We start from the raw sequence: 43,332 nt of genomic DNA, 5'->3' as shown, positions 1-43,332 counted from the left end.
CCGGGCGGACACCCGGCGCCGCGGGGGCTCAGCCCTGCCGCACCTCCGCCGTCGTCACCGGCCGGTGCTCGCGCAGGGACAGCGTGCAGGCCTCGGCGATCCAGCCGGCCTCCAGGGCGTCCTCGACGGTGCACGGGGAGGGCCGGGTGCCGGCCACGACCTCGGTGAACGCGGTCAGTTCGGCGCGGTAGGCGTCGGTGAAGCGGTCCATGAAGAAGTCGTGCGGGGTGCCGGACGGGAAGGTCACGCCGGGCTCGACCGAGCGCAGCGGCAGCTTGTCGTCCAGGCCGACGGCGATGGAGTCGGCGAAGCCGTGGAGTTCCATGCGCACGTCGTAACCACGCTTGTTGTGGCGGGAGTTGGACACCACCGCGATGGTGCCGTCGTCCAGGGTCAGGATCGCGCCGGTGGTGTCGGCGTCGCCCGCCACCTTGATGTAGTCGGCGCCCCGGTTGCCGCCCACCGCGTACACCTCGGTGACCTCACGGCCCGTCACCCAGCGGATGATGTCGAAGTCGTGCACGGAACAGTCCCGGAAGATACCGCCGGACGCGGCGATGTAGCCGGCCGGCGGCGGCGCCGGGTCCAGGGTCGTGGAGCGGACCGTGTGCAGCGGGCCCAGCTCACCGGAGCGTACGGCGGCCCGCGCGGCGACGAAGCCCGCGTCGAAGCGCCGGTTGTAGCCGATCTGGATCGGCACGTCGCTGCCCCGCACGGCCTGGAGGACCTCGACCCCCTCGCCCATCGTCCGGGCGACGGGCTTCTCGCAGAAGACCGGGACGCCGGCCTCCACACCGGCCAGGATCAGGGCGGGATGGGCGTCGGTGGCCGCCGCGACGACGAGGCCGTCCACGCCGGCCGCCAGCAGGGCCTCGGGCGAGTCCGCGACCTCGGCACCGAACCGCTCGGCGGCGGCCTTGGCCGCCTCCGCGAACGGGTCGGCGACGACGAGCGACTCGACGGCGTCGAGGCCGGAGAGGGTCTCGGCGTGGAAGGCGCCGATGCGGCCGAGGCCGAGGATTCCGATACGCATGGTGCTCCTAGGGTGCGGATGGGCTGCGGGGAAGGTCAGTCGAGTCCGCCCAGAACGTTCTGGTCCCAGTCGATCACCGATCCGGTGACCACGCCGGACCGGTCGGACAGCGGGAAGACCACGAAGTCGGCGATTTCGTCCGGCCGGCCGAGCCTGCCCGTCGGCAGCCGGGCCGCGGCCTGCTCCCGCCGGTCGTCCCCGGCGCCGTGGAAGGCGCGCTGGATGGTGTCCTCGCCCTCCGTCGCGGTCCAGCCAGGACGCCGTCCACGACCGACGCGGCGTGCAGGTACCCGGCCGGATCCGTGGTCCGCTCCACCAGGGCGCGCAACGCGCCGAGGTCGCAGTCCTGCTCGGAGAGCCGGGCGCGGCCCGGCACGGCGGCGACGGACATCGGTGTCCCTCTTTCGGTCACGGGAAGGGCTTGCAGGTCACGGGGACGGGGTTCCGGTCCCGGAGGCGGCCCGGCCCTGTCATTCTTGTCAGTACAAACCCCTCGGACAACCAGCAGGCAGCCATCAAAAACCCCTCAAGGAGCCGGTCCATGGGCCACCCGTTCCCGATCCGGGAGATCGCACGTCAGGCCGGTCTGAGCGAGGCCACCGTGGACCGTGTGCTGAACGGCAGGGGAGGAGTGCGGGAGAGCACCGCGCGGGAGGTGCGCCGGGCCATCGCCGACCTCGACCGGCAGCGCACCCAGGTCCGGCTGGTCGGCCGTACCTTCATGGTCGACATCGTGGCGCAGGCGCCCGAGCGGTTCACCACCGCCGTACGCGCCGCGCTGGAGGCCGAACTGCCCGCGCTGCACCCGGCGGTGGTCCGCTCCCGCTTCCACTTCCGCGAGACCGGACCGGTCCGGGAGCTGGTCGGCACGCTGGACCGGATCGCCCGGCGCGGCTCGCAGGGCGTGATCCTCAAGGCGCCGGACGTCCCCGAGGTCACCGCGGCGGTCGGCCGGCTCACCGCCGCCGGGATCCCGGTCGTCACCCTCGTCACCGACCTGCCCGCCAGCGGCCGCGTCGGCTACGTCGGCATCGACAACCGCGCGGCGGGCGCGACCGCCGCCTACCTGATGGGCCAGTGGCTCGGCGACCGGCCCGGCAACGTCCTCACCAGCCTCAGCAGCGGCTTCTTCCGCAACGAGGAGGAGCGCGAGATGGGGTTCCGCAGCGTGATGCGGGCCCGGCAGCCGCAGCGGACGCTGGTGGAGATCACCGAGGGACAGGGCCTGGACACCACCCAGTACGACCTGGTGCGCGCCGCCCTGGACCGCGACCCGGAGATCCGGGCGGTGTACTCCATCGGAGGCGGCAACAACGCCACCCTGCGGGCCTTCGCCGACCTCGGCCGGGACTGCGCGGTCTTCGTCGCGCACGACCTGGACCAGGACAACACCCGCCTGCTGCGCGAACACCGCCTGTCCGCCGTGCTCCACCACGACCTGCGGCACGATCTGCGCGAGGCCTGTCACGAGGTGATGCGCTTCCACGGCGCGCTGCCGCCCGCCGGGCCGGTGCTGCCGTCGGCGATCCAGGTGGTCACCCCGTACAACATGCCTCCAGGCTGACCCACCGGCCGCTCCGCGCCGACTCCGCCATGGCGTCCAGCACGGTCGCGCTGTGCACCGCGTCCGCGAGGGTGGTGCCGTACGGGGTGCCCTCGGCGATGGAGCGGACGAAGCGGTAGGCCTCGATAACCTTCAGGTCGTCGTAGCCCATGGCGTTGGCCGCGCCCGGCTGGAACGCGGCGAACTCGCCGGCGCCCGGGCCGACGTACACCGTGCTCACCGGCTGGTCCTGGTACGTCGTACCGCGGCTGACCCGGAGTTCGTTCATCCGGCGGAAGTCCCAGAACACCGCGCCCCGGGTGCCGTGCACCTCGAAGCCGTAGCTGTTCTGCTCGCCGACCGAGACCCGGCAGGCCTCTAGGACCCCGCGGGCGCCGGAGGCGAAGCGCAGCAGGCAGCCGACGTAGTCCTCGTTCTCGACCGGGCCCGGCTCGCCGCCCGAGGCCAGGGCGTGGCCGGCCGTCGCAGCGCTCGGACGGGCCCGCTCCGGCACGAACACCGCCGTGTCGGCGGTGAGCGAGGCGATGTCGCCGAGCAGGAAGCGGGCCAGGTCGGCGCCGTGCGAGGCCAGGTCGCCGAGCACCCCGCTGCCGCCCCGCGCACGCTCGTACCGCCAGGTCAGCGCGGAGTCCGGGTGAGCCGCGTAGTCGCTGAAGAGGCGGATGCGGACGTGCGTGACCGCGCCGAGCTCGCCGGACACGATCAGTTCGCGGGCGGCCTCCACGGCGGGCGCGTTGCGATAGTTGAAGCCCACCGCGCCCTGGACGCCGGCCGCGGCGACCGCGTCGGCGACCGCCCGGGCGTCCCCGGCGGTCAGGCCCACCGGCTTCTCGATCCACAGGTGCTTGCCGGCCTGGGCCATCGCCACGCCGATCTCCCGGTGCAGGAAGTTCGGCGCGGTGACGCTCACCGCCTGCACGCGCGGATCGGCCGCCACCTCCCGCCAGTCGCGGGTCGCCGAGGCGAAACCGAACCGCTCGGCGGCCTCCTCGGCCCGCCCCGGCACCTCCTCGGCGACCGTGATCAACCGGGGCCGCAACGGCAGCCGGGGATAGTGGTGCGGGAGGCGGGCGTACGCCTGGGTGTGCACCCGGCCCATCCAGCCGAACCCGACGACGGCGACCCCGAGCGCGTCCGCCATGACAGCCTCCCTCTTTTGGACCGGTCCACATGCGATCCAGGCCACCTTTGTTCGGACATGACCAGCGTGTCAACCCTTTGACAGCGTGGCCCGCCGCATGGAACGGTCCATGCCATGAGAGCACCGACGATCCGGGACGTGGCCGAACGGGCCGGCGTGTCGAAGTCGCTGGTCTCGCTGGTGCTGCGCGGCTCCGGCCAGGTACGCCCGGAGAAGCGGGACGCGGTCCTGCGGGCCGTGCGCGAGCTGGGCTACCGGCCGAACGCGGCGGCCCGCAGTCTGAGCGAACAGCGCACCCGCACCGTCGGCGTCCTCCTCGACGACCTGCGCAATCCCTGGTTCGTGGACCTGCTCGACGGGCTCAACGCCCCGCTGCACGCGGCCGGCCTGCGCATGCTCCTCGCCGACGCCCGCCTCAACCGGCGCGTCGGCCACGACCTCGCCGAACCCTTCCTGGACCTCGGCGTCGACGGCCTGGTGGTGGTCGGCACGGTGCCGGACGCGGGCGGCCTCGGGGCGCTCGCGCGGCGGATGCCGGTGGTCGTCGCGGGCGCGCGCGAGGCACAGCCGCCGGGCGTCGACGTCGTCGCCGGCGACGACGAGCGGGGCGCCCGGCTCGCCACCGAGCACCTGCTCGGACTCGGCCACCGCCGGATCGCGCACCTCGCGGGCCACGGCGCCGTCGGCGCACTGCGCCGGCAGGGCTTCGAGGCGTCGATGCGGGCGCACGGCGCCGAGCCGCTGGTCGAACCCGGCGACCTGACCGAGGAGGGCGGCTACCGCGGGACCGTGCGCCTGCTCAGCCGCCCCGAACCGCCCACGGCGCTCTTCGCCGTCAACGACATGGCCGCGGTGGGCGCGCTGTCGGCGGCCGGTGAGCTGGGCCTGCGGGTGCCCCACGACCTGTCGGTGGCCGGGTACGACAACACCAGCGTCTCCCGGCTGCGGCACCTCTGGCTGACCACCGTCGACACCTCACCCCACGAGGTGGGCCGGCACGCCGCCCGCTGCCTGCTGGACCGCTTCGGGCGGCCGGAGCAGGAGGGGCGCGTACACCTGGCCGTGCCGGCGCTGGAGATCCGCGGTACGACGGGCCCGCCCGCGGCCGGTGTCACAGGCTGATGGCGTACGCCTTGCGCAGGGTCTCGTGCACCGTCCAGGTCGTACGGTCGCCCGCGCGCAGCACGGCCATGTCACCGGGCCCCACCGTCAGCGTCGGTCCGTCCGCCACCTCGATCGTCGCCGACCCGCTGACCACCACGAACAGTTCGTCCGCCTCGGTGTCGGTGACCACGCCCGGGGTGATCTGCCAGATCCCGCGGATCTGCCGGCCGTCCGCCGACTCCCAGACCACCTTCCCGGTGACCTCCGGGTTCCCGGAGACGATCTGTTCCGGGTCCAGGGGCTCGGGTTCGAGGTCGGCCTCGGGGATGTGGAGCGCGAAGCTGGGCGTCATGCCGCCGACCCTAGTCGGCGTGCGCGCCGCGCCGCCGTCGACAGGGTGTGGGGCATCGGGCCTGGTCGCAGGACACTTCGTCGGGCCGCGCGGTGGCGGAGGCGCCCGGCGCGCGTGATCGTGGGGACATGGCTGACTCCACGGACGTCGGCACGGCACCGTCCCGGCACCAGGGCACGCGCGAGGTCGTCCTCTTCGGCGGGGTGTACGGCGCCGTCCTCGCCAGCTCGATGGTCGCGGCGCTCACCCAGTACGGGCACACCTCCGCCGAGGTCCGCGGCTACGACGCCGCGTGGGTGCTGGTGACCGCGTGCGCCTCCGCCCTCGCCCACGGCTACGCCCACTACGTCGCCGAGCGCGGTCCGCACCACCGCTGGGACATGGTGTTCGCCCTGCGCAACGAGTGGCCGCTCGTCACGGCCGTCCTGCCCACGGTCTTCCTGCTGGGGGGCGCGCGCTTGGGGTGGTGGCCCGCCAAAGGCGTCGAGTTCGCGGCGTTCGCCCTCAACATCGCGATCCTGTTCGTCCTGGGCCTGATCACCGCCCGCTGGTCGGCCCGCACCTGGCCGGTCGCCGTCCTGATGGGGCTGGGCGACGCCCTGCTGGGACTGCTCGTGGTGGCGGCGAACGCGCTGATCAAGTAGCCGGCGGGGGAGTGCGGGCGGAGGGCGGGGGCCTGACCGGCGGGGGCTGTGCGCGGGCGGGGCAGGCGGGGCCTGGGTGCGGCTATGACCGGCGTGCCCCCCGGCCAAGCCGTGCCCAGGTCTCACCGGACCCGTATCGGGCTGGTCAGCGGGTGGTGCGGACGCCGTCCAGGGCGATCGCCAGGACCCGGTCGCGCTGGGCGTCGTTCTCGAAGGCCGTGGCCGTGATCCCGGCGACCATCCGCAGCAGATCGCCGAACTCCATGTCCGTGCGGGCGACACCGGCCCGCTGGGCCCGCTCCAGCAGCGGGCCGCCGGCCGCGTACATGGAGTCGCGGCAGGACTGGAAGATGTCCGACTGGCCGTCGAGGGCCTCGCGGACGGCCCGCTTGGTGACCATGTACCCGGCGAACCGGTCCAGCCAGCCCGTCAGCGCCTGCCACGGCTCCTGGCCGGCCAGCTCGACGGCCGCCCGGCACAGCGCGTTGACCTCGTCGGCGTAGACGCTCTCGAACAGGTCGCGGCGGGTCGGGAAGTTCCGGTACAGCGTGCCGATGCCGACGCCGGCGCGGCGGGCGATGTCCTCCAGCGAGGCGTCCGCCCCATGTTCCGCGAACGCCTCGCGGGCCGCGCCGAGCAGGGCGTCGTAGTTGCGGGCGGCGTCCTTACGGTGCGGTCTGCGGGCCGCCACGATCTCGCTGACGGGGAACGGCGTGGCCGTCACTGCTGCCTCCCGGGAGGGGAATCGATTGAAGCGGAGGGTCACCTCCGCTACAGTGGAGGCGTACCTCCACTTTAACAGCGCGGGGTCGGCTCCGCCGTGGCCGGACGCGGCCCGCCCGGCCGGCCCCGCCCTCCCCGGCACGGCCCGTACGACCGTGCCCCCACGTACTCGATCCACCGCATCCCTGATTCGGGAGAGGCCTTTTCATGCCCCGCGCGTCCACCCGCCTCACCTTCACGGTCCTCGCGACCGGTGCCGGCGTGTTCTCCATGCTGCAGTCGCTGATCGCGCCGGCCCTGCCGACCGTCCAGCACGCCCTGCACGCCTCGCAGTCCACCGCGACCTGGGTGATGACGGCCTACCTGCTGTCCGCCTCCGTCTTCACCCCGATCCTCGGCCGGGTCGGCGACCTCGCCGGCAAGAAACGCACCCTCGTGGCCGTCCTGGTGACCGTCCTCGCGGGCTGTCTCATCGCCGCGCTGGCCCCGACCATCGGCGTACTGATCGTCGCCCGGGTCGTCCAGGGCGTCGGCGGCGCCCTGTTCCCGCTCTCCTTCGGCATCATCCGGGACGAGTTCGCCCCCGGCGAGGTCAGCGGGAGCATCAGCAACCTCTCCGCCGTGATCGCCGCCGGCGGCGGCGTCGGCATGGTGGCCGCCGGTCCGATCGTGTCCGCGCTCGACTACCGCTGGCTGTTCTGGATCCCGGTCGCAATCGTCGCCGCGACGGTCCTGATCGCCCTGCGCTACGTTCCCGAGTCGCCCAAGAGGGCCGAGGGCAAAGTCAGTTGGGGCGGTGCCGTACTGCTCTCCGGCTGGCTGGTCGCCCTGCTGCTGCCGCTCAGCCAGGCCGGCCGGTGGGGCTGGGGCTCGGCGAAGGTGCTCGGCCTGTTCGCCGCCGCCGTCGTCCTGTTCGCGGTGTGGCTGGCGGCCGAGGCCCGCTCGCGCAGCCCGCTCATCGACCTGCGGGTGCTGCGGCAGCCCCCGGTGTGGACGACCAACGCGGCCGCCCTGCTGTTCGGCGCCGGCATGTACTCGATCTGGTCCTTCCTGCCGGGCTTCGTCCAGACCCCGTCCGCGGCCGGCTACGGCTTCGGCGCCAGCGTCACCGCCTCCGGCCTGCTCATGCTGCCGATGCTGGTCGCGATGTTCCTCTCCGGCGTCCTGTCCGGCCGCCTGGAACCCCGCGTCGGCGCGAAGGCGTTGCTCACCACGGGTGCCGCCCTCGGCGCGGTGGCCTGCGGCTTCCTCACCCTGTGGCACGACGCGCAGTGGCAGATCGCCGTCGTCGCGGGCCTGTTCGGCCTCGGCATCGGACTCGCCTTCGCCTCCATGGCCAACCTCATCGTGCGCAGCGTGCCGGCGGAGCAGACCGGCGCCGCGACCGGTATGAACGCCAACATCCGCACCATCGGCGGCTCGATCGGCGCCGCGGTCACCAGCGTCCTGGTCACCGGCCGGCTCCAGCCCTCGGGCCTGCCGTACGCCTCCGGCTACACCCACGGCTGGGCCCTGCTCGCCCTGCTGTGCCTCGCCGCGGCCGGCGCCGCCCTCCTCGTCCCGGTGCGCCGCCCCGCCCACCCGGTCCCCACCGACCCCGCCCCGGCCCCGACCCGGGCACCCGCCCGCGTGCGGTAGGGTTGACCTGCGTGATCACGCGGAACACCCGCGTGAGCCCGCAACGGGACGTGGCGCAGCTTGGTAGCGCACTTGACTGGGGGTCAAGGGGTCGCAGGTTCAAATCCTGTCGTCCCGACGTGAGAAGTTTCAGGTCAGGGGCCGTTTCAGAGGAATCTGAGACGGCCCCTGGACTGTTTCTGGGGCCGCCTGGGTCCGATGGGGAGGACCGCCCGGGTCCGATGGGGCCGCTCGGGGACCGGCCCGCACCCGGAGCGGAACGCGCCGGAGGCCCGCGGCGCCTCGTACGTACGGCCTATGCCGTGATGCGGTTCCTGCCCGGTCCGGGTGACGCTGGGCGGGACGGCAAACGGAGGAGGCACCGTGGCATCCCTCACTCGGATTCCGCTGGAGGGCGGGGGCTCCTTCCTGGTCGAGGCCCCGGCCGTGCACGAGGGTCCGGTGCGGGCCGGCCGGATCGGCGAGGCCGTGCACGAGCTGCCGGCGACGCTCCAGGAGGCGCTCGAACCGGTCGCGGAGGCGGCGAGCGCCGCCCTGGAACAACTGCGCAAGGCCCGTCCCGACACCATCGTGATCGAGTTCGGCGTGGACCTGTCGGTGTCGGCCGGAGCCGTGATCACGAAAGGCCAGGCGGGCTGTCACCTCAACGTGACCGTCTCATGGCACGGCCCGCACTGATCCGATGGATGCCGATCCCGTCGACGCCCCGGGCCGGGCCGCCCCGGCCCTGCCGGCCGGCGAGTCGACAGGCCCCGTGTGCCCCGCCCGAGGTGATGCCCGAGCCGGCCGTAGCTCTGCTCATTCCGCCGGCCGGGGACCAACGTCGTAGACGACGAGGCCGTCACGGCGGAGGCGCGCGCCCGGTGTCGGGGTGTGCGTCATGAGGCGTCCGTCGTGCATCAGGTGCAGGACGAGCGCGCCGCGGGCCAGGACGGCGAAGTCGGCGATCAGGCGCCGGTGGCAGCGCCACCACACCGCCTCGCTGCACATCACCGCGGTGCGCTCCTCGCCTGCCTGCCGCATCAGGACGTCCATCGCGGTGATGAACTCCGGGCTGCGCGTGTGAGCGGCGTAGCCCCGGAAGGACTCGTTGCGCCAGACCGTGTCGGGCGAGTCCGGCGACGGCTTGCGCCAGCCGCCCAGCCGCTGCTCCCACCGGTAGGCGATCCGCTCCGCGGGCAGCCACCGGGTCAGCCGCTGACGTGCCAGGTCGGGATTCCGGCGGCTGCCGGGCGCGGTCCGGACGTCCACGACGGCGGCGATGCCGGCTCCCCGCAGAAGCTCGGCCAGCGTGGTCCGGTCGGCAGTGCCGTGACCGAACGTGATCAGCTCCGGGCGCGGCTCGGACATGCCGTCTGCGGGGTCGATCCGGACGTGGCCCATACCCCGAGTGCACCATGTACCGGCCGGCACGGCACGCACGGTCGGTCGCGGGCAGCCGGACCGAGGCTCACGGTGCCCCGCCCCCGTCACCCTTGAGGTGGCCATCCGGTACCACACCGTCCGGCTCCGTCGGGTACCCCGGCTCGCAACCTGTCGCTTTGTTTTCCTGATGCGTACACTCCACTGCGAAGTGTGATCATCGCGGTCGGAGGACGCGGCATGAGTGCACCTGGGGCTCCTCGACGTGAAGTGGTCACGGGGGTTGCGCGTGCGGCCCGCGCGGCTCGGGGAGGGCACGGGTCCGCGCATCCCGGCCCCGCCGTCGACTCCCTCGCGCTCCGCGTCCTGATGCGCCGCCAACTCCGGCTGGGACTCCAGGCGTTCGCGATGCTCGTCGTCCTGCTCGGACTGCTGCCCCTCGCCTTCACTGCCCTGCCGGACCCGGCGGTGCGGCCGGGCGGCGCCCTGGTCGTGTGGGCCGTCCTCGGGGTCGCCGCCTACCCGGCGCTCGTCGTCATCGGCCGGTGGTACGTCGTACGCGCCGAGCGCAACGAACGGGACGGCGCGGACCGCGCCGAAGGAGCCTGACGGTGAGCGACGTCCAGCCGTACCCGTCCGGCCGCGCACCCGGAGCCGCCGGGTGAACCAGACGTACGGCATCGTGGCCGTGTCGGCGGCGGTCGTCGTGACCCTGGTGATCGGCTCGACGGGGCTGCGCATCTCCCGCACCACCTCCGACTTCTACGTCGCCTCCCGCACCGTTCCGCCGTACCTCAACGCCATGGCCATCAGCGGCGAGTACCTCTCGGCGGCCTCGTTCCTCGGCATCGCCGGACTCGTCGCCGCCCAGGGCGTGGAGATGCTCTGGTTCCCCGTCGGCTACGCCGCCGGCCATCTCGTCCTGCTGGTGTTCGTCGCCGCCCCGCTGCGCCGCTCCGGGGCCTACACGCTGCCCGACTTCGCCGACTCGCGGCTGGAGTCCCGGGCCGCCCGGCGCGTCGCCAGCGTGCTCGTCGTCGGTGTCGGCTGGCTCTATCTGCTGCCCCAGCTCCAGGGCGCGGGCCTCACCCTCGGCCTGGTCACCGGCGCGCCGCGCTGGCTCGGCGGGGTGCTCGTCGCCGTCGTCGTCACGCTGGCCGTGGCCGCCGGCGGCATGCGCGGCATCACCTTCGTCCAGGCCTTCCAGTACTGCCTGAAGCTGACCGCGCTCCTGGTGCCCGCCGTCTTCCTCCTCCTGGCCTGGCACGGCGACCCGCGCCCCGCCGACGCCCTGGAGGAGCCGCCCACCTTCCGCCGGCACACCCAGGTCACCGTCGAGACCACCGTCCGCATCCGGATCGAGGCACCGCTGCGGGCCGTCGTGACCGGCGCCGTGGACGGCCGGGGGCACGATCACGACCGGCTGCTGCTGGACCCCGGGGTGCACGAGGTCCGGGCCGGTACGAGCCTCCGGTTCACGCCGGGCACCCCGGTGCCCGGGCGGGAGCCGGACGACGGCCGGCGGGCCGGAGCCTCCAGCTGGGCGGCGCCGCTGTCCGGCGGCAGGGACGATCACCCGCTGTACACGACGTACGGGCTGATCTTCGCCACCTTCCTGGGCACCATGGGGCTGCCCCACGTCCTCGTCCGCTTCTACACCAACCCCGACGGCCGCGCCGCCCGGCGCACCACCGTGATCGTGCTCGCCCTGGTCGGCGGCTTCTACCTGCTGCCGCCGCTGTACGGCCTCCTCGGCCGGATCTACGCTCCCGACCTGCTGCTCACCGGCACCACGGACGCCGCCGTGCTGGTCCTGCCCGAACGTCTCGTCGGCGGCGCGGGCGGCGATCTGCTCGGTGCCCTGATCGCCGCCGGCGCCTGTGCCGCCTTCCTGTCCACCGCCTCCGGGCTCACCCTGTCCGTCGCGGGCGTGCTCAGCCAGGACGTGCTGCCCTCGCTCGGCGTCCGCCACTTCCGGCTGGCCACGCTCCTGGCGGTCGCCGTACCCGTCACGGTGAGCGTGGCCGCCGGCAACCTGCCCGTCGCCAACGCCGTCGGCCTCGCCTTCGCGGTGGCCGCCTCCTCCTTCTGCCCGCTGCTGCTGCTCGGCATCTGGTGGCGCGGCCTCACCGCGCCCGGCGCGATCGCGGGGCTGCTCGCCGGCGGCGGCAGCGCCCTCACCGCGGTCGCCCTGACCATCGCCGGGCCCCTCACCGACGGCTGGGCGCACACCCTGCTCGCCTGGCCGGCTGTGTGGTCCGTACCGCTCGGCTTCCTGACGATGATCCTGGTCTCCCTGGCCACCCGGGACCGGATCCCGGCCGGCACCGAGGCCGCCATGGCCCGCCTCCACCTGCCCGAACGCCCGCCGGGCCAGGGCGCGTCCGCCATCCGCCGAGGAGCGACCACCCCATGACGACCCGCCGGCCCGCCGACGGCGCCCGCGCGTGAACGGGCTCGCCCTCCTCGCCGCCGCGACGCCCGTGGTGTTCGCCGCGGGCCTGACCGCGGGCCGCCTCCTGGGCCGCCGGACCGACCGGGACGGCACGGACCACGGCAGCCCCGTGGAACGCGCCACCTTCCGCACCCTGCACACCGCGTCCGCGGCCGCGCCCCCGCTGCGCGCCGGACTCACCGAGGAGGCGGCCCGCAAGGCGGTACGACGGCTGCGGCCGCTGTTCGGCACGGCCGCGCTCGGTCTCACCGCCGAGGACCGGCTGCTGGCCTGGGACGGACCGGGCCGGCACCACGCGGACACCGCCCTGGAGCGGGCCCGGCACGTCCTGGGGAGCGGCCGTACCCAGACCTTCACCGTCCGCTGCCCGGACCCGGACTGTCCCGTGCGCCGGGGCGCCGTCGCGCCGCTCACCGTCGACGGGCGGGTGCTGGGCGCCCTCGTCGTACTGGGCGCCGGCGAGTCGGCGTCCGCGGTCCGGGCCACCGAGGAGGTGGCGCGCTGGGTCTCCGTCCAGCTCGAACTCGCCGAACTCGACCGCGCCCGCCGAGGTCTGATCGAGGCGGAGATCCGGGCGCTGCGCGCGCAGATCTCCCCGCACTTCGTCTACAACTCCCTCGCCGCGATCGCCTCGTTCGTCCGCACCGACCCCGAGCGGGCGCGCGATCTGCTGCTGGAGTTCGCCGACTTCACCCGCTACTCGTTCCGCCGGCACGGTGAGTTCACCACCCTGGCCGAGGAGTTGCGCTCCATCGAGCAGTTCCTCGAACTGGTCCGCGCCCGGTTCGGACAGCGGCTGCAGGTCACCTTGCAGATCGCCCCGGAGGTGCTGCCCGTGGCGGTGCCCTTCCTGTGCCTGCAGCCCCTGGTGGAGAACGCCGTCAAGCACGGGCTGGAGGAGAGCGTCGAGCGCAGCCGTATCGCCATCACCGCGCAGGACGAGGGGGCGACGGCCCGGATCGTCATCGAGGACAACGGCGTCGGCATGGAACCGGACCGGCTCCGCCGGATCCTGCGCGGCGGGGACGGCCCCTCGGCGGGCATCGGGCTGCGCAATGTGGACGAGCGGCTGCGCCAGGTCTACGGCGACGACCACGGGCTGGTGATCGAGACCGGCGTCGCAGCCGGGATGAAGATCACGCTCCGGATCCCCAAGTACCGCACCGGGGTGCACAGCACGCCTCCGCGGACCGCGTCCGGGGACGACTGAGGGGGCCGCGTCCGCGCGGACACGCCCGCGGCCCCCGGCAGGTGCTGCCGGGGGCCGCGGGCGTGGGGACGGGTCAGAACGTCAGCGACCAGGTGTCCAGGGTGCCGATGCCGTCCGCGTACCCGTCCGCGACCTGGAGCTTCCAGGTGCCGTTGGCCGGGGAGGCGCTCGCGTCGACGGGGTAGGTCCTGGTGAGGGTGCCGCCGGACTCCGAGGCGCTGGTCGCCTTGAGCGGGTAGGTCCTGCCGTCCGGGGCGATCAGGTCGATCTTCACGTCACCCAACCACTCGTGGGTGACGCCCACCGACACCTGCAGCGCCTTCGGCGCGCTGCCGGAGAGGCCGGCGACCGTGATCGGCGACGTGACGGTCCCCGGGTCGGGCAGGGCGTAGGTGGTCTCGTTCCGGTACGACGGGAAGGTCAGCGACCAGCTCTTGAGGGCGCCGACACCGCCCGCCGACCGGTCCTCGACCAGCAGCTTCCAGGTGCCGTCGGCGGTGGAGGCGCTCGCGTCGACCGTGTACGTCCTCGCCAGGGTGCCACCGGGGTCGGTGCCGTTGGTCGCCTTGAGCGGGTAGCTCCTGCCGTCCGGCGCGACCAGGTCGATCCTGACCTCGCCGAGCCACTCGTGGGTGAGTTCGACGGCCACCTGCAACGCGCCGGACGCCTTGCCGGACATGCCGGACACGGTGATGTCGGAGGTGAGGGTGCCCGGGTCGGGGACGGCGAAGGAGCCGCTCTTCGCGAACGGGGTGGGGAAGGTCAGCGACCAGCCCTTGAGGGTGCCGGCCGCGCCCGTGGACCTGTCCTCGGCCCGGAGCTTCCAGGTGCCGTTGGCCGGGGAGGCGCTCGCGTCGACGGGGTAGGTCCTGGCGAGGGTGCCGCCGGACTCCGAGGCGCTGGTCGCCTTGAGCGGGTAGGTCCTGCCGTCCGGGGCGATCAGGTCGATCTTCACATCGCCCAGCCACTCGTGCGTCAGCTCCACGGAGACCTGCAAGGCCTTCGGCGCGCTGCCGGGGATCCCGGCCACGGTGATCGGCGACTCGACCGTTCCGGGGTCGGGGACGGCGAAGTCGGTGTCGTTGAGGATCTTCGTCGGGCGCGGCGCGGTGACCGGGTCGGGCTGCGTCGTGCCGACCGCCTTGCCGAGGTCGATGCGCGGGGTGGTGGCGCCGGTGTACGAGATCGACTTCCCGGTCGCCTTCAGCAGCGATTCCAGGGACGCGGTGCTCTTGTCGGGGAACGCCTGCCGGAGGACGGCGAGGGCGCCGCTCACGTGCGGGGCGGCCATGGAGGTGCCGTTCTTGGAGGCGTAGCCGCCGCCCGGGACAGAGGAGACGATGCCGGTGCCGGGCGCGAACACGTCCAGCAGCGGGCCCCGGTTGGTGAAGGAGGACAGCTGGTCGTCGTCGGTGGTGGAGCCGACCGCGAGGGCGGAGGAGACACAGGCCGGGGCGCTGACCGCGTCGCCGTACCCGTTGTTCCCGGCCGCGACGACGGTGGTGACACCGGCGTCGAACAGGTTGTCGATGGCCAGCTTGCGCGGGTCGTTCTCGCAGGCGGTGGCGTACCGGCCGCCGCCGAGACTGAGGTTTGCCGCGACGATGGGCGTGCCGGCCAGCTTGAGCTGCCGTACCTTCTCCAGCGCGGCCAGCTGGGCGCTGGTGAAGCTGAGCACGCAGGGCGCGGCTCCGGGACCGCAGAAGTCCTCGGAAGCGAACTTGCTGAAGACCTGGATGGCGACGATGCCGGCGCCGGGCGCGACACCGGACTTGGGGCCGCCGGTGAGGCCCTTGCCGTTGCCCGCGGCGATGCCCGCCACATGGGTGCCGTGGTCGCAGTCGGCGAGAGTCGCGCACGGCCCGCTCCCGGAGTCGGCGGTGCCGGTTCCCTCCTGCTGCGCGGTGCCGTTGGGGCACAGGCTGGTGGCCGAGTAGTCGGCGTCGATCGGCGAGAAGCACGCCTCGGAGACGATCCGGCCCTTGAGGAACGGGTGGTTGGTGGCGACGCCGGTGTCCAGGACGGCGATCGCGCTGCCCGCGCCGGTCAGGCCCTTGGCGGCGGCGATGTCACCGCCGATGAGGGGGACGCTCTGGTCCAGGGACGGCCGCACCGGGGTGTCCTCGGTGACGCTGACCACGCCCGGCTGGGCGGCCAGCTTGTCCAGGCCGCTCCTGGTCACCTTCAGGGTGACGACCGGCAGGGTGGTGAAGGACTGGACCGTCTCGCCGGCGGCCGCCGCGCTCGACAGGTCGGTGCGGTTGCCCGTGACGACGTTCACGCGGACCGAGCCGCCGTCGGCGGTCTCGTCGTACAGCGGCGGGTCGACCGGGCCGTTGGCCGTTGCGGCCGTTCCGGCCGCGGCGGGCGCGCTCGGCGGGGTGGCGGCATGGGCCGGTACCGCCCCGAGCGCCACGGTCGTCACGGCGGCGACGACCGCCGTCCATATCCCGGGCGCTGCTCCGGCCGGGAGTGCTGATCTGCGCACAAGTCCCCCCTCGTGAAGATCAGTTCGACGGATCGCAGCGGACCCTAGGGCGGGGGTGATCTCGTTCACAAGGGACACAAGAGGAGTTCAAGGCTCCACTTGATTGCATCCGTGAAATGCGTCAACTCCGCGTAAAGGGACGGTAATGAGACCGATTTCGGTCCCGTCCGGACGGAGGTGACGGGGGCCCGGCGGGGCGTGGCGGCGAGGTGCCGGACGGTGCGGGCCCGGTGACGGCGCGTTCACGCGCGAAAACCGGAGGCGGCGCCACCGGCGGTATGTGACCCAGATCACTCGCCGGTGGCCGGATGCTGAGACCCCCTCAGCCCGTCAGCGCGCCTGCTTCCGCTGCCGGCGGGCCGCCATCACCGCGTACACGAGGACCCCGGCGAACAGGAACAGCACGCCCTGGTAGACCGCCGCGTAGCCGGCGCCCGCCATCAGCCAGAGCGTGAAGGCGGCGGCCACCGCGCTGATCACGGAGTCCCGCACCAGCCGGCCCCGGTCGACCGCCTCGGACCGGCCGGCCATCAGGTGGAAGATCTGCGCGGCCGCGGCCAGCAGGTACGGCACGGTCGCGGTGAACGTGGTGACCAGGACCAGGACCTCGAAGACCTTGCCCGAGCCCGAGAAGTAGTTGTAGGCGGTGAGCAGCGAGGCGAGGACGACCGTCACGCCGACCCCGACCGTGGGCACGCCCCGCCGACGGCGCGTGAAGGCGCTCGGGAACAGGCCGTCGCGGGCCGCCGCGTACGGCGTCTGGGCGCTCAGCAGGGTCCAGCCGTTGAGGCAGCCGGTCATCGACACCAGGGCGGCGAGCGCCACGGCCGTACCGCCCCAGCTGCCCCCGAACATCGTGTTCACGGCGTCCGAGAACGGCGCGGTGGAGGTGACCAGGCGGTCGTGCGCGACCGTGCCGAACACCGACAGCGTGCCCAGCAGGTACACCAGCGCCGCGCCCGCGGTGCCGATGACGGTCGCGCGCCCCACGTTGCGCCGGGCGTTCCTGACCTCACCCGCGCTGACCGCGGCGGACTCCACCCCGAGGTAGGAGAAGAGCAGCAGGGCGGCGGAGGCGGACACCGCGCCGATCGCGCCGTGGCCGCTCGTGTTGAACGGCCCCAGCCGGTCGGGGTCGAAGAAGAACAGTCCCCCGACCGCGACGAGCAGCAGCGGCACGAACTTCAGCACCGTGGAGACCAGCTGGACCGCGCCCACGTACCGGGTGCCGGCGAAGTTGGCGAGGGCGGGCAGCCACTGCAGGACCAGCGCGGCCAGACAGGCGGTCCAGCGGTGGCCGTTCACCGGGATCAGCACGTCGAGGTAGCCGACGGCGGCGACGGCGAGCGCGGCGTTCGACACCCAGGTGGTGATCCAGTACGACCAGGCCGCGAGGAATCCCGCGAAGTCGCCGAACGCCTCCCGGGCGTAGACGTAGGGACCGCCGGTGCGCGGGTCGCGTGCGGCGAGCCGGCCGAAGACCAGGGCGAGCGCGATGGCGCCGACGGTCAGCACCACGAAGGCGACCAGGCTGACGGTGCCGTACGGGGCGATGGAGGCGGGGAGCAGGAAGATGCCGCCGCCGATGATGTTGCCCATGACCAGCGCGGTGGCGACGGGCAGCCCGAACCGGCGGGCATGCCTGCCGGTGTCGCCGTGCGGGTCCCCGCCGGGGGTCGTGGCGGTCTCCGCGGGGATCTCCGCGGGGGCCGGAGCCGGGACGGTTCCGGTGCTGTGCATGGGTCGTGCGCCTCTCATGGAACTGACGTTCCCGGGATCGCCGGGACGGGGCCATGGTCGGGGATGCGCCGTTCTGGCGCAAAATCGCCGTTTTTTGTCCCGTAGGGGCCGCCCGAGCATGAAAAATGCGTCGTGGTGGGGCCCCGGCGCCGTGAGATGTCCGGCGCCTCCCGTGCGGGTCCCGCGGGTGGCCGCGGTCAGTCCGTCGCCGCCCAGAGGCTGCGCACGTGCCCGAGATGCCGGGTCATGATCGCGTGCACGGCCTTCTCGTCGCGCTCCAGCAGGGCGTCCAGCAACTCCAGGTGCTCCTCGGCGGAGGCGAGCAGCCGGCCCGCCTCCACCAGCGCGGTCAGCCCGTACAGACGCGAGCGCTTGCGCAGGTCGGCCACGACCTCGACCAGGTGGGCGTTGCCGGCCAGGGCGAGCAGACCGAGGTGGAAGCGGGTGTCGGCCTCGACGTAGGCGATCAGGTCGCCCGCCACCGCCGCGGTGACGATCTCGCGGGCAGCCGGGCGCAGCGCCTCCAGCGAGACACGGTCGGCCGTGCGGGCCAGCGCCACCACGGTGGGGATCTCGATCAGCGCCCGGATGTGCGTGTACTCGTCCAGCTGCCGGTCGGAGACGACGGTGACCCGGAAGCCCTTGTTGGGCACGGTGTCGACCAGCCCCTCCTTGGCCAGGTCGAGCATGGCCTCCCGCACCGGTGTCGCCGAGACGCCGAACCGGGTGGCCAGCGAGGGCGCCGAGTAGACCTCGCCGGGCCGCAGCTCGCCCGCGATCAGCGCGGCGCGCAGGGCGTCCGCGACCCGCTCGCGGTAGCTGCTCCGCCGGCCGCCCAGCCGGGGGAGCGCGGGCATCTCGGTGTCCCGGGTGTTCTGTGCCATGTCACGCATCACCGGGGTGAGTGTAGAGGACGCTAGAGGACGAACCCCTCCGGGAAGGGGTCGGTCGGGTCCAGCAGGTACTGTGCGGTGCCCGTGATCCAGGCGCGGCCGGTGAAGCTGGGCAGCACGGCCGGCACCCCGGCGACCTCCGTGGCCCCCAGCAGCCGGCCGGTGAACCGGGTGCCGATGAAGGACTCGTTGACGAACTCGGTGTGCAGCGGGAGTTCACCGCGCGCGTGCAGCTGCGCCATGCGCGCGCTGGTGCCCGTGCCGCACGGGGAGCGGTCGAACCAGCCCGGGTGGATGACCATGGCGTGCCGGGAGTGCCGGGCCGTGGCGCCGGGCGCGTACAGGTGGACGTGGTGGCAGCCCCGGATCGACGGGTCCTCGGGGTGCACCGGCTCCGCCTGCGCGTTGATCGCAGCCATCAGCGACAGGCCGGCCGCCAGGATGTCGTCCTTGCGGGCGCGGTCGAAGGGCAGCCCGAACGCCTCCAGCGGCAGGATCGCGTAGAAGTTGCCGCCGTAGGCCAGGTCGTAGGTGACGGTACGGCCGTCCGGCAGGGTGATCTCGCGGTCCAGGCCGGCCGCGAACGACGGCACGTTCCTGAGCGTCACGTTCCGGGCGGCGCCGTTCTCCACCGCGACCTCGGCGACCACGAGTCCCGCCGGGGTATCGAGCCGGATGGTGGTCACCGGCTCGGTGACCTCCACCATGCCGGTCTCCACCAGCACCGTGGCCACCCCGATCGTGCCGTGCCCGCACATCGGCAGATAGCCGGAGACCTCGATGTAGAGGACGCCCCAGTCGCAGTCGGGGCGGGTCGGCGGCTGCAGGATCGCGCCGCTCATCGCGGAGTGGCCGCGCGGCTCGTTCATCAGCAACTGCTTGACGGCGTCGCGGTGTTCGCGGAACCACAGCCGCCGCTCGTTCATGGTCGCCCCCGGGACGGTGCCGATCCCGCCGGTGATCACGCGGGTCGGCATGCCCTCGGTGTGCGAGTCGACGGCGTGCAGGACGAGCTTGCTGCGCATGGGGAGGCTCCTTACGCGAGGCCGGCGGCGACGGCCTTCTCGGTGGCCGCGCGGACCGCGGCCTCCTGCTCGGGCGGCAGCGGGGCCCGCGGCGGGCGCACCGGGCCGCCGTACCGTCCGACGACGTCCATGGAGAGTTTGATCGCCTGGACGAACTCCGTCCGGGAGTCCCAGCGCAGCAGCGGGTGCAGCTGCCGGTACAGCGGGAGCGCGGTGGTGAGGTCCCCGGCGAGCGCGGCGCGGTACAGCTCCGCCGAGGCGCGCGGGAGGGCGTTGGGGTAGCCGGCCACCCAGCCCTTGGCGCCGGCCACCGCCAGCTCCAGGGTCACGTCGTCGGCGCCGATCAGCAGGTCCAGGTCGGGGGCGAGTTCGGCGATGCGGTAGGCGCGGCGGACGTCACCGGAGAACTCCTTGACGGCCTGCACGAGCCCCTCGCCGTGCAGCCGGGCGAGGAGCTCGGGCACCAGGTCGACCTTGGTGTCGATCGGGTTGTTGTACGCCACCACGGGCAGGCCCGCCCGCGCGACCTCCGCGTAGTGGGCGAGCACCGAGCGCTCGTCGGCACGGTAGGCGTTGGGCGGCAGCAGCATCACCGAGGCACAGCCCGCCTCGCCCGCCTGCTCGGCCCAGCGCCGGGCCTCCGCCGAGCCGTACGCGGAGACGCCCGGCATCACGCGCTCCCCGCCGACCGCGGCCACGGCGGTCTCCACCACCCGGGCCCGCTCCTCGGGGGTGAGCACCTGGTACTCGCCGAGCGAGCCGTTCGGTACGACTCCGTCGCAGCCGTTCGCGACGAGCCAGGCGCAGTGCTCGGCGTAGCGGTCATGGTCGACCGAGAGGTCGTCGCGCAGCGGGAGGGCGGTGGCGACGAGGATGCCGCGCCAGGGGCGGTGCTGCGGGTCGGTCATGGGGCTCTCCCAATCAGTAGGGTGTGACATGTTACTGACGCGCGGGGGGCCGGACTCTGCTCTGGCAGGGCCGGCCTGTCACTCTCCGGCGGGGCGGACCCGGTTCGGTCCGGCGGGGTGGAGTCAGTCCGTTTCCGGCGGGGCGGGCTCGGTCCGGTCCGGCAGGGTGTACTCGGTCCGGTTCGGCGGGGCTGAGTCAGTCCGGCAGGGCGGTCCCCGTCCGGTCCGGCAGGGTGGCCAGGACCCCGAGCGGTACCGGCCGGGCGAACGGCCGTCGGCCGGGGGTGAGCGGGCAGCCGGTCAGGCCGGCCACCGCGGGCGCGCACATCCTCCCCTGGCACCAGCCCATCCCTGCCCGGGTGAGCAGCTTCACGGTGCGCAGGTCGCCGGCGCCCAGCGTGCCGGCGGACGCGCGCACCTGCCCGGCGGTGACCTCCTCGCAGCGGCACACCACCGTGTCGTCCGGGACCCGGTCCGCCCAGCCCGCCGGCGGGGTGTACACCGCGTCCAGGGCCGTGGCGAACTCCCGCAGCCGGGTCCGGGCCCGGGCGGCGGCGGCCCAGCGGCGCGGGTCGGGGGCGGTGCCGTGCAGCCGGGCGGCGGCCGAGCGCCCGGCGATGTGCCCCTCGGCGAGCGCGAGCGCCGCGCCGCCGACCCCGGTGGCCTCCCCGGCTGCCCAGACACCGGGCACGTCGGTGCGCTGCTCCTCGTCGACCTGTACGGCGGAGCCGGACAGGGTGCAGCCGAGGGTCTCGGCGAGGTCGGTGTGCGGCAGCATGCCGTGGCCGACGGCGAGGGTGTCGCAGGCGATGCGGCGGGCGCTGCCGGGCCGGAGGCCGCCGTCCCGGTCGAGCGCGGCCACCGTCACCGCCTCCACCCGGTCGGTGCCGTGCGCCGCCACGACGGTGTGCCGGGCCAGTGTGCGCACCCCGTGCCGCAGCAGCCGGGCCGCGTATCCGGCGCCCTCGGCGAGTTTGCCGGGCTGCGCGGCCAGGGCGGGCGCCCGGCGCAGCAGCGCGGCCGGTCCGGCGGACTCGACCAGCGCGGCGACCCGGGCACCGGCCGCGGCGAGCCCGGTGGCCACCGGCAGCAGCAGCGGCCCGGTCCCGGCGACCACGGCCGTCCGGCCGGGCAGCACCAGGCCGCCCTTGAGCATGGCCTGCGCGCCGCCGGCCGTGACGACCCCGGGCAGTGTCCAGCCCGGGAAGGGCAGCACCTGTTCGTACCCGCCGGTGGCGAGCAGGACGGCGTCGGCGCGGACGGTGACGCCCTCCTCCTGCGCGGGGCCGAGCAGGGCGTGCACACAGAACGTTCCGGAGGCGGAGTCCCGCTCCACGCACCACACGTGATGGTCGGTCAGGTGCGTGACACGGCCGGCCTCGCGGTGCCGGTCCAGGGCGTCCCGAAGCCGCTCCCAGGTGCGCCACTGGTGGTGCAGGGCCTGCGGCCGGCGGGCGCCGAGGGCGGGGGCGGGCTGCCGGTAGAACTGGCCGCCGGCCTGCTCGGCCGCGTCGACCAGCAGCACCCGGACGCCTCGTGCGGCCGCCGCCAGTGCCCCGGCGAGGCCGGCCGGGCCCGCGCCGACGACGGCGAGTCGCGGTCGTTCAGTCATCGTCCCGGCCCGTCCCCTCCTGTGTGCGGATCTCGTCCCCCGGGCGCACCGGCACCAGACAAGCCCGTTGGCCGGGGCGGCCGTTGACGGTCACCAGGCAGTCGAAGCACACCCCGATCCCGCAGAACACCCCGCGGGGCCGGCCGGTGCCGCGCGTGCTGCGCCAGGCCGTCACGCCCGCCGCCCACAGGGCCGCCGCGACCGTCTGGCCCGGCAGCGCCGTCAGGGGCCGGCCGTCGAAGGTGACGGTGCAGGCCGCGCCCGGCCGGGCGCGGGTCTTCTCCAGCGGATTCACCGGACGTCGCCTCCCTCGGTGTGGAACCGCTCCGGCCGGAACGGTGTGGGATCCAGTCCGGGCGCCTTGCCGGTGATCGCCTGTGCGACCAACCACCCGGTGCCGGGCGCGAGTCCGATGCCCGCGCCCTCGTGCCCGCAGGCGTGGAACAGGCCGGGCGCCCGCGGGTCGGCGCCGACGGCCGGCAGGTGGTCGGGCAGGTACGGCCGGAAGCCCGCGTACGTCCGCAGGGCGCGGACCCGCTCCAGGAACGGGAACAGCCCGATCGCCCCGGCCGCCAGCGCCCGTACCGCGGGCAGCGACAGCGAGCGGTCGAAGCCCACCCGTTCGCGGGTGGCGCCGATCAGCACCGGACCGGCGGCCGTGCCCTCCACGACCGGCGAGGTGCGCAGCGCGGCCGAGTCGCTGGCCACGTCGGCCACGTAGTCCGCGGCGTACACCTTGTGCCGCACCATCCGCGGCAGCGGCTCGGTGACGAGCACGAAGCCGCGTCGCGGGAGCACCGGCAGCCGGACGCCGGCCAGCGCCGCGACCTCGCCGCCCCAGGTGCCGGCCGCGTTCACCACCGCCGGGGCGTGGATGTCGCCCCGGTCGGTGCGGACGCCGTACACCGTGCCGCCTGCCGTGCGCAGCACGCCGGTCACGGTCCGGCCGGTGTGCAGGGCGGCGCCGGACGCGCGGGCCAGGTGGGCGGCGGCCAGCGCGGGCATGACCTGCGCGTCCTGCGGGTAGTGCACCCCGCCGGTCATGCCGGGCGCCAGGTGCGGTTCCAGCTCGGCCAGTTGACGGGCGTCGACCGGTACGGCGGTGACGCCGGCGCCGGCCTGTCCCGCCGCGAACTCCCGGAGCGCGGCCAGGGTCCCGGGCGTCGGGGCGACCACGAGGCCGCCCTTGGGCTCGTACTCGAGAGCGGCGCCGTGCTCCTCGGCGAGCTCGGCCCACAACCGGGCCGACAGCAGGGCGAGTCCGAGTTCCGGACCCGGTTCCTTGTCGGAGACGAGCAGGTTGCCCTCGCCGGCGCCGGTGGTGCCGCCGGACACCGGGCCCCGGTCCACCAGCCGTACGTCGAGTCCGGCCCGTGCGGCGTACAGCGCGCAGGCCGCGCCCACTACTCCGGCCCCGACGACCACGACATCGCAGGTCAGTCGCTTCGTCACGCCAGTACTATGTCACATGTTTCTCCGCCTGAGGAGTCCCCGGCGCGGTCCCCGATTCCCAGGCGTGGACGCCCCCTTGACGTCGTACGGAGCCGGATTGACACTCCAGGGAGGGAATCCTAGTGAACAGGTAGGGAATCATGACGCGCCTCCGGACGGGTACCGGCTCCACGGGCCGGACGCCGTTGCGCGCCCCCCTGCTCACCTCCCGCCGCCACATCGACCTGCAGCGCGTCTGCAGCGCGATCAGCCGCCACCGCTGAGCCGGGCCCCACCCGCCCTCACCGGCCGGCCGCGTCCGCGCCGGCGCGCCCCTCCGCACGCCCACCACCCGGGGAGACCCATGTCCATCGCTCCGCTCGCCGCCGTCCCGTCCCCCCGCCGCACCGCGCCCCTCTTCCGGGAGCGGATCGGCCAGGACGCGCGCAGCGGCCACTACGCCGTGCCGCACCGCTACCGGCTCCATCTGTCCACCGCCTGCCCCGACGGGCTGCGCCTCGCCGTCGGCCACAGCCTGCTCGGCCTGGACGCGAGCTGTCCGGTCACCCTCCTGCCGCCCGTCCCGGACTGTCCCGGCGGCGGTCACTCGGCGCTGCGCCCGCTGTACGAGGCCAGCGCCCACCACTACACGGGCCCCGCGCTCGCGCCCGTGCTGAGCGACGACTGGTCCGGACGCATCGTCAGCACCCACACCCCCGACATCCTGCGCGACCTGGACCGGTTCGGGCCGCAGGACCGGGCCCGCCTGTACCCCTCCGGGCTGGAGTCCGTGATCGAGGCCGTCGAGCGGATGTGCGCCGCGGGCATCGAGGAGGCCGCGCAGCGCGCCGGCCGGGCCGGCGCCGACCCGGCCGAGCGGGCCGCCGCCCTCGACACGCTGCTCGACACCCTGGGCCGGCTGGAACGACGGCTGGACGCGGAGGAGTACCTGGCCGACGACCGGCTCACCGCCGCCGACGTCGAACTGTGGGTGACCCTGGTGCAGCTCGACACCGTCCACCGCTGCCACCTCGACGCCTCCGCGGTGCACCGCATCGCCGGCCACCGCGCCCTGTGGGCCTACGCCCGCCGCCTGGCCGCGCGTCCCGCGTTCGGCCGCCACCTCGACCTCGACGGCATCGCCCGCCGCCACCACGGCCGCTGCCAGGGCCTGGAGGCCGCCGGAGCAGCCGTCCAGATCCTGGACTGGGCGGGCCACGCCGCGGACGCCCCAGACGCTTCTCGCAGGTGAGAGCGGCCTCCCGATGTCCATGTGGCGGACGGCCGTTGACATTCGAACGGGCAACTGCCTTACTTACGGCTCAGAACGGTCATGAGCGTCAGCGCCAAGCCCTGGCTCGCTGACCGGCAACCCTCGCATCGCGGTGGGGTGCCCCAGGTGACGACCGGACCGGACGACGTTTTCGGTAAGCGCGAGGCCCCACGGGGCCCGGAACAGTGACAGGTGACGCCATGTACGCAGCTCCCAGGACGGCCGCGAGCCGCCCCCAGGGCTGCGTACCGTCGTACGCCGGTCTCCTCGTCGCCGACCGGGCCGTCGATCTGCTCCGCGTGAACAGCGCACTGTGTACCGCACCGGGCTCTGCCCGCTGTCGGGGCTGACGCCTCCTCCCAGCCCCCGCGTTCCCGCCGCACACCCACCGCCCGGTGTGCCGTTGCCCGCCCAGCCCCCGGTTCCGCGCTCGCCCGTGCGCCGCCTCGTGCCCCCGTGCCGACGCGGCACACGCCCGCCCGTGCGCGGCCCCGGGGTGTCCGACTCCGCCGGAGCCCGCCATGAGCGAACCCCCAGGCGCCGCCGTCTCGACAGCCGAGCCGCCGGTACAAGCCGACACCCCGTCAGAACACCTCACCGCCCAGCGGGTCCAGCCGCTGCGCCGGCCCGGCCGGTGGATGGTCACCGCCGTCGTCCTCGTGCTCGTCGCGCAGATCCTGCACGGACTGGTCACCAACCCCTTCTACCAGTGGGACCGCTTCCGCTACTGGTTCCTGCGCCCGACCGTCCTCGACGGCCTCCTCGTCACCCTCGAAGTCGCCGCGCTCAGCGCGGTGCTGGGCCTCCTCGGCGGGATCCTGCTGGCCGTAGCCCGGCTCTCCGGAAGCCCGGTGCTGCGCGCGGTCAGCTGGACCTACACCTGGCTGTTCCGTTCCGTACCGCTGATCGTGGTGCTGATCTTCCTGTACAACTTCAGCGCCCTGTACAAGACGCTGAGCCTCGGGGTGCCCTTCGGCCCCGCCTTCGTCACCTTCGACGAGTCGCGGCTGGCCACCGACATGACGATCGCCGTCATCGGGCTCAGCCTCAACGAGGCGGCGTACGCGGCCGAAGTGGTCCGCGGCGGCATCCTCTCCGTCGACCAGGGGCAGCACGAGGCGGCCGCCGCGCTCGGCCTGCCCAAGGGCTACCAGTTCCGCCGGATCGTCTTCCCGCAGGCCCTGCGGTCCATCACCCCGAACTACGTCAACCAGCTGATCGGCCTCATCAAGAGCACGTCCCTGGTGTTCTACGTGTCCTTGCTCGACCTGTTCGGCGCCGTGCAGTCGATGGGCAGCACCTATCCCGGTGACGTCGTGCCGCTGCTGATGGTCGCCACCGTCTGGTACCTGATCCTGACCAGCGCCGTGTCCGTCGTCCAGTTCTACGTCGAGCGGTACTACGCCCGGGGCGCCACGCGCACCCTGCCGCCGACGCCGCTGCAGAAAGCCCGGGCCGGCCTGGCCGGGCTGCGCGCCCGGCTGCGCAGGGAGGCCGCCGTATGACCACCGCACCCGTGCTCGCGAAGCCCGCACCCGCCGCACTCGAGGTCCGCGGCGTCCACAAGTGGTACGGCGCCCACCGCGTCCTCGACGGCATCGACCTGACCGTCCGCCCCGGCGAGGTCACGGTGATCATCGGACCGTCCGGTTCCGGCAAGTCCACGCTGCTCAGGGTGGTCAACCACCTGGAGAAGCCCGAGATCGGCCACGTCAGCGTGGGCGGCGAGCTGATCGGGGTGAAGCGGCACGGGGGGCGGCTGAAGGAACTGAGCGAGCGCGCCCTCCTCGCCCAGCGCAGCCGAATCGGCTTCGTCTTCCAGAACTTCAACCTCTTCCCGCACCTGACCGTGCTGGACAACGTCGCCGCCGCTCCCGTCGCCACCGGCAGGCTGGCCAGGGCGGCGGCCCGGGACCTCGCCCGCGAACTGCTCGGCCGCGTGGGCCTCGCCGACAAGGCGGGCGCCTACCCGCGGCAGCTGTCCGGCGGCCAGCAGCAGCGCGTCGCCATCGCCCGCGCCCTCGCCCTGCGGCCCGGGATCATCCTCTTCGACGAGCCGACCTCGGCGCTCGACCCCGAACTCGTCGGCGAGGTGCTGGCCGTCATCAAGGACCTGGCGACCAGCGGCACCACCCTCCTCATCGTCACCCACGAAATCGGCTTCGCCCGCGAGGTCGCCGACCGGGTCGTCTTCATCGACGGCGGCCGGATCGTCGAACAGGGCCCGCCCGGCCAGGTGCTGGACCGGCCCCGGCACGAACGGACCCGGGACTTCCTCGGCAAGGTGCTCTGACCGCCCCCGAGCCGCCTCCCTGACCGTCCGCCTGCCGGCGCACATCCGTACCGCGACCCCCGGACCCCCGGACTCCCGGACCCCCGGACTCCCGCACGTCCCGAACCCTCGAACCTGCCCAAACCTCCCGGACCTTCCGAACGACAAGGACAGCCATGCCCAGCCAGTTCTCCCGACGCAGCCTGGTACGCGGCCTCACCGCGGCGACCGTGACCCTCTCCCTGGCCGGCGGGCTCGCCGCCTGCGGCGGAGACAGCGACGCGGCCACCACCACCGACACGGCCGGCACGGTGACCGTGGGCCGGCTGTCCAACGGCGCCGCCACCGAGACCGGGCTGAAGGTCTCCGAGGTGAAGTCGATCAGCGCCCACCTGCCCGCCTCGGTCCGCAAGAGCGGCAAGCTCGTCATCGGCGTCGGAGGCCTGCCCTCGGGATCCGCGCCGCTGGACTTCGTGGGCAGCGACCAGAAGACCCTCACCGGCTCCGAGCCCGACCTCGGCCGCCTGGTGGCCGCGGTGCTCGGCCTCAAGCCCGAGATCAGGAACTCCACCTGGGAGAACCTCTTCGTCGGCGTCGACAGCGGCAAGGTCGACGTGGCCTTCTCCAACGTCACCGTCACCGAGGAGCGCAAGAAGAAGTACGAGTTCGCCTCCTACCGCAAGGACAACCTGGCCTTCGAGGTGCTGAAGAAGAACTCCTGGAACTTCGACGGCGACTACGAGAACCTCGCCGGGAAGACGGTCACCGTGGGCGCCGGCACCAACCAGGAGAAGATCCTCCTGGAGTGGAAGACCAAGCTGGCCAAGGAGGGCAAGAAGCTCACCGTCAAGTACTTCCCGGACCAGAACGCCATCAACCTGGCGCTGAACAGCGGCAAGATCGACGCCTACTTCGGGCCCAACCCCACGATCTCCTACCGTGCCCGGCAGACCGCGAACACCCCCAACCCGACCCGCAACGCGGGCACCTTCTCCGGTGCCGGCGCGACGCTCCAGGGGCTGATCGCCGCCACCGCCAAGAAGGACAGCGGGCTCGCCGAGCCGCTCGCCGAAGCCCTGAACTACCTGATCGAGCACGGGCAGTACGGCAAGTGGCTGGCCGCGTACAACCTCTCCAACGAGTCCGTGGCGAAGTCGGAGGTCAACCCGCCCGGGCTGCCGCTCACCAACTCCTGACGATCCGTCACGCGACCGGCCCGGCCCCCCGACCCGCAGAGAGGACTCCGCTTCCGTGGCCCACCCGACCGACGTCCGCGGAAGCGGAGTCCCGCTCCTGCCGGGTGTCTCCGCCCTGGACAACGCCGTCTGGGCCGCCCTCGACGGTCCGCACGCCCACCTCGCCGACCGGCACGGCCGGGCGGCCCGCTACCGGCCGCAGACGTACGCCTTCGCGGCGCTCGCCGACCCGGCGGACCCGGCGGCCTGGGTCGACCTGCACACGCTCGTCGGACCGGGAACCACCGTACGGGTCAAGCCCGTCGAGCGGGTCCCCGACGGGTGGGAGGTGCTCGGCGAGGGCGAGGGCGTCCAGCTCGTCGACACCGCGCTGCGGGCCGAACCGGCCCCGGAGGCCGTGCGCCTGGGCCCCGACGACGTCCCCGAGATCCTCGACCTGGTCGCCCGCACCCGGCCGGGCCCGTTCCTGCGGCGGACCGTCGGGATGGGCACCTACCTCGGCATCCGGCACCAGGGCAGGCTGGTCGCCATGGCGGGGGAGCGGCTGCGGCTGCCCGGCTGGACCGAGATCAGCGCCGTGTGCACGGACCCCGCCCACCGCGGCAGGGGCCTGGCGACCCGGCTGGTGCGCGCGGTCGCGGCGGGCGTCCGGGACCGCGGGGACACCCCGTTCCTGCACGCCGCCGCCGGCAACACACCCGCGATCCGGCTGTACGAGTCCCTCGGCTTCACCCTGCGCCGCCGCTCCCGCATCGTGCAGGTGCGCAGCCCGGGAACAACCGGCGCCGGCCGGGCGTTGGGTGTCATGACGAGATCCGCCGGGCGGACGCCGGTCCGGCCCGCCGCGGCCGACGGAGGGAGGTGACGGCCGTGACCCGAGTGCCCCCGCAGGCACGCCCGCCGCGCGCCCCGCACCCGTACCGCTCCGTCCGTCTGCACTCCCGGCCGCACATAGACCTCCAGCGCGTGTCCGCCGCGCTCTGTCGCCACTGACCTTTCCCCCAGGGCCGCTTCCCGCCCCGGGTCCCCCTCCGCCGCGCTCGCACGTGGCCGCCGCCGCCCGCACCGGTCGCCGCCGGCACCGCGAGCCGGTGTTTCTCGTACGGACATCAAGGAAGGCACCGACGTGTCCTCGACCTCCCCCGCCCCCCTGCACCTCGCCGCCGCCCTGGACGGCACCGGCTGGCACCCCGCGTCCTGGCGCGAGCCGGTCGCCCGCCCCCGGGACCTGTTCACCGCCGGCTACTGGGCCGACCTGATCACCGAGGCCGAACGCGGCCTGCTCGACTTCGTCACCCTGGAGGACGACCTCGGCCCGCAGTCCTCCCGGCTCCTCGCGCCCGACGAGCGCACCGACCAGGTCCGCGGCCGGCTCGACGCGGTCCTCATCGCCTCCCGCGTCGCCCCGCTCACCCGGCACATAGGCCTGGTCCCGACCGTGGTGGCCACGCACACCGAGCCGTTCCACATCTCCAAGGCGATCGCCACCCTCGACTACGTCAGCACCGGACGCGCGGGCCTGCGCGTGCGGACCACCTTCCGCCCGGACGAGGCCGCGCACTTCGGCCGGCGCACCATCCCCCGGATCGACGGCTTCGACGCCCCCGAGGCGCGGGAGCTGATCACCGAACTGTTCGACGAGGCCGCCGACTACGCGGAGGTGGTCCGCCGGCTCTGGGACAGCTGGGAGGACGACGCCGAGATCCGGGACGCGGCGACCGGCCGCTTCATCGACCGGGACAAGCTGCACTACATCGACTTCGAGGGCCGCTTCTTCAGCGTCAAGGGCCCCTCCATCACGCCGCGCCCGCCGCAGGGCCAGCCGCTCGTCACCGCGCTCGCCCACCAGACGGTCCCGTACCGGCTGGTGGCCCGCCAGGCCGACGTCGGCTACGTCACCCCCCGGGACACGGACGAGGCCCGGGCGATCGTCGCCGAGATCCGCGCCGAGCAGGAGGCGGCGGGCCGCGCCGACGACACCGTGCACGTCTTCGGCGACCTCGTCGTCCTCCTGGACGACAGCCGGGCCGAGGCGGAGGGCCGCCGCGACCGTCTCGACACGCTCGCGGGGGAGCCGTACACCAGCGACGCCCGGATCTTCACCGGCACGGCCGTGGAACTGGCCGACCTGCTGGAGGAGTTGGCGGAAGGCGGGCTGACCGGCTTCCGGCTGCGGCCCGCGGTCGCCGGCCACGACCTGCCCCGGATCACCCGGGACCTGGTGCCCGAGCTGCAGCGCCGCCACCGCTTCCGGGACGCCTACGAGGCCGGCACCCTGCGCGGCCTCCTCGGCCTCGCCCGCCCCGCCAACCGCTACGCAGCAGCCTGAACGCCGGAGAGGACGACCGTACGCCATGAGCAAGCCGCTGAAGCAGATCCACCTGGCCGCCCACTTCCCCGGGGTCAACAACACCACCGTGTGGAGCGACCCGGCCGCCGGCAGCCACATCGAGTTCAGCTCCTTCGCCCACTTCGCGCGGACCGCCGAACGCGCCAAGTTCGACTTCCTGTTCCTCGCCGAGGGACTGCGGCTGCGCGAACAGGGCGGGCAGATCTACGACCTCGACGTGGTCGGCCGCCCCGACACCTTCACGGTGCTGGCCGCGCTGGCCGCCGTCACCGACCGGCTCGGCCTGACCGGCACCATCAACTCCACCTTCAACGAACCGTACGAGGTGGCCCGCCAGTTCGCCAGCCTCGACCACCTCTCCGGCGGCCGGTCCGCGTGGAACGTGGTCACCTCCTGGGACGCCTTCACCGGCGAGAACTTCCGGCGCGGCGGCTTCCTGCCGCAGGAGGAGCGCTACTCCCGCGCCAAGGAGTTCCTCGCCACCGCCCACGAGCTGTTCGACTCCTGGCACGGCGACGAGATCCTCGCCGACCAGGCCACCGGCACCTTCCTCCGGGACGCCCGGGCCGGCGCCTTCGTGCACCGGGGGCAGCACTTCGACATCCACGGCCGGTTCAACGTCCCGCGCTCCCCGCAGGGCCGGCCGGTCGTCTTCCAGGCCGGCGACTCGGAGGAGGGCCGCGAGTTCGCCGCCTCCAGCGCCGACGCCATCTTCAGCCGGTACTCCACGCTGAAGGAGGGCCAGGCCTTCTACAAGGACGTCAAGTCCCGTCTCGCCGCGTACGGCCGCCGCCCCGACCAGCTGCTCATCCTGCCCGCCGCCACCTTCGTCCTCGGCGACACCGACCAGGAGGCCGCCGAACTGGCCCGGGAGGTCCGCCGGCAGCAGGTCAGCGGCGCCACCGCCATCAAGCACCTGGAGTTCGTCTGGAACCGTGACCTGTCGGCGTACGACCCGGAGGGCCCGCTGCCCGACGTCGACCCGGTGGTCGCCGAGGAGCACATCTCGCGGGGCCGCGCCCAGGTGCGGATGTACCGGGACCCGGTCGCCATCGCCCGCGAGTGGCGGCAGCTCGCCGAGGCCAACAAGTGGTCCATCCGCGACCTGGTCATCAACACCGGCAACCGGCAGACGTTCATCGGCTCCCCGGCCACCGTCGCGCAGACCATCAACGACTTCGTGCAGGCCGACGCCTCCGACGGCTTCATCCTCGTCCCGCACATCACCCCCGGCGGACTCGACCCGTTCGCCGACAAGGTGGTCCCGCTCCTGCAGGAGCAGGGCGTCTTCCGCGCCGACTACGAGGGCACCACCCTGCGCGACCACCTCGGCCTCGCCCACCCCGACGAGGCCGGCGCGGCCGACCGGGCCGCTTCGTGAGGTTCCTCGCGATCACGCTGATCGTGCACCGGCCGGACCCGTTCACCGGTGTCCCGAAGCCGGCGCACGACCGGTTCCGCGAGGTCCTGGACAACGCGGTGCTGGCGGAGGAACTGGGCTTCGACGGGTTCGGCGTGGGGGAGCGGCACGAGCGGCCGTTCCTCTCCTCCGCGCCGACGGTGGTACTCGGCCATGTCGCCGCGCTCACCCGCCGCATCCGCCTCTTCACCGCCGTCACCACGCTCAGCCTGCTCGACCCGGTCCGGGCCTACGAGGACTACGCCACCCTGGACCACCTCTCCGACGGCCGGCTCGACCTGATCATCGGCAAGGGCAACGGATCCGCCCAGCGCGAGCTGTTCCACGTCACCCCCGAGGACCAGTGGGACCGCAACGCGGAGAGCTACGAGGTGTTCCGGCGGCTGTGGCGGCAGGACCGGGTGACCGCGGACACCCGCTTCCGGCCGCCGCTGAGGGACGCCGAGGTGTGGCCGCGGCCGTACCAGCAGCCGGTCCGTGTCTGGCACGGCAGCGCCACCAGCAAGGAGTCCGTCGACCTCGCCGCCCGCTACGGCGACCCGCTGTTCTCGGCGAACGTCACCCACCCGATCGAGCCGTACGCCGGGCTGATCCGCCACTACCGGGAACGCTGGGAGCACTACGGCCACGACCCGGCGGACCTCGCGGTGGGCGCGGGCTCGGCCGGACTGTGCGTGGCCCGCACCTCCCAGGAGGCGCTGGAGGCGTACCGCCCGGTCTTCGAGAGCAACCTGGCCCACCAGAGATCGGCGGGCCTGCCCGTGGTCTTCGAGACCCTGGAGGACTTCGTGGCGCGCAGCTCGGCCCTGATCGGCAGCCCCGAGCAGGTCGTCGACAAGGTGCACCGCTACCACGAGCAGTTCGGGCACACCGTGCTGCACGTGGCGGCGGACGCCGGCGGCCTGCCCGCCGCCCGGCACCGGGACTCGCTGGAGCTGTTCCAGTCGGCGGTCGCGCCGGTGCTGCGCCGGCACATCCCGGACCCACCCTTCCCCTGGGCCCCGGTCCTGCCCCGCCAGGAGCCCTCGCGGAGGGGATGAGGAGCGGTCCCCCTCATCCGTCGCGGCGACGGGCCCGGAGGTCCGCCGCCGGTGCCAGCGCCGCCAGCAGCGGGGCCAGCGCCTCCTCGGGGGGCCGGCCCGCGGTGTCGACGACGACGTGCGCACGGTTCCACGGCTCGTACCGCCGGCCGGTCACCTCCGCCCACCCGGGCAGCGGCAGCCCGGGCACGTCCACCGTCCGGGTGCGCACACGGCGCCGGTGCTCCGCCCGGTCCGAGCAGACCACCTCCGCCTCCACCACGGGCACGCCGGCCCGAACGGCGGTGCCGCGCCAGGCGTCACGGGTGACGGCCAGCGGGTTCACCGACTCGGCGATCACCCTCAGGCCCTGCCGCAGCTGCTCCTCGGCCAGGGCGTAGCCGACGACGTACCCGGCCGGCCCCACCGGATGCCCGGCCACCCCGGCGCGGACCAGGGCCTGCTCGATCGTGTCGACCCGCAGGTGGACCGCGCCCGTACGGGCCGCGAGCAGACGCGCGAGCGTCGTCTTGCCCGTGGCGGGGAGGCCTCCGAGGACGATGAGCATGCCGTCATCGTGCCCCGGGAGAGCGCGGGCGGCCGGGACGCGCGCGAATGTTCACGCGAGTGCAACGGTGGAGGCTGGCCCCGGGCCGGGGCGCCTGCCTACCGTGGTGGGGTGACCACCCCGGCGTTGTTCCGCAGACTGCACCCGGATCCGGCGCGTACCGCCGCGTCCGTCTGTCGCCACGCCTGACTTCTCCCCGTCACCCCGGACCCGCTGGGAGTTCCGAGCCGCCCGCTCCTCCTTGCATGCCCTCCCGGGGTGTTCCGTCCGCACGGCGTTTCCCAAGGAGATGGGCATGACCACTGTCACGAGCCATGAGACGCACCTCGCCCTCCACCCGGCCGGGCCGCGCTTCGGCGCCGAGGTGACCGGTGTCGACCTGACCCGCCCGGTCGACGAGGCCACCGCCGGCGCACTGCGCCGGGCCTTCCGCGAGCACAAGGTGCTGGTCTTCCGCGACCAGCACCTGACGCCCGGACAGCACGTGGAGGCCGTACGGCTGTTCGCCGAACCCTTCGACCACCCCACCGCCGTACGGCACCCCGACCACGCGCTGGTCTACCCGTACAACGTGCGGCAGACCGGCAAGGCCAGCACCTGGCACATCGGCGGCCTGTGGCGCAGCCCGGCCTTCGCCATCGAGTCGCTCACCTACGACGAGGTGCCCGACCTGGGCGGGCACACCCTGTGGGCGGACCTGCAGGCCGCCTACGACGACCTGTCCGAGCCGTTCAAGGCGCTGCTGGCCGGCGTCGGCGCGGTCTACGACGGCAACCCGGAGAACTACGCGCAGGGCAGCAGGAAGACCGGGATCGGCGAGACGACCGTCGAGCACCCCGTCGTCCTGGCGCACCCGCTCACCGGGCGCAAGGGGCTCTTCCTCAGCTCCTCCGCCCTCGGGCTCACCGGCGTCACCCCGCAGGAGGGCCGTGCCCTGCTCGACCACCTGCTGCGGCACGCCTCCTCGCCCGACTACACGATCCGCTTCGGCTGGCGCCCCGGTGACTTCGTCCTCTGGGACAACCAGGCCACCTGGCACTACGCCGTCGACGACTACGGCGACGGCGCCCGCGTGTACCGCAAGGTCATCGGGGTGGAGCCGCTGCGCACCGCTGACTGATCAGCGCTGGAGGAGTGCTCCGCGGGCCCGGACCGCCCCCTGGAGGCGGGCGGTTGACACACCGGTGCGGGCATGGACGTCACCTCCCCCGTGGGTGACGTCCATGCCCGTTCCCCCGGCGCCGGCCCGTGGCCCGCCGTCGTCCGTGTGCCGTCACCAGCACATGACCGCCGTCTCCCCCGACCCCCACGTGGAGTACAGGCGGACCCGGACGACGTAGCGGCGGCCCTTGACGAGCCGGACGCGGACGGCGGCGTTCTCCGGTGTGCCGCCGTCGTCGTGGCCCGCGAGGAAGCGCGGTTCCCCGTCGCGCTCCTCGAAGACCACCAGTACGGTGTCGGCGTCGCCGAAGGTGCCCACGGTGTACTCGCGGGTCTCCGGCGGCTCGACGGTGAAATCGGCCTGCCCGCCCGGCCCGAGACCGAGCGGCGCCGACCGGAACGGCACCAGCGCGGCCGGCCCGGTGGGACCGGTGGGCGGGTACCAGCGCAGCACGAACTCCTTGTCCGCCGGGGACGGCGTGCCGGGCGGACGCAGCCCCCCGCGGTACTGCTCCGGCTCCAGCACCAGCCCCGGCCCGATCGGCAGGGTCATCACCGACTGCGGGTCCCACACCGAGCCGCCCGCCTCGCAGGCGTCCAGCTGGCCCAGCACGTTCCGGTACGCCGTCTCCCGGCTGAAGAAGTTCGGCGGGCCCGCCAGCTCGGCGTACACGGCCTCGTCGTCCCAGTGCAGCCCGGCGAACGGACTCTGGTGCTCGTGCACCATGCCGAGCGCGTGCCCGATCTGGTGCAGGACGGTCCCGCGCTCCCCGGGCGCGGTCACGTCCCAGCCGAGGTTCATGGTGCGCTCGCCCCGGCCCACCGACAGCGCGTCCCGGCCCACCGCCGACCAGGACCCGGCACCGGCCTGGAACCCGATCCGCAGCTCCGCCTCGCAGCGGTCGCCGACCTCGGCGAAGTCGACGCCGATGCCGAGGTCCCGCCACTCGCCGAAGCACGAGCGGACCACGTCCCGCTGCTCCTCGCCGCCCGCCCACGGCACCCGGCGCAGCTCCCCGGTCCCGGGGACCGGGATGACCGAGGCGTCGGTGCGGGCGTCCAGGAAGCAGTAGTGCAGGACCGTGCCGTCGACCCACATCCGCCGCCCGGCGAGCAGCGCGCCCAGCCGCTCGGCCGTCAGCCCCGGGGCGAACGCCGGGGCCGGCTGCCGCGGAAGCGAGCAGAGGCGTCGGGTCATGCGGCCAGCGTGCCGCCCGCCCCGCCCGGACGCCTGAGTCGGGGGCTACTCAAGTCGCCCTGTATCAAACCTGAGTACGCGCGCTCTGGATGATGTGAGGACCTACGAACAGGACGCCAAGACCCTGGAGCTGCCCTGGCCGTTCACCGGCCGGGCGGACGAACTGGAGCTGGTGCGCGGTGCGCTGACCGCCGGCCGGCCCGGCATCGTGGTGACCGGCCCGGCGGGCCGCGGCAAGACCCGGCTGATCACGGAGGCCGTCCGGGGCACGGACCACGCCCGGGTGACCAGCACGCCCGAGGCCCGGGACCTGCCCCTCGCGGCGTTCGCGCACCTGCTCCCCGACACCGTCTCGCTGCACCGCGCGGTCCGCGATCTGTCCGGCGTACGTCTCCTCGTCGTGGACGACGCCCAGCTGCTGGACGAGACCTCCGCCGCCCTGGTCCACCAGCTGGCCGTGCAGGGCCGCACCCGCCTGGTCGTGGCCGCGGCGGACGGCCCGCCCGCGCCCGCGGCGGTCTCCCGGCTGTGGACCGGGGAACTGCTGCCCCGGCTGCCCCTCGACCCGCTGTCCCGCGAGGACACCGCCCAGCTGCTGGCCGGCGCCGGGCTGGAACCGCTCACCGTGCGCCGGCTGCACCAGGCCTGCCGGGGCGACCTGCGGCTGCTGCGCGACCTGGTGACCGCGCTCGCCGGGTCCGGCCGGCTGACGCCCGTCGCGGGCACCGGCGAGCGGGCCTGGCGGGGCGCCCTGCCGGTCACCCCGGCCGTCCGTGAGCGGCTCGCCCCCGCCCTGGAGCGGTCCGGGCCCGGCGAACGCGACGTCCTGGAGCGCCTCGCGTTCGCCGAACCCCTGCCGCTGCCGGCGGACGAGCTGGACCTGACCGCCCTCGAACACCTGGAGGCGGACGGCCTGATCGACGTCGGCGAACACGGCGCCGTCACCCTCGCCCACCCCCTGCACGGCCCCGCCCTGCGCGCCTCGGCCGGCCGGCTGCGGTCCCGGCGGCTCGGCCGTACGCCCTTCGCCCACGGTCCCGCGCTGGCCGCCGAACAGCGCACGCTGGTCCGGCGGATGGAACGGCTCGACGTCCGGCCCGTGCCGACGCCGGTGGGGGAGTGGCTGCTGGCGGAGGGCGGCCCGCTGCCCGCCGGGTACGCCGCCGTCCGCGCCCGGTACGCCCGGCTGCGGGGCGAACTGCGGGAGGCGGCGGCCTGGGCCCGGGAAGGGCTGCGGGAGTCGGCGTCGGACAGCGGATGCCTGACGGAACTCGCGCTCGCTGAAGGAGAGTTGGGTGAGGTGACCGACCCGGACGGCGTCCACGCGCTCTACGACGCCGTACGCCTCGGCGAGCCCGGGCCGGCGGTCGCGCGGCTGCCGGCCGGGAGCGTGTTCGCCCGCCACGCGGACGCGCTCGCGCGCAGGGACGGGGCCGCGCTGGACCGGGCCGCGCAGGCGCTGGCCGAGCGGGGCTTCCTGCTGTACGCGGCCGAGGCCCACGCGCAGGCCGTACGGGTGCACCGGGACCCGCGGGCCGCGCGGCTGTCCCGTACCCGGGCCGTCGCCCTGGCCCGGCGCTGCCAGGGGGCGCGTACGCCCGCGCTGGCCGGGCTGGTCCTCGGCGAACTCACCGCGCGGCAGCGGCAGATCGTCACGCTGGCCGCGGCGGGACTGAGCAACCGCGAGATCGCCGAGCGGCTGACGCTGTCCGTACGGACGGTGGGCAACCACCTGTACAGCGCGTACACCCGGCTCGGCACGGGGGACCGGGACGCGTTGCCCTGGCTGGTGGAGGTGCCGGAGACGGCATAGGGGGGCGTGGGGGGCGGCTCGTGGTGGTGCGCGTGTTCTCTTACGCCGCGCCGAACGCCGCGAACGCCCAGCCCGTCGCCTGGTGGACCGCGTCGCCGGGCAGGGCCGCGCGGGCGTCGCGCAGGGCCTCGGCCAGCGAGAGACCCGCCCCGAGGCCCTTGTGCAGCGACAGCATCAGCGGCACCACCGCCGCGTCGTTGACCGGAGCGCTGCTCGCCACCACCCCGGCCGTGCCCAGCGGCAGCAACGCCGTGACCAGGCCGAGGAGTTCGTCGGCGCCGACCGAGGCGAGGCGGGCGGTGTCACAGCTGGAGAGGATGATCCGGTACGGGCTGCGGGCCAGGCGCTCGAAGTCGTGGACGATCAGCGGGCCGTCGGCCATCCGGAGGGCGGAGAACAGCGGGCTGTCGGCGCGGAACGTGCCGTGCGCCGCGAGGTGGGCGAGGCACGCGCCGTCGAGTTCCGCCAGCACCCGCGGCACCTGCGTGGCCTCGCCCTCCAGGAGGGTCGCCGCGCCGTACCGGTCCGCCAGTTCGGACACCTCCGCGCCGCCCGTCGCCAGGCCGGGGCCGCGCACCAGTACCGGCCGGCCGCCGTCCGGCGGCGGCGCCGTCTCCCGGGCGCGCAGCCAGCTGCCCGCCGACGGCGACACGCTCAGCACCCGCTCCCGCAGCGCGGGCAGCAGCGCCCACGGCACCCGGTGCAGCGCGCCCGGCGGCACGATCACCACCGGGCCGGAACCGAGATGCGGCACCGCCCCGGCCAGCAGCAGCTCCTGCAGACGCCGGCCGGCGGCCTCCACGAGCGGCAGCCGGGCCTCGGCCCCGGGGTGCGCGAGCCGGCGCAGCCCCGCCTGCACGTGCTCGGCCTCGGCCGCCGCCTCCGCCAGCGAACCACCCGCGAACCGCCGCACCCTGCCCTGTCCGCACAGCAGGACGTGCACCCGGCCGTCCACCACGGCCAGCTCCACCAGCCGCCCGTCGCCGAGCCGGTCCAGCAGCCGGCCCACGTCGAGCCGGTCGCCCGCGTCGGCCGCGGCCCCGCCCATGTGCCGGGTGCGCGAGCGGACCTCCCGTTCCAGGCGCCGCTGCTCGCGCTCCAGCGCCGGCACCGGGCGGCCCCCCATCCGGGCGGCCTCCGCGCGGGCCGCGATCTCCCGGTAGGCGGTCAGCCCGCTCAGCAGCGCCGGATCGTCGGGCGGCCGGGCCGGCGGCGCCGACAGCACGGTCGCCCGCCACCGCTCGCTCCACCCCAGCAGGCGGCGCGGACCGCCCTGCGCGAGACTCACCTCCTGCGCCAGCGCGGCCAGTTCGGCACCCTGCGCGGTCGCGTGGGCACGCAGCTCCGAGGCGCCCAGCGTCATCCGGTGGTCGTCCAGCACGTCCAGACCGCGCCGGCACGCCTCCAGCACCCCGCGCCGGGAACCGGCCGCCCGCGCCCGCAGCGCCTGTGCCACCCAGCCCGTCATCCGGGCCGTGGGCGGCCCGCCGTGCCGGCTGCGCGCGGCCACCGCCAGGTGCCGTTCCGCGTCCGCCGTCCAGCCCAGCGCCAGCGCGATCCGGCCCGCGAGCAGCGACGCCTCCGGTGCGGCGGGCGAACCGAAGGAGGCCAGCCGCTCGGCGACCGCCGCCGCGTCCGCGACCATCCGCCCCGACCGCCGCCCGGCCGCCACCCGCGCCTCCAGCAGCACCAGCCGGGCGTGCGTCTCCCACCAGGTCCGGCGCTGCGCCGCGAACAGCCGTACGGCGACGGCGGCGCGGGCTATCGCGGTGTGCGCGTCCCCCGCCGACCGGGCGGCCCACGAGGCGGCGAGCAGCAGCTCGGCCTTGCGGGTGGACTGGCCGCCGATCCGGTCCAGCAGCGCGATCGCCGCGTCCGCCTCGGCCAGCGCCTCCGGGGCGAGTCCCGCCGCCATCAGCACCTCGCAGCGCCGGATCGACAGGTTGTACGTGGGCGTGCCCAGCTTGGCGTAGCGCTCCTCGGCCTCGTCCAGCAGCCGTAGCGCCGCCGGGATGTCCCCGGACCGGAACGCGGCCAGCCCCCGGCTCTCCACCGCGTCCGCCTTGTCGTGCTCCTGGCCGGTGGTGTCCCACAGCCGTTCCGCCGCCGTGAAGTCCGCGACGGCCCGGTCCACCGCGCCCAGCGCCAGATGCACGGTGGCCCGCAGGGTCAGCGCCCGCGCCGTCCAGATGTCGTCGGCGACCTGCCGCAGGACGGGCAGGGCCCGCCGTACGTCCTCCAGGGCCTCCCGGTGACGTCCCAGCACCCACCACACGTAGGCCCGCCGGTACAGCACCCGGGCCCGGGTGTGACCGCTGCCCCGGGCGACCCCCCGCTCGAAGGACGCGAGCCCCTGCCGTGTGCGCCCCGCGTGCACCAGTGCGACCCCCAGCGTGGCCAGCACATCGGCCTCGCGGTCCGCCGACTCGGCGCGCGCGGCCAGGTCCCGGGCCCGCCGCAGGTGCCGCAGCGCGATCCGCAGGTCGCCGAAGTCCCGCTGCCAGATGCCGAGGACCTGGTGGGCGACGCTGGCGTGGACCGGCGACGGAGCGGCGCGCAGCACGTGTTCGGCGCGTGCCCGGGCCTCGCCGGGATCGGCGAACACCAAGGGCAGCAGTTCGAGAACCGACTCGCTTCCCGCTGTCACGTCTCGCATGGTAGTGGCCTGCTGTATCAGACGGTGACCCCACGACTCTCACTGTCGGACACCGTCTTGAGGGGGAGGACACCACATGGCACCACACCGTTTCCACGAGCAGTTCGAGCACATCCAGCGCTCGCTGCCGGACGTACCCCTGACCATGGGGCCGGACGACTCGGCCGGATTCCTGTACGAGAAGGGCGTCGTCCTGGTCCGGGACGGCGAGGAGGCCCGGTTCGTCGAGGACGCCGTGCGCACCCACTTCACCGACACCCAGGGGCTCGTCCCCGACCACGTGCGCCGCGTCGGCCCGCAGGCCGGCCGTACCGGCGTCACCCGGATCCGGGTCGGCGACCCGGCCGGGGGCGAGGACACCGTGCCGCACGCGCTGCGCGCCGTGCGGGAGGCCGAGGCCCGGCAGGGCCGCCGGCTGGCCGGCCGCAACCACGTGGTGCACATCGCGGTCAACGCCTGCCCCGGCGACGAGCCGGTGCCCGTCCCGCGCACCGAGCCCGCCAACCCGGGCGTGGCCGAGGCCGGTTACGACCCGGCCACCGCGGTCGGCGTGCTGGTGGTCGACACCGGTCTGGTGCACGACCACCGCTCCTACCCGCTGCTCGCCCACACCACGGGCGACGCCCAGCTGACCGAGACCGACGGCGACGGCGTGCTCCACCAGTACGTCGGCCACGGCACGTTCATCGCCGGGATCCTCGCGGCCGTCGCGCCCAACACCGACATCACCGTGCGGGGCACCCTCAACGACGCCGGTGCCGTGCTGGAGTCCGAGTTCGGCGCGCTGCTCTTCGAGGCCGTCGACCGGGACGGCTGGCCGGACATCATCAGCCTCTCCGCGGGCACCCCGAGCGCCGACACCGACGGACTGATCGGTCTGGACGGGTTCATGCGGGAACTGCGCGACCGGCGCACGCTGCTGGTGGCCGCCGCCGGCAACAACGGCAGCGACACCCCGTTCTGGCCCGCCGCCTACGCCGCCCTGCCCGAGTACGCCGACTGCGTGCTGTCGGTCGGTGCCCTGCGCGCGGACGGCGAGGCCGGGGCCTGCTTCACCAACCACGGGCCGTGGGTGCGCGTCCACGCCCCGGGCGAGCGCCTCACCAGCGCCCTCACCGGCTTCACCACGCCCGTGCCGTACGTCTACCAGCACTCCACCTACGACACCTGCCGGTTCGGCGCCGACTACCCGTGCACCTGCCGGTACCCGCGCCACACCGGTGTGCTGAGCGAGGGCCGGGAGAGCACCGGCGGCAAGCCGGACCAGGTGATGTTCGACGGTCTCGCGCAGTGGAGCGGCACCTCCTTCGCCGCACCGGTGGCCGCGGGGCTCGTCGCCGCCCGGATGTCGGCGTACCGGGAGCGCGACCCGCGGGCGGCCGGCGCGGGGCTGCTGGCGGCCACCACCGAACGGGCGGAGGTGCGCGGGGCGCACGTGCCGGCGCTCCGGCCGCCCACCTGGCGCCCCGTCCCGTTCGCGGTCCCGGCCGTGCCCGCATGAGGTCCGGAACGCTCCGCTCCGCGGCGTACGATGACAGGCCGCACACAAGGGGTGGAGCCGTGGACCGAGCAGAGGTCGGCGCGTTGGTCCAGTCTGCCGTCGACGGGGACGCCGCGGCCTGGAAGGCGCTGGTGGAGGGGATGAGTCCGCTGGTGTGGTCGGTGGTGCGCGCGCACCGGCTGTCGGACGCCGACGGACACGAGGTCTTCCAGACCACGTGGTTCCGCTTCGCCCAGTACCTGGGCCGTATACGGGAACCCGACAAGGCCGGTGCCTGGCTGGCCAGTACGGCCCGGCACGAGTGCCTGAAGGTGCTCAAGGGGCTCGCCCGGCTGACCCTGACCGACGATCCGCGGGTGCTCGACCGGGCCAGCGAGGAGCGGACGCCCGAGGAGTCGCTGATCGACTCGGAGGAGGCGGCGGACCGGGCCGAGCGGGTCCGCCGGCTCTGGCAGGAGCTGGACGGACTGGGCGAGCGCTGCCGGCAGCTGCTGCGCGTGCTGATGGCCTCGCCGCCGCCCAGCTACGGGGAGATCTCGGCCGCGCTCGGTATCGCGGTCGGCAGTATCGGTCCGCTGCGCCAGCGCTGCCTGCGCCGGCTGCGGGCCCGGATGAACGCACGGGGTGCGGTGTGAAGGGCGACGACGGCAGGCCCGAGGGGCCGGAGGAGTTCGCGGACGGGCTGCTGGAGGAGGAGCTGCGCCAGGCGGCCGCCGTGCTGGACCCGGTCCCGGCCGAGCTGGTGCAGGCGGCCCTGGACGCGTTCGCGCTGCACGACCTGGACGCCCGGCTCGCCGAGCTGTCCTTCGACTCGCTCGTGGACGCGCTGCCGGTCAGGGGCGTCCCGGACGCGCCGCGGATGCTGACGTTCCGCGCGGGCGAGGTGACCGTCGACGTGGAGGTCACCGAGGACGGCCTGATCGGTCAGGTGCTGCCGCCGCAGCCGGCCCGGATCGAGGTCCTCGGCGGCCCGCAGACCACCCGCGCCCCGCTCACCGCGGACCCCCTCGGCCGGTTCACCAGCACCACCCCGCCGTCCGGCCCCTTCGCCCTGCGACTGCGGACCGGCGCGGAGGTGATCGTCACGGAGTGGCTACGGGCGTGACCCACGGACCGGCACCGCGGTGATCGTCACGCGCCTCAGCACCGGGCCGGCGGCCCTCGACGGGGGGTGCCCGGTCCGTCCGGCCCTGCGCCGCGGACCGGCGCCCAGGTGATCGTCGTGGAGCGGCTCGGGGTCTGACCGGGCCCACGGGGCTGTCGGCGCGGTGGCGGGGCGGTTCGGGCCCGGGCCGGGCGGGGTCGCCCGGTTTCGTCCGGCCTGTCCGCCCTCCGGCCGCGGACCGGCGCCCAGATGATCGTCGTGGAGTGGCTCGGGGTCTGACCGAGCCCACGGGGGCTGTCGGCGCGGTGACGGGGCGGTTCGGGCCCGGGCTGGGCGGGCCGTCTGGTCTCGTCCGGCCTGTCCGCGCTGGGGTCGCGGACCTGCGCCCAGGTGATCGTCGTGGAGCGGCTCGGGGTCTGACCGGGCCCACGGGGCTGTCGGCGCGGTGGCGGGGCGGTTCGGGCCTGGGCCGGGCGG

The 43,332-nt window shown here is 74.4% G+C and carries 39 protein-coding genes, 1 tRNA gene, 2 pseudogenes and 1 riboswitch; of the genes and pseudogenes, 24 read left to right on the top strand and 18 right to left on the bottom strand.

All coding sequences use genetic code 11. The features are described 5' to 3' along the window. Positions 1-28: 28 nt before the first annotated feature. The 3 genes and pseudogenes from ABZ923_RS18235 to ABZ923_RS18225 form a co-directional block, all read right to left on the bottom strand. The gene (locus ABZ923_RS18235; RefSeq protein WP_361472354.1) at positions 29-1,033 is read right to left on the bottom strand and encodes a Gfo/Idh/MocA family oxidoreductase; all 1,005 of its coding nucleotides are present in this window, start codon (positions 1,031-1,033) and stop codon (positions 29-31) included. A gap of 35 nt (positions 1,034-1,068) precedes the next feature. After that, positions 1,069-1,287: pseudogene (locus ABZ923_RS18230) on the bottom strand (SDR family oxidoreductase); the annotation flags it as partial. Between the two features lie 14 nt (positions 1,288-1,301). Further along, positions 1,302-1,424 (bottom strand): annotated as a pseudogene (locus ABZ923_RS18225) (phytanoyl-CoA dioxygenase); the annotation flags it as partial. Positions 1,425-1,574: 150 nt separating this feature from the next. On the opposite strand from ABZ923_RS18225, the gene ABZ923_RS18220 reads away from it, so the two are divergent. Beyond that, positions 1,575-2,597 (top strand): LacI family DNA-binding transcriptional regulator, encoded by a 1,023-nt coding sequence (locus tag ABZ923_RS18220; protein WP_361472352.1) that lies wholly within the window; start codon positions 1,575-1,577, stop codon positions 2,595-2,597. On the opposite strand, the gene ABZ923_RS18215 is transcribed toward ABZ923_RS18220, so the two are convergent. Further along, positions 2,569-3,738, bottom strand: a complete 1,170-nt coding sequence (locus ABZ923_RS18215) for a Gfo/Idh/MocA family oxidoreductase (protein WP_361472349.1) — start codon at positions 3,736-3,738, stop codon at positions 2,569-2,571. The genes ABZ923_RS18220 and ABZ923_RS18215 overlap by 29 nt on opposite strands. 114 nt (positions 3,739-3,852) lie before the next feature. Between ABZ923_RS18215 and ABZ923_RS18210 the strand changes: the two genes are divergently transcribed. Continuing rightward, entirely contained in the window at positions 3,853-4,860 is a 1,008-nt protein-coding gene (locus tag ABZ923_RS18210) for a LacI family DNA-binding transcriptional regulator (protein ID WP_361472346.1), read from the top strand. On the opposite strand, the gene ABZ923_RS18205 is transcribed toward ABZ923_RS18210, so the two are convergent. Next, positions 4,850-5,194 carry a cupin domain-containing protein gene (locus ABZ923_RS18205; protein ID WP_361472343.1) on the bottom strand — a complete coding sequence of 115 codons (345 nt, stop codon included), beginning with the start codon at positions 5,192-5,194 and terminating at the stop codon, positions 4,850-4,852. The two genes, ABZ923_RS18210 and ABZ923_RS18205, sit on opposite strands and share 11 nt — an antisense overlap. A 128-nt stretch (positions 5,195-5,322) precedes the next feature. Here ABZ923_RS18205 and ABZ923_RS18200 point away from each other — a divergent pair, with 128 nt between their 5' ends. Further along, complete coding sequence (locus ABZ923_RS18200; protein ID WP_361472340.1) at positions 5,323-5,838, top strand: hypothetical protein; 516 nt, start codon at positions 5,323-5,325, stop codon at positions 5,836-5,838. A 145-nt stretch (positions 5,839-5,983) separates the two neighbouring features. Here ABZ923_RS18200 and ABZ923_RS18195 read toward each other — a convergent pair whose 3' ends face one another. Next, a complete protein-coding gene (locus tag ABZ923_RS18195) occupies positions 5,984-6,562 on the bottom strand; it encodes a helix-turn-helix domain-containing protein (protein ID WP_361472337.1) in 579 nt (192 codons plus the stop codon). Between the two features lie 206 nt (positions 6,563-6,768). On the opposite strand from ABZ923_RS18195, the gene ABZ923_RS18190 reads away from it, so the two are divergent. From ABZ923_RS18190 to ABZ923_RS18180, 3 genes are all read left to right on the top strand, one after another. Continuing rightward, positions 6,769-8,199, top strand: coding sequence for an MFS transporter (locus ABZ923_RS18190; RefSeq protein WP_361472335.1), 1,431 nt, complete (start codon positions 6,769-6,771; stop codon positions 8,197-8,199). A 44-nt stretch (positions 8,200-8,243) separates the two neighbouring features. Next, positions 8,244-8,317: transfer RNA gene (locus ABZ923_RS18185), tRNA-Pro, on the top strand. A 245-nt stretch (positions 8,318-8,562) separates the two neighbouring features. Further along, positions 8,563-8,877 carry a CU044_2847 family protein gene (locus ABZ923_RS18180; RefSeq protein WP_361472332.1) on the top strand — a complete coding sequence of 105 codons (315 nt, stop codon included), beginning with the start codon at positions 8,563-8,565 and terminating at the stop codon, positions 8,875-8,877. A 120-nt stretch (positions 8,878-8,997) separates the two neighbouring features. Here ABZ923_RS18180 and ABZ923_RS18175 read toward each other — a convergent pair whose 3' ends face one another. Beyond that, positions 8,998-9,582, bottom strand: a complete 585-nt coding sequence (locus ABZ923_RS18175; RefSeq protein ID WP_361472329.1) for a DUF488 domain-containing protein — start codon at positions 9,580-9,582, stop codon at positions 8,998-9,000. Positions 9,583-9,930: 348 nt separating this feature from the next. Between ABZ923_RS18175 and ABZ923_RS18170 the strand changes: the two genes are divergently transcribed. Genes ABZ923_RS18170 through ABZ923_RS18160 form a run of 3 tightly spaced genes read left to right on the top strand, consistent with a single transcriptional unit; the run spans position 9,931 to position 13,226 of the window. Then, positions 9,931-10,170, top strand: a complete 240-nt coding sequence (locus tag ABZ923_RS18170; RefSeq protein WP_361472326.1) for a hypothetical protein — start codon at positions 9,931-9,933, stop codon at positions 10,168-10,170. Positions 10,171-10,222: 52 nt separating this feature from the next. Beyond that, positions 10,223-11,977, top strand: coding sequence for a cation acetate symporter (locus tag ABZ923_RS18165; protein ID WP_361472323.1), 1,755 nt, complete (start codon positions 10,223-10,225; stop codon positions 11,975-11,977). A gap of 31 nt (positions 11,978-12,008) precedes the next feature. Continuing rightward, positions 12,009-13,226, top strand: coding sequence for a histidine kinase (locus ABZ923_RS18160; RefSeq protein ID WP_361472320.1), 1,218 nt, complete (start codon positions 12,009-12,011; stop codon positions 13,224-13,226). Between the two features lie 73 nt (positions 13,227-13,299). Here the strand turns inward: ABZ923_RS18160 and ABZ923_RS18155 are convergent, their stop codons facing one another. From ABZ923_RS18155 to ABZ923_RS18120, 8 genes are all read right to left on the bottom strand, one after another. Beyond that, a complete protein-coding gene (locus ABZ923_RS18155; RefSeq protein WP_361472317.1) occupies positions 13,300-15,714 on the bottom strand; it encodes a proprotein convertase P-domain-containing protein in 2,415 nt (804 codons plus the stop codon). Between the two features lie 330 nt (positions 15,715-16,044). After that, on the bottom strand, positions 16,045-17,454 hold the full coding sequence (locus tag ABZ923_RS18150) for an amino acid permease (protein ID WP_361472314.1): 1,410 nt from the start codon (positions 17,452-17,454) through the stop codon (positions 16,045-16,047). A 197-nt stretch (positions 17,455-17,651) separates the two neighbouring features. Then, positions 17,652-18,347 carry a GntR family transcriptional regulator gene (locus tag ABZ923_RS18145; protein WP_361472311.1) on the bottom strand — a complete coding sequence of 232 codons (696 nt, stop codon included), beginning with the start codon at positions 18,345-18,347 and terminating at the stop codon, positions 17,652-17,654. Positions 18,348-18,370: 23 nt separating this feature from the next. Then, positions 18,371-19,372 carry a proline racemase family protein gene (locus ABZ923_RS18140; protein WP_361472308.1) on the bottom strand — a complete coding sequence of 334 codons (1,002 nt, stop codon included), beginning with the start codon at positions 19,370-19,372 and terminating at the stop codon, positions 18,371-18,373. A gap of 11 nt (positions 19,373-19,383) precedes the next feature. Beyond that, positions 19,384-20,280, bottom strand: a complete 897-nt coding sequence (locus ABZ923_RS18135) for a dihydrodipicolinate synthase family protein (RefSeq protein WP_361472305.1) — start codon at positions 20,278-20,280, stop codon at positions 19,384-19,386. Between the two features lie 196 nt (positions 20,281-20,476). Beyond that, positions 20,477-21,892 (bottom strand): FAD-dependent oxidoreductase, encoded by a 1,416-nt coding sequence (locus tag ABZ923_RS18130; protein WP_361472302.1) that lies wholly within the window; start codon positions 21,890-21,892, stop codon positions 20,477-20,479. Next, a complete protein-coding gene (locus ABZ923_RS18125; protein ID WP_361472299.1) occupies positions 21,885-22,187 on the bottom strand; it encodes a (2Fe-2S)-binding protein in 303 nt (100 codons plus the stop codon). The genes ABZ923_RS18130 and ABZ923_RS18125 overlap by 8 nt, the downstream gene beginning before the upstream one ends. Beyond that, the gene (locus ABZ923_RS18120) at positions 22,184-23,344 is read right to left on the bottom strand and encodes an FAD-binding oxidoreductase (RefSeq protein ID WP_361472296.1); all 1,161 of its coding nucleotides are present in this window, start codon (positions 23,342-23,344) and stop codon (positions 22,184-22,186) included. The genes ABZ923_RS18125 and ABZ923_RS18120 overlap by 4 nt, the downstream gene beginning before the upstream one ends. 140 nt (positions 23,345-23,484) lie before the next feature. Between ABZ923_RS18120 and ABZ923_RS18115 the strand changes: the two genes are divergently transcribed. The 10 genes from ABZ923_RS18115 to ABZ923_RS18070 all read left to right on the top strand — a co-directional run bounded on the left by ABZ923_RS18115 (position 23,485) and on the right by ABZ923_RS18070 (position 32,874). Further along, positions 23,485-23,607: a putative leader peptide gene (locus tag ABZ923_RS18115; RefSeq protein WP_361472293.1), complete on the top strand. Its 123-nt coding sequence runs from the start codon at positions 23,485-23,487 to the stop codon at positions 23,605-23,607. 80 nt (positions 23,608-23,687) lie between these two features. Then, on the top strand, positions 23,688-24,575 hold the full coding sequence (locus ABZ923_RS18110; protein ID WP_361472290.1) for a glutathione S-transferase C-terminal domain-containing protein: 888 nt from the start codon (positions 23,688-23,690) through the stop codon (positions 24,573-24,575). A gap of 77 nt (positions 24,576-24,652) precedes the next feature. Further along, positions 24,653-24,763: riboswitch (SAM riboswitch) on the top strand. A 354-nt stretch (positions 24,764-25,117) separates the two neighbouring features. Next, a complete protein-coding gene (locus ABZ923_RS18105; RefSeq protein ID WP_361472288.1) occupies positions 25,118-26,101 on the top strand; it encodes an amino acid ABC transporter permease in 984 nt (327 codons plus the stop codon). After that, positions 26,098-26,889 (top strand): amino acid ABC transporter ATP-binding protein, encoded by a 792-nt coding sequence (locus ABZ923_RS18100; RefSeq protein WP_361472285.1) that lies wholly within the window; start codon positions 26,098-26,100, stop codon positions 26,887-26,889. Before ABZ923_RS18105 ends, ABZ923_RS18100 begins: the two co-directional genes overlap by 4 nt. A gap of 155 nt (positions 26,890-27,044) precedes the next feature. Continuing rightward, on the top strand, positions 27,045-28,064 hold the full coding sequence (locus ABZ923_RS18095) for an ABC transporter substrate-binding protein (protein WP_361472282.1): 1,020 nt from the start codon (positions 27,045-27,047) through the stop codon (positions 28,062-28,064). A 55-nt stretch (positions 28,065-28,119) separates the two neighbouring features. Next, complete coding sequence (locus ABZ923_RS18090; RefSeq protein WP_361472279.1) at positions 28,120-28,929, top strand: GNAT family N-acetyltransferase; 810 nt, start codon at positions 28,120-28,122, stop codon at positions 28,927-28,929. Then, positions 28,926-29,057: a putative leader peptide gene (locus ABZ923_RS18085; protein ID WP_361472276.1), complete on the top strand. Its 132-nt coding sequence runs from the start codon at positions 28,926-28,928 to the stop codon at positions 29,055-29,057. Before ABZ923_RS18090 ends, ABZ923_RS18085 begins: the two co-directional genes overlap by 4 nt. A 133-nt stretch (positions 29,058-29,190) precedes the next feature. Continuing rightward, positions 29,191-30,393, top strand: a complete 1,203-nt coding sequence (locus ABZ923_RS18080) for an LLM class flavin-dependent oxidoreductase (protein WP_361472273.1) — start codon at positions 29,191-29,193, stop codon at positions 30,391-30,393. A 25-nt stretch (positions 30,394-30,418) separates the two neighbouring features. Then, complete coding sequence (locus ABZ923_RS18075; RefSeq protein ID WP_361472270.1) at positions 30,419-31,795, top strand: NtaA/DmoA family FMN-dependent monooxygenase; 1,377 nt, start codon at positions 30,419-30,421, stop codon at positions 31,793-31,795. Next, positions 31,792-32,874, top strand: a complete 1,083-nt coding sequence (locus ABZ923_RS18070) for an LLM class flavin-dependent oxidoreductase (RefSeq protein WP_361472267.1) — start codon at positions 31,792-31,794, stop codon at positions 32,872-32,874. The genes ABZ923_RS18075 and ABZ923_RS18070 overlap by 4 nt, the downstream gene beginning before the upstream one ends. A gap of 13 nt (positions 32,875-32,887) precedes the next feature. Here ABZ923_RS18070 and ABZ923_RS18065 read toward each other — a convergent pair whose 3' ends face one another. Further along, the gene (locus tag ABZ923_RS18065) at positions 32,888-33,421 is read right to left on the bottom strand and encodes an AAA family ATPase (protein ID WP_361472264.1); all 534 of its coding nucleotides are present in this window, start codon (positions 33,419-33,421) and stop codon (positions 32,888-32,890) included. Positions 33,422-33,716: 295 nt separating this feature from the next. Between ABZ923_RS18065 and ABZ923_RS18060 the strand changes: the two genes are divergently transcribed. Next, positions 33,717-34,541, top strand: a complete 825-nt coding sequence (locus tag ABZ923_RS18060) for a TauD/TfdA family dioxygenase (protein ID WP_361472261.1) — start codon at positions 33,717-33,719, stop codon at positions 34,539-34,541. Between the two features lie 153 nt (positions 34,542-34,694). On the opposite strand, the gene ABZ923_RS18055 is transcribed toward ABZ923_RS18060, so the two are convergent. Further along, positions 34,695-35,780, bottom strand: a complete 1,086-nt coding sequence (locus ABZ923_RS18055) for a M12 family metallopeptidase (protein WP_361472258.1) — start codon at positions 35,778-35,780, stop codon at positions 34,695-34,697. Positions 35,781-35,874: 94 nt separating this feature from the next. Between ABZ923_RS18055 and ABZ923_RS18050 the strand changes: the two genes are divergently transcribed. Continuing rightward, positions 35,875-37,593, top strand: coding sequence for a LuxR C-terminal-related transcriptional regulator (locus ABZ923_RS18050; protein WP_361472255.1), 1,719 nt, complete (start codon positions 35,875-35,877; stop codon positions 37,591-37,593). A gap of 40 nt (positions 37,594-37,633) precedes the next feature. Here the strand turns inward: ABZ923_RS18050 and ABZ923_RS18045 are convergent, their stop codons facing one another. Beyond that, the gene (locus tag ABZ923_RS18045) at positions 37,634-40,240 is read right to left on the bottom strand and encodes a CHAT domain-containing tetratricopeptide repeat protein (RefSeq protein WP_361472252.1); all 2,607 of its coding nucleotides are present in this window, start codon (positions 40,238-40,240) and stop codon (positions 37,634-37,636) included. Positions 40,241-40,325: 85 nt separating this feature from the next. Here ABZ923_RS18045 and ABZ923_RS18040 point away from each other — a divergent pair, with 85 nt between their 5' ends. The 3 genes from ABZ923_RS18040 to ABZ923_RS18030 are packed head-to-tail and all read left to right on the top strand — an operon-like array spanning position 40,326 to position 42,855. Beyond that, a complete protein-coding gene (locus tag ABZ923_RS18040) occupies positions 40,326-41,750 on the top strand; it encodes a S8/S53 family peptidase (RefSeq protein WP_361472250.1) in 1,425 nt (474 codons plus the stop codon). Beyond that, positions 41,747-42,385, top strand: a complete 639-nt coding sequence (locus ABZ923_RS18035; protein WP_361472247.1) for a sigma-70 family RNA polymerase sigma factor — start codon at positions 41,747-41,749, stop codon at positions 42,383-42,385. Before ABZ923_RS18040 ends, ABZ923_RS18035 begins: the two co-directional genes overlap by 4 nt. Beyond that, positions 42,382-42,855, top strand: a complete 474-nt coding sequence (locus ABZ923_RS18030; protein ID WP_361472244.1) for a hypothetical protein — start codon at positions 42,382-42,384, stop codon at positions 42,853-42,855. Before ABZ923_RS18035 ends, ABZ923_RS18030 begins: the two co-directional genes overlap by 4 nt. Positions 42,856-43,332: the final 477 nt, after the last annotated feature.

The organism is Streptomyces sp. NPDC046881, from assembly GCF_040645015.1.
Lineage (GTDB): Bacteria > Actinomycetota > Actinomycetes > Streptomycetales > Streptomycetaceae > Streptomyces.
This window is presented reverse-complemented; position numbering and strand designations above follow the sequence as displayed.

Coding starts and splice junctions, on each gene's coding strand:
- ABZ923_RS18205 (WP_361472343.1), bottom strand. CDS start 5,194: ATGACGCCCAGCTTCGCGCTCCACATCCCCGAGGCCGACCTCGAACCC.
- ABZ923_RS18145 (WP_361472311.1), bottom strand. CDS start 18,347: ATGCGTGACATGGCACAGAACACCCGGGACACCGAGATGCCCGCGCTC.
- ABZ923_RS18105 (WP_361472288.1), top strand. CDS start 25,118: ATGAGCGAACCCCCAGGCGCCGCCGTCTCGACAGCCGAGCCGCCGGTA.
- ABZ923_RS18130 (WP_361472302.1), bottom strand. CDS start 21,892: ATGACTGAACGACCGCGACTCGCCGTCGTCGGCGCGGGCCCGGCCGGC.
- ABZ923_RS18040 (WP_361472250.1), top strand. CDS start 40,326: ATGGCACCACACCGTTTCCACGAGCAGTTCGAGCACATCCAGCGCTCG.
- ABZ923_RS18115 (WP_361472293.1), top strand. CDS start 23,485: ATGACGCGCCTCCGGACGGGTACCGGCTCCACGGGCCGGACGCCGTTG.
- ABZ923_RS18200 (WP_361472340.1), top strand. CDS start 5,323: ATGGCTGACTCCACGGACGTCGGCACGGCACCGTCCCGGCACCAGGGC.
- ABZ923_RS18175 (WP_361472329.1), bottom strand. CDS start 9,582: ATGGGCCACGTCCGGATCGACCCCGCAGACGGCATGTCCGAGCCGCGC.
- ABZ923_RS18060 (WP_361472261.1), top strand. CDS start 33,717: ATGACCACTGTCACGAGCCATGAGACGCACCTCGCCCTCCACCCGGCC.
- ABZ923_RS18220 (WP_361472352.1), top strand. CDS start 1,575: ATGGGCCACCCGTTCCCGATCCGGGAGATCGCACGTCAGGCCGGTCTG.
- ABZ923_RS18055 (WP_361472258.1), bottom strand. CDS start 35,780: ATGACCCGACGCCTCTGCTCGCTTCCGCGGCAGCCGGCCCCGGCGTTC.
- ABZ923_RS18190 (WP_361472335.1), top strand. CDS start 6,769: ATGCCCCGCGCGTCCACCCGCCTCACCTTCACGGTCCTCGCGACCGGT.
- ABZ923_RS18065 (WP_361472264.1), bottom strand. CDS start 33,421: ATGCTCATCGTCCTCGGAGGCCTCCCCGCCACGGGCAAGACGACGCTC.
- ABZ923_RS18235 (WP_361472354.1), bottom strand. CDS start 1,033: ATGCGTATCGGAATCCTCGGCCTCGGCCGCATCGGCGCCTTCCACGCC.
- ABZ923_RS18035 (WP_361472247.1), top strand. CDS start 41,747: ATGAGGTCCGGAACGCTCCGCTCCGCGGCGTACGATGACAGGCCGCAC.
- ABZ923_RS18170 (WP_361472326.1), top strand. CDS start 9,931: ATGCGCCGCCAACTCCGGCTGGGACTCCAGGCGTTCGCGATGCTCGTC.
- ABZ923_RS18110 (WP_361472290.1), top strand. CDS start 23,688: ATGTCCATCGCTCCGCTCGCCGCCGTCCCGTCCCCCCGCCGCACCGCG.
- ABZ923_RS18135 (WP_361472305.1), bottom strand. CDS start 20,280: ATGACCGACCCGCAGCACCGCCCCTGGCGCGGCATCCTCGTCGCCACC.
- ABZ923_RS18100 (WP_361472285.1), top strand. CDS start 26,098: ATGACCACCGCACCCGTGCTCGCGAAGCCCGCACCCGCCGCACTCGAG.
- ABZ923_RS18075 (WP_361472270.1), top strand. CDS start 30,419: ATGAGCAAGCCGCTGAAGCAGATCCACCTGGCCGCCCACTTCCCCGGG.
- ABZ923_RS18150 (WP_361472314.1), bottom strand. CDS start 17,454: ATGCACAGCACCGGAACCGTCCCGGCTCCGGCCCCCGCGGAGATCCCC.
- ABZ923_RS18215 (WP_361472349.1), bottom strand. CDS start 3,738: ATGGCGGACGCGCTCGGGGTCGCCGTCGTCGGGTTCGGCTGGATGGGC.
- ABZ923_RS18140 (WP_361472308.1), bottom strand. CDS start 19,372: ATGCGCAGCAAGCTCGTCCTGCACGCCGTCGACTCGCACACCGAGGGC.
- ABZ923_RS18095 (WP_361472282.1), top strand. CDS start 27,045: ATGCCCAGCCAGTTCTCCCGACGCAGCCTGGTACGCGGCCTCACCGCG.
- ABZ923_RS18210 (WP_361472346.1), top strand. CDS start 3,853: ATGAGAGCACCGACGATCCGGGACGTGGCCGAACGGGCCGGCGTGTCG.